Genomic DNA, 55,837 nt, shown 5'->3' with positions numbered 1-55,837 from the left:
GCGCCGTCGGAGCACCGGCCTGATACTCCACTTCCCAGGTGCCGCCGAACATCTCGGCGAGCACCTCGGTGATCACCTGAGCGTTGTGCGGTGACGCGATGCGAGCGCCCAGGTTGGGGACGGGGTGCGCCAGGATCAGGCGGTTGCCCTGAACGTCGTGCACGGTCGCGGCCGACAACATGGCAGGCAGGATCTTGTTCCGCTGACTCACCTTCTCGCGCAGCGAATTCCAGGCTTCCCGCAGCGCGGCGGCATCCGGTCCGGCCGATGCGGCGGGCTCCGCCTCCACCTCGGGGGCGATCGGCGTCTGCGGTTCCGGTGCGGGAGTCGGCTCCGGTACTGGTACAGGTGCCGGTTCCGGTGCGGGCGCCGGTTCGGGTTCCGGAACAGGAGCGGGCGCAGGCTCGGGTGCGGGCGCAGGTGCGGGTGCGGGTGCGGGCTCGGGTGCGGGCACAGGGGCAGGCTCGGGCGCAGGCGTCGGCTCCGGAACAGGTGTCGGCTCGGGCTGCGGCTCCGGTTCGGGAACGGGTGTCGGCGCGGGCTCCGGAACCGGCCGCGGCATCGGTTCGGGTTCCGGCTCGGGCGGCGGGGGCACGGTGGCCGCCGCGGCCTGGCGCATCGACGGTCGCTGGAACTTCGGTTCCGGCTCCGGCTCGGCGGGATGTTGCGGCGCACGGGCAGGAGCCGCCGCCGGCCGCTCGGCCGCGTCGACGGCCGGCGCCGCCCCGGCGGGCGGAAGTCCGCGTTCGACGCGTTCGAGTCGTTGCAGCACGGCGGACTCCGCATCGGACGCCGCGGGCAGCAGCATCCGGGCGCACATCACTTCGAGCAGCAGGCGGGGAGCCGTGGCGCCCCGCATCTCACCCAGGCCTGCGTGCATCACCTCGGCGTAGCGGGTGAGCGTGGCGGGACCGATCCGCTGGACCTGGGCGCGCATGTGTTCGAGCACGTCGCCGGGCGCGTCGACCAGGCCACGTTCGGCGGCGTCGGGCACCGCCTGCATCAGGATGAGGTCGCGCAGGCGCTCGAGCAGGTCGACGGCGAACCGGCGCGGATCGTGCCCGGCGTCCATGACGCGGTCGACCGTTCCGAACAGCGCTGCACCGTCGCCGGTGGCGAGCGCGTCCACGGCGTCGTCGATGAGCGCGACGTCGGTGACGCCGAGCAGCGCGAGCGCACGCGGGTAGGTGACGCCCTCGTCACCCGCTCCGGCGAGCAGCTGATCGAGGATGCTCAGCGAGTCACGCGGCGAACCGCCACCCGCGCGGATGACCAGCGGATACACCGGGTCGGCGACGGGCACACTCTCCTGGTGGCAGATCTTCTCGAGCAACCCGCGCATCGTGGTCGGCGCAAGCAACCGGAACGGGTAGTGATGGGTGCGCGAACGGATGGTCGGCAGCACCTTCTCCGGTTCGGTGGTGGCGAAGATGAAGATGAGGTGCTCCGGCGGCTCCTCCACGATCTTGAGGAGCGCGTTGAAACCGGCCGTGGTGACCATGTGGGCCTCGTCCACGATGAACACCCGGTACCGGGATTCGGCGGGCGCGTAGAACGCGCGGTCGCGCAGCTCACGGGTGTCGTCGACGCCACCGTGGCTGGCCGCGTCGAGTTCGGTGACGTCGAGGTTGCCCGAACCGCCGGGGCCGAGCGCCACGCACGAGGGGCACTGGCCGCACGGCGTCGAGGTGGGACCGTCGACACAGTTCAGCGATCGGGCCAGGATTCGGGCAGACGACGTCTTGCCACAGCCGCGGGGACCGGAGAACAGATACGCGTGGTTGATCCGTCCGGCGTCGAGAGCGGTGCTCAGTGGTTCGGTGACGTGCTCCTGCCCCACCACCTCGGCGAAGGATGCGGGTCGGTACTTCCGGTACAGGGCCACGCGGAAAGACTACCGGCGGTCCCCGACAGTCCGGGCCGGGTGGTCGAAGCGCCCGCTCGGCACCCGCTCGGGGCGCTACTCACATGCCGAGGTCCGAACCTGACCGCATTGCGTAACACGTTCGCAACGCAGCGGCATCACAGTCGAAACCGCTCGCGGTCATCGTGACTTTCCGCGCCGTGTTTCGTCCCGGTGTGTGAGGAGAATGTCGTGCCTGCAATCGACGCCGGAGCAACCGCCTGGCTTCTGATCAGTACCGCGCTGGTCCTTCTGATGACGCCGGGGCTCGCCCTGTTCTACGGCGGGATGGTCCGTTCCACCGGCGTACTGAACATGATCATGATGAGCTTCGTGTCGATCGCGCTGGTCACGGTCGCGTGGCTGGTGGCCGGATACTCCCTCATCTTCGGCGACGACATCGGCGGCGGACTGATCGGCGGGCTGGAGCACCTGGGGATGGTGGGCATCGACCCCACCACCGTCCACGGGCAGGTGCCCGAGATCCTGTTCGCCACGTTCCAGCTGACGTTCGCGATCATCACCGCCGCGCTGATCAGCGGTGCGATCGCCGACCGGGCCAAGTTCTCGGCCTGGATGATCTTCGTTCCCGTCTGGGCCCTCGTCGTCTACGCGCCCGTCGCGCACTGGGTGTGGAACCCGCAGGGCTGGATCGCACAGTTCGGCGCCCTCGACTACGCGGGCGGACTGGTCGTCGAGATCGTGTCCGGCGCGTCCGGCCTGGCGCTGGCGCTGGTCCTGGGCCCGCGCCTCGGATTCCGGTCCGAGTCGATGCGCCCCCACAACCTGCCGCTGGTGCTGCTGGGCGTCGGCCTGCTCTGGTTCGGCTGGTTCGGTTTCAACGCCGGCTCCGCGCTCGCCGCCGACGGCACCGCCGCCGCGATCTTCCTGAACACCCTCGTCGCCGGGTGCACCGGCCTGCTCGGCTGGCTCCTCGTCGAACAGAAGCGTGACGGCCACCCCACCACGTTCGGTGCGGCGTCCGGCGTCGTCGCGGGTCTGGTCGCGATCACCCCGTCCTGCGGCACCGTGAGCATGGTCGGCGCGCTCGTCGTCGGCGCCGTCGCCGGCGTGGTCTGCTCGTTCGCCGTCGGCTGGAAGTTCCGCCTCGGGTACGACGACTCCCTCGACGTCGTGGGTGTCCACCTGATGGGCGGCATCGTCGGCACCATCCTGATCGGTCTGCTCGCCACCGAGGTCATGACCGGCGGACCGGAAGGCCTCTTCTACGGGGGCGGGTTCGCCCAACTCGGCAAGCAGGTGGTGGCCGTGGTGGTCGTCGCCCTGTACGCGTTCGGCGTGACGTACGCGCTGGGCAAGCTGATCGACCGGATCTTCGGGTTCCGGGTGAGCGCGGAGGACGAGTCGTCCGGCATCGACCTTGCTTTGCACGCCGAGTCGGCGTACGAGCACGGTGTGCTCGGGCACGGTCCGGGCGGCGGCGGTCAGGGCAACAGCGTCTTCCCGTGGATGCACGAGGCCGAACGCAGGCGGCACCTGGATGCCGAGCGGAAGCAGAAGCCGTCCGACACCGAGTAGCGGCGGCTACTTCTTCTTCGCCGCCGCAGCCTTCTTCGCCTCGGCCTTCGCCGACTTCTTGAACTCGCGGACCTCGTGGAGGCTCTTGTCGTCCACGACGTCCGCGATCGAACGCCGGGCTCCGTCGGTGCCGTAGTCGCCTGCGGCCTCCCGCCAGCCCTTCGGTTCCACCCCGATCTGCTTGCCGAGCAGCGCCAGGAAGATGCGGGCCTTCTGATCGCCGTAACCCGGCAGCGCCTTCAGCCGCTTCAGGACCTCTTTGCCGTCGGGGTCGCCGCTGGTCCACAACGCCTCGACGCTGCCGTCGTAGTTCTCGACGAGGAACGCGCACAGCGACTGGATGCGGGTGGCCATCGATCCGGGAAACCGGTGGACCGCCGGGGTCTGCGAGCAGACGGCCGCGAACTCCTCCGGATCCATCTCCGCGATGCGGTGCACCTCGAGGCCGCCGAGCCGGTCGTCCAGCTTCTTCGGACCCGCGAACGCCGTCTCCATCGGAACCTGCTGATCGAGCAACATCCCGATGAGCAGCGCCAGCGGGTCACTCGCGAGGAGTGCGTCGGCGTCCGGATCCCCTACCAGGTTCAGCGTGCGTGCCATGGTTCGATCCTGCCAGGTCGGTCTCGGCTGCGCAGCTACCGGCCGAGAACCGCGACGGCGACGGCCGAGGCGGCGGTCGCGGCCAGGAGTAGCGAGATCAGCAGCGCACTACGACCGGTCATCCCTGCGCGCGAACGGCGCAGAGAAGAGACTCGCCGACCCGCGACGAGGCCGATCCCCAACAGTGCCAGTGCCATCCCGGCAACCGGCACACCGGCCACACCGGCGCCCGAGACTGCGGCGAAGTGCGCGAGGAACAACGCCGCGGCGATTGCCGACAGGGATGTCCGACGCCACGCCAGTGCGGTGCGCTCCGACTGGAGACCGGCGTCCCGGACCTGCACACCCGTCACGGAACGGACGTCGCAACGACGGCAAGTACCGCGATCACGCCGACACCCACAGTCAGCACGGGCACCAGCACGGAATCCGGGAGCGGCAGACTGCGCCTGATCGCGAGTTGCACCGACCGCCAGTGGAGGTAGGCACCGACCGCCAGCACCGTCGCGAGTCCGAAACACACAACGGAGATCGCGCACTGCGCCCCGTCCGACAGCGACGAAGCCAACTGGCCCACCGCCACACCCCCGGCGAGGAGTCCCAGCGCCGTCCGTATCCATGCGAGATAGGTTCGCTCGTTCGCGAGGGTGAAGCGGTAATCCGGCTCGTCCTCCACCTCGGACGCGACCGACGACGCACGCTGCGGCCGCGAGTTCAGAACGCCCACTGCGACCTTCCCGCAGTCTTGGCCTTCAGCTCCGTCGCACGGTCGCTCCCCTCGAGGAAAGCCCTCGATTCCGCGGCCGCCCAGCTGTACACGCCCTTCGCCATCGTCGACGTGGCTGCCCGCTCGAGCGCACCGAACACTTCGAGCCGCGTCTCGTGCGAAACCCGGCTGCCCGGATCGGCGTCGGCCGCCATCTGCGCGAGATGTCCGGCGAGCCGATGCTCGCCGCGTGCGAGCAGCTCACGCGCCCGTTCGGCCAATCGCTCGGCGCCACCGCCGATTTCTGCCATCTCCCGCGCCAGGTCGTTGCGGTGAGCGGCCTTGAGGTTGGCGGGGTTTCCGTCGTACCAGCCGCCGTACATCCGCCAGACGTTGCGTACGACGAACTCGGGTTCGTCGTAGGACGGCGCCAGATACGGCTTCTTCAACAGTTCGGCGGGCGCCGTGACCGTGTGAATCACCTCGTCCAACGTCGCACCGGCATTCATCAACTCGAGCGTCTGGCAGTGCAGGGTCTCGAGCAGTTCCGCAGCGTCCGTCAGGGTCACCCGGATGCGGTCCACGCCGACTACGGGAAGTCCGTGCCCGGGGAGAAGGATCTCCGCTCCGAGTCCGGCCATCCAACGCAGGGTGCGCGCCCACTCGTACGCAAACCGCTGGACCTTCTGCGGGTTGCCGGCGTTCGGGCTCGCCCAGATGAAGAAATCGCCGCAGCAGAGGATCCTCCGGTCCGGCAGCCACGCGATGGCCGCATCATCCGTCTCACCGCGTGCGTGACGCAAGTCGACTACGAGGTCGTCGATCGTGAGCGTCGTGCGATCGCCGAACGTGACATCCGGGTAGCGGTAGTCGTTCGGCCACTGGAGATTCGGTGCCTGGAACTGTCGCTGGTTGATGACGCCGTTGTAACCACGGGTCCTGCGGTAGCGATCGAAGCGGGGAAGAACCGCTTCCTGTGCCACGACGGTGGGGCGCTCCCAGCCGCGCCTGGCTGCCTCCTCGTCGAACGGCCCCATCCCGAAGATGTGGTCGATGTGACCGTGCGAGTACACCGCTGTGTGGATCGGCCGGTCGGAGAGTTCCCGAGTCGCCGAGAACAACTCGTTCGCGGTGCGCAGGTCGCCGGTGTCGTAGACGAACAAGCCTGCATCCGTGGGGAAGACGTAGACGTTGCCGAAGGCGGGCCACATGTAGGCACCGTCCGCGACGCGATGCATCCCCTCCCTGCGGAGGTCGCCGCGGTGATACAGCTGCTGGCTCGCCTCGCCCCGCCACACCTTGTCGGCGTATTCGATGATGTCGGTCATATCGCTCTCCTCGGGTGTCGGCACTCGTCCTGCCGGATCGGCTGTCCGCTGCGGCCAATTCTGTGTTCCGAGGGTTCCGCCGACAATGGAGTTCTCACACACCCGCCGACGCGCCGACCTGTGAGATGTCACAGGTCGGGACAATCGTCCGCCGGCTACTCAGGCCTCCGGCGGTGCGATTCCGGAGTTCACCGCGACGGCGAGCGTGAGGAGATCGTTCGTGACATGGACGTCGAGACCGGTCAGCTCGCGCACTCGATTCAAGCGGTTGTCCACCGTGTTCGGGTGCACGAACAGCGTGTCCGCGGTGCCGCGCCGGTCCTGGTTGCACGCAAGATAGACCCGCAGCGTCTGCACCAGCTCCGGGCGGTTTCGCAGCCCGCTACACCGGTTCATCAGGACGCCCAACGACGCGCTCGCGTGAGCGAAATGGTGTTCCAGAGCCACATCGTCGATTCGGATCGCTCTACCGGTGAGCCCGCACCGCAGACCCACTTCGAGCACCTCTCGCGCGGTCCGTCCCGCACGCGGAAGATCTCCGACCCCGGCCGCCTCGTCGATACCCGCCGTCACGCGAGCCCCGCTGGCCTTCTCGAGGTCCGCGACGAGTGAATCCAGGTCGATCGACGGCGGATGCATCAGCAGCCGTCCGGAGTTCGGACGGATGTCGGTCAACCACAGACCCGGCAGTTCCCGTGCCAGCTGGGCGCGGAGACGGCGCACTTTCCGCTTCACCGCGACCGATCGGGCGTGGGCGTCACCCGACTTTTCGCCGGGGACGTCCCCGATGTCGAGGAACAGGACGACCGGTTGCGCGGGAACGAGTTCGGGGTCGTCGAAGATCCAGTCGTCGCCGCGCAGGACCGCGTCGATGATCGGCGCGTGGTTGTGGTCCTGGGCCGCGACCAGCTCGCGCGCGTGGATCTCGTACGCGGAAGCCACGTCTCGAAGAATGCGGTCGTTGGTCCGGCGGGCCCGGCCGAGCACGAACCAGAACGTCTCGTGGTCGCGGCCCCATTCGGACTCCAGCGCTTCGGCGAGCACGTCGAAGGCCGTCTGCCAGCAGCGCATGTATTCCCGGAGCGGCAAACCCTCGGATACCCGCTCGGTGCCTCGTTCGATGCTTTCCCGCATGGTCTCGGCGATGTCGATCGAGTCCTCGACGACCGAACGGAGACAGACATCGAGCATCGACCGGACGGTGTGGGCACTCTCGCGGTGGAGGTGGTCGGGGACTCCGGTCCCCTCGTAGAGCGGGGTGGCCTGGATGTAACGGTCGATGGTGGTCCTGGCCAGGCGAGGGATCGAGCGCCGCATCCGTGCGATCGAACGCCGCAGATCTGTCTCGGATGCAGCCCGCATCGGTCGACTCCTCACTGTGATGGATCACACAGGTTACCCAGCAAGAGTGTGACCGCCGCCGATGGTACGACAGTCACCGGGTCGGCACGCTGATGCACTGACGAGACCTCCACAGGACTCCTGATGCACCGGCGAAGGAATGAGGACCCCATGACACAGACCGAGAACGCACCGGACCTTCCCCTTGCCGGAATCGTGGTCGTCGACCTCGGCCAGTACATCGCTGCCCCGGGCGCGGCGCAGACGCTTGCCGACCTCGGCGCGGACGTGATCAAAGTCGAGAGCCCCGAGGGTGACCAGGCGCGTGGAATCGGCGTGTACGGCGAAGCGATCATGCGGGCCTACAACCGGCGCAAGAAGTCGATCGTCCTCGACCTCAAGAACGACGTGGACCTCGGCAACGCCCGCTCACTGATCCGCCACGCCGACGTGGTCGTGCACAATCTGCGGCCGGGAGTCATGGACAGGCTGGGACTTTCGGCAGCTGCCATCCGCGAACTGAATCCGACGGTCGTGCTCGCTTCCGTTTCGGGGTTCGGCACCCACGGCCCGTCCCGCGCTCGGCCGGGTCTCGACATCGCGGCGCAGGCGGAAACCGGCATGATGTCGGCGACCGGAGAAGCGGACGGCGATCCGCAGCGTGTCGGATTTCCCCTCGTCGATCATGCGACGTCGTACGTGGTGGCTCAAGCGATCCTCGCTGCGCTGTATCGAAGAGAGCGAACGGGACTCGGCGACGAGATCGACGTATCACTTCTCGACGTTGCGGTCGATCTGCAGTGCGTGAACTGGGGTGAGTACGGCATCACCGGCGTGGTTCCACGCCGGAGCGGCAATGGCCAGCCCACCGCCGCACCTGCGGCAGACATCTTCCGCACTGCAGACGGTTCGATCGTGGTGTCGGCCTATACGGCAGCCAGATTCGAGCAACTGTGTGCGATCGCGAACTGCCCGGAGCTACCGAAAGATCCACGCTTCGCAGACAATCCGGCCAGGGTCGCCCATCGCGCCGAACTACTCGACGCATTGTCGCCGTTCTTCTCCGAACTCGACACCGAAACGGCCCTGCAGCAGCTCACCTCGGCCGGAATCGTTGCAGGGGCGGTCCGTTCGTACGACCAGGTACTGACAGCGGCCGATGTGATCGCCAGTGGCATCTTCGCGACGGCGAGCAGTGTGGAAGGCGCCCAGTATGACATTCCCGGTCTGCCGTACAGCTCGCAGAGCACGCCACGCAATCGTGGCGCCGGCGCTGTCCCCGAACTCGGAGAACACACCGGGGAAGTTCTGAGCCGGTACGGCCTCGTCGATCACGCCACTGTCCATTGACGACAGTTCGGTACCGCTCGTCTCCCCTGCGTCGACCACCGTTCCAGGAGCACCCATGTCCCTTCACAATCCACTCACCCCGCTCGAGGCAGACGAACCTTCCGACGAGCTGGACAAGCCGGGTATTCGACGCCGCGGATGGATCATCACCCTGATGCTGATGGCGTTCATGCTGATCAATTTCGCCGACAAGATCGTCGTCAGTCTCGCGGGCGTCGAGATCAAGGCCGATCTCGGGCTGAGCGATCAGCAGTTCGGCACCGCGCAGAGCGCATTCTTCTGGCTGTTCGCGGTGGGAGCGGTGGCGCTCGGATCACTGGGCGGCAGGGTACCCGCACGGTGGCTACTCGCCGGCCTGGTCGGGCTGTGGGTGCTCAGCCTTGCGCCGATGACCACCACGGTGGGGTTCGGGGTGTTCCTCGCGTGCCGCATGTTGCTCGGATTCGCGGAAGGACCAGCGGGAGCGTTGTCGCAGCAGATCGTCCACACCTGGTTCGCTCCCAAACGGCGTTCCCTGCCCGCTTCGGTCGTCATCATGGGCGCCTCCCTCGGCCCCCTCATCGCGGCGCCGGTTCTGACCTGGATCATTCAGCGCCACAGCTGGCACGCGGCCTTCCTCATCTTGATGGTGGTGGGAGTCGTGTGGTTGGTCGCGTGGTTGTTCGTGGGCGGCGAGGGTCCCGCCGGAAATGCCGGCGCCGGTGCCGGCGAGAAAGCTGTGGCCCTCCCCGACACCGCTCCCCTGCGGGTTCTCTGGGGCCGACCCACCGTCATCGGCGTCGCCCTCTTCTCGTTCTGCTCCTATTGGGCGACCGCACTGAAGGTGAGCTGGCTACCGCTGTATCTCCGCGAGGGCCTCGACTACAGCCCCGGGGTCACAGGACTTCTGATCACGCTACCGTTCGCGTCGGCCGTGGCCCTGACCTTCCTTGCCGGAATGATCTCCACTCGCCTCTCGCTGAACGGCGTCTCGTCGCGAACCGCCCGCGGCCTGTTCTCCGCGTTCCTGCTGGCCGCCGGCGGCGCCTGCATGGTGGGCTTCACCGTCCTTCCGGTCGGGACGGTGCAGATGGTTCTCATCACCCTCGCGTTCTCCCTCAATACCGCGGCGTGGGGCTTGGCATTCTCACTGCTGTCCGATGTGGTGCCCCGGAAGCAGCGTGGTTCGGTCATGAGCATCACAGTCGCGATCTACAGCATCGGGGGCGTCGCGGCACCACTGCTCATCGGTTCCCTCGTGTCAGGATCCGCCGGAACCGCTGCCGGTTACGGCCGCGGATTCGTGATCGTCGGCATCATCATGCTGGTCGGGGCGCTCGCTGCAGTCCTCCTGGTGCATCCGGAACGAGACGCCGAGGTGATTGCCTGCTATCGGCCGGACGCGGACTGACGTATCCACAGAGTTATCCACATCACTGCATTACCGGTCGGTACGCCCCAGCATCGAGGCCACGCCGGCGATCAGACCGTCGCGCCAGTGCAGGACGTCGTGGCCCCCGCAGAACTCTCGGTACCGGACGTCGTGGCCGGTGCCGGCCAACAGGTCGCGCACCTCGCGATTGGGTTCGACGAGCATCCATTCGAGTGTCCCGACCTCCACGCTGAGCCGGCTGTTCGACGGGGGCGTGGCGCGGACGCGGTCCTGGAATGAGACCCCCGGCCCGGAGCCGGGCCACCAGAACGATCCGGACAGGCTGACGGCGCAGCCGAACACCTGCGGTGCCGTCAGTGCGAGGTGGCACGCCGTCAGTCCGCCCAGGCTGCAGCCGGCCACGATCGTCGACGCAGGGTCGTCGGTGACGCCCCATTCGCGCCGCAGCCAGGGCAGCAGTTCGCCGGCGAGACCGGCGGCGAACGCGGGGCTGCAGCCCAACTCTTCGGATCTCAGTTCGGGCCCGACACTGTCGACCATCACGACGAGCGGAACCCGGTGCCCCGCACGTCCGAGCGCATCGACGGCCCCCGCGATCGGCAGGTCGATCGCCCACGTCCGGCCGTCCAGCATCACCACGACCGGACGATTACGAGCAGCGAGTCCGCGCGGTTCGTAGACCCACACCGACCGCCGCGTACCCGACAGGCTGAACGTCGTCTCGTGGAGTGCGCCGCGGCCGGGCCGCTCCGTCCACCAGCGCTGCGCGGGTGCCGCGGGCATCACCGCCTCGGAACTGTCGCCGGTCTGCACCGCCCGCGTCGGCAGCGGGTTGAACGGGTCGGACTGCGCGTCGGCGAGCACGCTTCGCCACCACTGCCAGCCCGGGGTGTCGCCGGGAACCGTCAATGCTTTCGCGCGGGGGATGAAACGGTAAGCGCCCCGCCACTTCTCGGGGACCTCGACCGACAGGGACCACAGGTCGGTGCCGGGTAGCCGCGACAGCGCGGCCCGTTCCGGACGGGAGCGGTCGGTGATTCCGTTGGCGTCGAGGTAGACGTGCCGCGTGCGCGAGGTGCGCTCGTCGCCGTCCGGATCGCGCCAGCAGAACGTCGCGATCACGCAGCCGGGGTCTGCCCCGTCCGGCTCGATCAGCGGACTGCCCGCGGCGGCGAGACGGTCCCAGAACGCGGGGACGCCGTCACGCGTCAGGTCGTCGATCCACCGTGCCCGCACGACGCGACGTTCGGGCCCCGGCACTCGTTGCAGCATCCACTTCCCCGTTCGAATGTAGGTAACGCTAGCCTAAATTAGTTTCTTACCCGTGCGAAAGAGAGTCTTACCGTGAAACTTCGTCGCTCACTGGCAGCCGTCGCTGTCCTCGCCGTCGGGATCGGCGCTGCCGCGTGCTCGTCCGATCCCGATTCCGACGCCGCGACCGCCGGAACCCCGGCCGCGTCCGACCAGAGCTGGCCCCGCACCGTCACCGACGAGACCGGCAGCATCACGATCGACCAGAAGCCCGAGCGGATCGTGTCCACCAGCGTCACCCTCACCGGCTCACTGCTCGCCCTCGACGCCCCCCTGATCGGTACCGGCGCGCAGCGAGCCAGCGACGTCACCGACGAGCACGGTCTGTTCACCCAGTGGGCGGACATCGCCGCCGAGCGCGGCGTCGAAACGCTGTACCAGGGGGAGCCCAACGTCGAGAAGATCACCGCCGCCGATCCCGACCTCATCTTCGTGTCCGCCACGGGCGGCGACTCGGCACTCGATCAGGTGGACACGCTCGAGCAGATCGCACCCGTCGTGGTGCTGCGGTACGACGACAAGTCGTGGCAGGACCTCAGCGGACAGATCGCCGCGGCCATCGGGGCCGAGGAGAAGGCCGACGCCCTCGTCGCGAAGTTCGACCGGCAACTCGACGACGCCAAGTCCGCGCTGGGCGGCAGGGTCGCCGCGGCGAACCCGGTGAATGTGCTCGCGTACAACTCGCCGGAGGAGTCGCGGATCTTCACCGCCGAATCGGCGCAGGGCATCCTCCTGGAACGCCTCGGATTCTCGCTCGCCGAGCTGCCGTCCGACCTCACCGCCGCCGACAAGGGCATCATGGCCGGCCGCAAGGACGTCGTGCCTGCCGGGCAGGAGAACCTGCCGCGAGCGGTGCCCGGCAACACCACGTTCATCGTGATCGGTGAAGCAGCGGACGCCGACAGGTTCCTTGCGGATCCGACGCTGCAGCAGACCCCGTCCGCGGATAAGAAACAGGTGATCGGGCTCGGGAAGGACAGCTTCCGCCTCGACTACTACAGCGCATCCAACCTGATCGACCGGGTCACGAACGCAGTGCGATAACGCTCGCCCCGTGTCGGCGCGGCCCATATCGGGTACATCTACGTCACAGGGACTCCGGTCCGTTCACTCAACCCCGAAGGACACCCGATGGCCCAGAACGAAACGAATCGAGCCAACGGGATGAGCCGCGCCGTCGACAGGGCAACCGACAGCAACACTTTCGAACGCGTCGCGCGCGCGGGCCACGTGATGAGCGGTTTCGTCCACCTGCTGATCGCGTACATCATCGTTCAGCTGGCGTTCGGCACCGGCGGCAACGCCGATCAGTCCGGGGCCCTCGGCGCCCTGGCCGCCAAACCCGGTGGCCGGTTAGTGCTGTGGGTGGCGATGGTCGCGTTCATCGCGATGGCACTGTGGCGGCTCGCCGAGACCGTCCTCGGACCCCACGCGACCGAGAATTCCGGGGGCGACGGCGACGAGACGTCCCTGCTGGACCGCGCGAAGGCGTTCGGCCTTGCCGTCGTCTACTTCGCGTTCGCCTTTTCGGCATACCAGTTCGCGAGCGGCGGCGGGAAATCGAGTGGTCAGCAGAACGCCGGAATGAGTGCACGCCTCATGGAGTCCGGGGGAGGCAAGATTCTTCTCGTGGTGGTGGGTCTGGTCGCCATCGCGATCGGCGGCTACCACATCTACAAGGGGGCGTCGAAGAACTTCCTGGACGACCTGAAGGGCACCCCGTCGAAGCTCGTCGAGCCCCTCGGACTGGTCGGCTACGTAGCCAAGGGCCTCGTCATCGCGGGCGCGGGCGTGCTGGTGATCGTGGCGGTCTTCAACGCCGACCCGTCCAAGGCCACCGGACTCGACGGCGCGGTCAAAACGCTGGGTTCGGCGCCGTTCGGGCAGTTCCTGCTGATCCTTGCGGCACTGGGCATCGCCGCGTACGGGGTGTACAGCTTCGTGATGGCGCGCTACGCCAGGATGTAGAGACACGTCCGGCCGCTCACCTGCGAGGGTGAACGGCCGGACGTCGTGTACTACTAGGACTTCGGCAGGTCCAGGCGTGATTCGGTGGCGGCGAGCAGCACGCACGTCGCGACACCGTTCATCGACTTGTCCAGATCCTCCATCGAGGGGAAGCTCGGCGCGAGCCGGATGTTCTTGTCCTCGGGGTCGACGCCGTACGGGAACGCCGATCCGGCGGCGGTGAGCGCGATCCCCGCGTCCTTCGCCAGAGCGATGACACGCTTCGCGGTGCCCTCGACGACGTCGAGGCTGATGAAGTATCCGCCCTTCGGCTCCGTCCACGACGCCACCTTCGACGCCCCGAGACGATCCTCGAGGATCTTCAGGACGAGCGCGAACTTCGGCGCCAGGATCTCGCGGTGCTTCTCCATGTGCGCACGGACACCCTCGGCGTCGCCGAAGAACCGCAGGTGCCGCAGCTGGTTCAGCTTGTCGGGACCGATGCTCTTCTTACCGAGGTACTTCTGGTACCAGGCCAGGTTCGCGGTCGAGGAACCGAAGAAGCTGACGCCCGCACCGGCGAACGTGATCTTCGACGTCGACGCGAACACGAGCGGCCGGTTCGGGTTATCGGCCTCCGCGGCCATCCCGAGGATGTCCAGCGACGGCGCCGTCTCGCCGACGAGCGGGTGGACGGCGTAGGCGTTGTCCCAGAACAGCCGGAAGTCGGGGGCGGCGGTCGGCATCGACGCCAGCACCCGGGTGACCTCTTCCGAGTACACCGCGCCCGTCGGGTTGGAGTAGTTGGGAACAGCCCACAGACCCTTGATCTGCGGATCGTTGGCCACCAGCTCGGAGATGACGCCGACGTCGGGGCCGTCCGGGCGCATCGGCACCGGGATCATCTCGATGCCGTACGTCTCGGTGATCCCGAAGTGGCGGTCGTAACCGGGCGCCGGGCACAGGAACTTGACCTTCTCCTCCTGCGACCACGGGCGCGGGGAGTCGGGGGTGCCGTGCAGCAGGGCGAACACGACATTGTCGTGCATGATCTCGAGGCTGGCGTTGTTGCCGGCGAGCAGGTTCTCGACGGGGATGCCGAGCAGTTCACCGAAGATGGCGCGCAGCTCCGGCAGGCCGGTGAGCCCGCCGTAGTTGCGGGTGTCGGTGCCGTTGCCGTCGCGGAAGTCGCCGTCGCCGGGCAGTGTCAGCAGCGCCGCCGACAGATCGAGCTGCTCGGGCGAGGGCTTGCCGCGAGTGAGGTCGAGCGTGAGCTTCTCGGTCTTCAGCTGCGCGTAACTCGCAGTCTGGCGCTCGTGCTCCGAAACTAGTTCCTCATGGCTCATCAACCCGATCTGGGTCTGGTTGGTCATCAGGAGCGGCCTCTCACCGACATCGTGGGTCGGGTATGCGAAAGATAGGGGACCCCGCGCACCCGGCAGAGCCCGTTGACCCTTGCTGCCTTCCGGCCCTGGGGGAGTTCACAGGATGCGCGCCGCGCGGGATCCACCACAGAGTGTAGACGGCCCCGAGCCGTGGTCGGGATCCACCCCGGCCCGGGCCCGACGCCGCACCTCTGACCACGGCCAGTGCTACCGTCGCCCCCGCATTCGGCCACCTTCGGCAAAGGATCGGGATGAAACTCAGAAGGACAGCACACGCGGTGACACTCGCCGCCGTCGTGGCAGCACTGTCGGCGTGCGGCGGAGGCAGCGACGACGCAGCCACGTCGGACGCGGTGGGCTGGGACACGGCCGAGCCGTGCACGCTCGCGGACGATGCGACGCTCGCACCGCTTCTCACGGCAGGCGCCGGCGAGGGCACCGCCACCGACAGTCCCGAACGTCGCGCCTGCACGTGGGGCAAGCCCGAGGCGCTGAACACTGTGACGATCACCACTACGAGCGCGCCGGAACCGGTCGACCCCCTGCGCACGATCGACGTCGGCGGGCTCGAGGGGCGCGCACTCGCCGAGAGCAAGTACCAGTGCATCCTCGAGGTCACCACCGATGCGGGCACCCTGTCGATCGAGACCAAATTCGGTCTCGACGCCACCGCGAACCCGGACACGTCCTGCGACCGGTCCGTCCCCCTCGCCGAGCATGCCCTCACCCAGCTGAAGTGGGCCTAGAACGGGCGGCTACCTGGTCGTTTAACGGTGAGCCGCCGTCGTTGGGTATGCTCCTCCACGGAGGATTCGCCTAGTGGCCTATGGCGCTCGCCTGGAACGCGGGTTGGGTTAACGCCCTCAGGGGTTCAAATCCCCTATCCTCCGCCACAGGAACCCCTGTGAACTGCTGAAAAGCGGTTCACAGGGGTTCCTTTTTGTGTCCGCGAACACCGACCGGCGAAGAAAGTCCTGGCCACAGCGGGCGCAATCCGTTATCTCCCTGTTATCGTCTGCGGTGCAGCGTTCGCTGTGCTGTGTGTCGATTCGAGATAAAAGGACATTCGTATGGCGATTCGTCGCACCCGCGCACTGATCGTGGGCCTGGTCGCAGTATTGGCATCGGGCCTCGTGTCCGTATTGGCGGGAACCGGCGTCGCCCACGCCGACTCCGCCCTGATCTCGGTGTATTCACCGTCGATGGACAAGGACATTCCCGTCAAGGTGCTCAAGGCCGCGGGCGGCGGTCCCGCGCCGACCCTGTACCTGCTCGACGGACTGCGGGCACCGGACGACAACAACGGCTGGCTGATCGAGACCGACGTGGAGAACTTCTTCGCGGGCAAGCACGTCAACGTGGTCATCCCGTTCGGTGGCGGCGGCACGTTCTACTCGGACTGGCAGCGTGACGACCCGAAGCTCGGCCGGGTCAAGTGGGAGACCTTCCTGACCAAGGAACTGCCCCCGGTGATGGCTTCCCAGTTCGGCAGCGACGGGGTGAACAACGCGGTCGCTGGTCTGTCGATGAGCGGAACCTCCGCGTTGAACCTGGCCACTCACCGCCCCGACTTCTACAAAGCGGTCGCGTCCTACAGCGGCTACCCGACGGCCAGCTCGCCCGGCTTCGCGCAGGGCATCCAGGTGTCCGTCGCCCAGATGGGCGGCAACGCGCTGAACATGTGGGGCTTCTGGCCGTCGGCTGCGTGGCTTCGCAACGATCCGCTACTCAACGTCGGCGCACTGCGCGGCAAGTCCGTCTACATCTCGTCCGGTGCGGGTGCGGCGGCGGGCGATCCGACCGTCGACCCGGACAGCGACTCGTTCGACCCGGTGAAGTTCTCGCAGACGGTTCCCCTCGAGACCGCCTCCGGCCTGAGCAGTAGGACCTTCGTCCCCGCGGCGAAGGCAGCAGGCGCCAACGTGCAGACGCACATCGCCGACGAGGGCCTCCACACGTGGAACTACTGGCAGGACCGGCTGCACGAGTCCTGGGCCAGCACTCTCGCGCCCGCCCTCGGCACCGCCTGAGCAATTACCCCACAGTGGCCCCCGATCTCCGGATCGGGGGCCACTGTCGTCGACTGCGGTGTTTGATGTGGGGTGTGCCGATCGACGACAGCAGGCGGATGCTCGCGCTGGCGGTGGTGCTGTCCACGCTGGCCGGTTACGTCGACGCCCTGGGATTCATCACGCTCGGCGGGTTCTTCGTCGCGTTCATGAGCGGCAACCTCACCCGGTTCAGTGTCGGGTTCGCGGACGCCGCGTGGGCGCACGCGGCGACTGCTGCCGCGGTGATCGGCATGTTCGTCCTCGGCTGCGCCCTGGGCGCCGTGGTCGTGCACCTGTCCGATCGTCGGCGCCTGCCCATCCGGACGACGGTGCTCGCAGTCGTGTCGGGACTGCTGATCGTCGGCGCGGTGGCCGCGACTCTCGGGGCGAGCACCGTGGCCGTCGGCGCGATGTTGCTCGCGATGGGCGCCGAGAACTCCTTCTTCCAGCGCGACGGTGAGGTGACCATCGGTCTCACCTACATGACGGGCGCGCTCGTGAAGATGGGACATCGGCTGGCCGGGGCACTGTTCGGCGGGCCGCGGTGGGCGTGGCTACGACACTTCGCGTTGTGGGCCGGCCTGGTGGTGGGAGCGGTGACGGGCGCTCTCGCGCACCACTGGATCGGGCTGGACGCCCTGTGGTTCGCTGCCGTGCTGTCGACAGCGCTGACCGTCACCGTCCACCTGGGGATCGACCGGGCTACTCGCCGCCCGCAGTTGTCGTGACCGGGTTGCCGGCGGAGTCGAGGGTCCACCACACGCTGCCGACCGCCTGCCCGAATGCGTCACCGGGTTCGTTGTCGTCCTTGTAGCGGTACACCGGGCGGCCGTTCACGGTGAGCTGATGGGTGCCGTCCGGCGCCGGGATGGTGTCGATGACGACTTCCTGCAACCCCTGAACCGTCGGGTTCTCCGTGACGGAGGTGACCGGCGGCCACGACTGCAGGCACGTGTCCCGGCACGAACTGGCGCCGGAGCCGACCTCGTCGTTGTCGTACACGTAGACAGTCATGCCACCGTCGTCGACCATCACCTCGCCGAGCGTCGTCGGTCCCATCTTCAGGATAGGTGTTCCGGGTGCGGCGGGCGGAGACGTCGGCGTCGGCGATACCGGGGCGTTGCCGCCCGTGTCGCCGGAATCGGTGCTGTCGTAGGCGCAACTCGAGAATGTCAGGCTGACGGCGGCGATCGCGGCCAGCGCCCATGTTCGTCTCATGGAGTCCTCGTTCTCTGTGACGGCGAAGTGGCGGGCCTTCGGGGAACCTCTGCGGACCCGTGCATACAGTTCACCTCGAGTTGCGTGCCGGTGCGGGCACTTCGGGCGATGTGACCGGCCCGCACGTGTCGGTATCCGTGATTAGGCTCCTGTGCATGGGCTGGTACTCGCCGACCTCACCGTCGCCCGACCTCGCCGACACCCTGGTGTGCGGGTGGACCGCGCGCACGCAGGGCGAGCACCTGCTGGTGCCGGACGCGTGTATGGACATCCTGTGGATCCGGGGTGTGGGAATCCGCGTGTGCGGTCCCGAAACCACGGCGTGGTCTTTCGCGCTGCCGCCGGGCACCGAATCCGTCGGCGTCCGTTTCCGCCCCGGCGCCGCCTCGCATCTGCTCGGGACGTCGGCGGCCGAGATCCGCAACATCCGGGTCGGTCTCGGGGACGTGCTCGGGTCCACGTGGGAACGGAATCTGACCGACCGGCTCGACAATGCGCCCGGCGACGCGGAACGAATCGCCCTGTTCGAGAACGCCGTGCGCGCGTGGCGAACCCGCGGACCGGAGGCCGACCCGCTGATCGGCGCCGTCCGGCAGGCCCTCGCCCGGCACTCGTGGAACGTGGGCGCGCTCGCCGACGCCGCCTCGGTCACCGAGCGGCAACTGCAGCGGCGATGCAACGACGCGTTCGGATACGGGCCCGCGACCCTCCGCGGAATCCTGCGGCTGCAACGGTTCATGGCGCTGGCGCAGTCGTGGACGCGGACCGGGCTCGCCGAACTCGCCGCCACCGCCGGCTACAGCGATCAGGCGCATCTGTCGCGGGAATGCCGCCGGATCTCCTCGCTCACCCCGTCCGGCCTCCTCGCCAGTGAGGCCCCCGACTGGCACGGGACGGAATCCGTCGTCGATGTCGGAAATGTTCAAGCCCTCGGGCGCCGAACGGGAGAAGAATCGGCAGCATGACCTCGACAACCGAAACCCCCGCAGCCCATTACCGCGACCTCGCCGCGAAGTTCACGAAGCGCGTCGAATCCGTGCCCGCCGACCGCTGGGACGACGCGTCCCCGTGTGACGGCTGGACGGCCCGCGACGTCGTGCGGCACGTGATCGACACGCAGCGCTACATCGTCACCGTCGTCGACCTGGAACTGCCGGAGCCGCCGTCCGTCGACGAAGACCCGGTTGCCGCCTGGGCGGCCACACGCGACGGCATGCAGGCGATCCTGGACGATCCGGCTCTCGTGAGCCGCGAGTACGACGGACATTTCGGCCGCACCGACCTCGGTAAGACGGTCGACAGCTTCTACTGCTTCGACCTGGTGATCCACGGCTGGGACCTGGCCCGGGCCACCGGCCTCGACGAGACCATCCCCGCCGACGACCTGACCTGGGTCGGCGGCGTCGCCGAGGGGCTGGGCGACAACATCCGCACCGCCGGGGTGTGCGGCCCCGCCGTGGACGTCCCCGCGGACGCCGACGAGCAGACCAGGGTCCTGGCCTTCCTCGGCCGCAAGGCCTGACCCGAGCGCCCGCCCGGTCGCGCTTGTAACCTCGGGTCATGAGCGTGCCGGGCAGGATTGCCGCGCTGACGGCGGTGTCACTGGCCGCGGCGCTGCTCGGCGGTGACGTGGTCGCGGTGGCCGATCCCGAAACCTTGGGCGCGTCCGGTCTGCCGGCGCGCGGCCTCGTCACCTCGGCGCCCCTCGCATCCGCGGTCATGTTCACCGGGACCACCGGCGAGAAGGCTCCCTCTCAGCGGGTTCCGGGTGAGGAGTCGGACGGTATGCCGGCCACCAGCCACCGCTTCGACGAGTACCCGTACGTGCGGTACGAGGTCCGGTTCGGTCCGGACTCCGCAGGCACGGACGTGACCTGGCACGGGCGTTCGGTGAATCTCGACGATCTCGCGATGCACGTGTGGGACGAGGAGGAGCAGAGCTGGGGTGAGCCGGTCGCGACGGCGCAGCCGTCCGAACCGGGCGGTCCGGTCACCCTGACCACTCGGATCGAGGGTGAGGACTCCGCGCAGATCCTCGTCATCGACGGTCCGCGACGGGACCGGAGTTTCCGCGAGGCCAACGCGACGGCCGATCAGCAGTTCGCCGATCCGAACGCGTACGACTTCGCGCTGCAGCACATCAGCGACACCCAGTACGTGTCGCGGGACCGGCCGGAGGTGTACTTCGACATGACCCGCTGGACGGCTGAGAACGCCGCCGAACGCAAGATCGCCTATTCCATGCACACCGGAGATCTCGTCCAGAGTTGGATTCGTCCGGGAGCGCCCGAGTCCCGCGCCCGCCCCGAGTTCGAGGTGGCGGACAAGGCGATGGCGACGCTCGAAGAGTCCGGCATTCCCTACGGTGTCCTGCCCGGCAACCACGACAACCTGTGGAACGTCGGCGGGCGGCTCATTCCCGGCGAGCACGAGAAGAATCACGCGCTCTACAACGAGTTCTTCGGGCCGTGGCGGTACCGCGACCGGCCGTACTGGGGCGAATCCGTCACGGACACGGACAATTCGGCACACTACGACCTGCTCGACATCGCCGGCGCGAAATTCCTGATGCTCTATATCGGCTACAACCCGCCCGAACACGTGCTCCAGTGGGCCGAGGGCGTGCTCGCCGAGCACCCGGACCGCAACGTGGTGATCGGCAGTCACTACTACCTGGACGAGGACGGCTCGCTGCGGATGAGCGGGTTCGGCGACATCGGTAGCAGTGCGGGACAGCAGATCTGGAACCGGCTCGTCGTTCCGTTCGACACGGTGTTCCTGGTGCTCGCGGGACATGTCGACGGGCAGACGACGGTCACCGACAGGAAGGTGGGCGACACGGACCGGAAGGTCGTGGAGTTGCTCGCCGACTACCAGTACTTCACGGTGGACAGCCGCCGGGAGACCGGGTTCCAGCGACTCCTGCAGTTCGATCTCGACGGCGGAACGCTCGCCGTCACGACGCACTCCCCCACGCTGGACAGCTTCCGGGTGGAGGACTTCGATCCGCAGCGTCGCTATCAGCCCGGTGACGGTGACTTCGTCACCGATGTGGAGTTGCGGGCCGATCTGCCACGCGCCGTCATGCCCGCGCCCTGAGATGTAGGTCGATCAGCTGCGCGACGAAACTTTCCACGTCGAAGTCGCCGACGATCACCTCGATGCTGCGGGTGGCGCGGAGGGTCGCCACGCCGTGCAGCTGGGTCCACAGGTTCAACGCGACCACGTGCGGGTCCTCGGCGCCGGCGTCCGCGACGAGTGCGACGACCGTCTCGAACAGGGGTTTCGAGTGTTGCCGCAGGTCTTCTCCCGACCCCTCGAGCAGGTCGTGCCGGAACATCAACTCGAACAGGGTGCGGTGGGTGTCGGCGAAGGAGAGGTACTGCCGTGCCGTCCGCCGCAACCGCGCGTGGGGGTCCGTCTCGGACGCGATCGCCGACCGGAGTTCTTCGGACAGCTCGGCGAATCCCGATGCGGCGATCGCCGCGAGCAGCGCCTTGTGGGTGGGAAAGTACCGCCGCGGCGCGCCGTGCGAGACACCCGCGTGCCGGGCGACGGCGCGCAGCCCGACGGCGTCGATGCCGCCCTGGTCCAGCAATTCGCGGCCACTGTCGAGCAGCCGCACCCGCAGGGGTTGCACTTCTCCATTCATGTAGACAGTGTCTATCATGGGCGGAGTAGACAATGTCTACGCACGCTTCGGCACCCGAGTGAGGAGTTCACCGTGTGGTACTGGGTCTTCAAATACCTGCTGATCGGACCGGTGCTGCGCATCGTCGGGCGCCCCACCATCGACGGTGCACACCACATCCCGGCGTCGGGTCCGGTGATCCTGGCGAGCAATCACCTCACCGTCGTCGACTCGTTCTTCCTCGTCCTGATGGTGCGCAGGCGCATCACGTTCGTGGCGAAGAGCGAGTACTTCACCGAGAGCGGCGCGAAGGGCCGGGCGAAACGCTGGTTCTTCACCGCTGCCGGTCAGGTGCCGATCGACCGATCCGGGGCCTCCGCGGCCGAATCCGCACTGAACACCGCCCGGAAGATCCTGGACGACGGCAAGGTCTGGGGAATCTACCCCGAGGGCACCCGGTCGCCCGACGGCCGACTCCACAAGGGCAAGACCGGAATCGCCCGGGTCGCGCTCGCGACGGGCGCCCCGGTCGTGCCCGTCGCCATGCACGGCACCCGGCAGGTCAACCCCGTCGGATCGAGGATGTGGCGGTTGGGCAAGGTGACGGTGACCGTCGGCGAACCGCTCGACCTCTCCCGATTCTCCGAGCTACGCGACAACCGGCACGTCGTCCGGGCCGCGACGGACGAGCTGATGCACGCCCTCATGACGCTGTCGGGCCAGGAGTACGTGGACGACTACGCGCTCCGGCGTCCGGCGTAGCGACGGCACGTGTCACGAGATCGGCGACGAGCCGCTCCGTGTCGATCCCCTCGAGCACACCGGGCAGCGTCAGGTGCTCGACGATGAGCGCATTCATCGCGAGGTAGAGCATCAGCACGGTGCTGCGATCACCGGGCAGGCCCGAGTCGAGGTGGAACCCGATGTCGCGCTCCAGGTTCTCGGAGATCGTGCGCGTCAGCGTGGTCCGCAGCTCCGGACGCCGGACCGCTTCGAGTCGCAATTCCTGCAACGCGAGATAGCCGGTGCGGTCGCGGGTGATCCTGCCGAACAGGCCCTGCATGTACTCGATGGCGAGCGCGAGATTCTGCGGCTTGCGCCCGCCTTCTTCGATCACCGAGGGGTCGGGGCCCATGCGTTCGTGAATCCGCTTACCGACCTGATCGAACAGGTCGTCGCGGCTGGCGAAGTAGTTGGACGCGGTCCCCTTGGGGACGTTCGCCTCGACGTCGACGGCGCGGAAGGTGAGGCCGCGCGCACCCTCGCGCGCAAGCACTTCGATCGCGGCGTTCACGAGAGCCGCACGTCGTTCCGGATTCTGCGCCATCGACACTCCTCGACAAAGGACTTGCAACCACTGCAGTCATAGTACTACAAATGGAGTAGTTACCGCCCACGGGAGGACTCACATGCGAAAGCTCGTCTACTACGCCGCCGCCACCATCGACGGATTCATCGCCGGCGCCGACGGCTCGGACCCCACCGGCACCATCTTCGAGATCGAGGGCGATCACATGCCCGTGATGATCGCCGAGTACCCCGAGACGGTCCCCACCCACATGCGGGCACCGCTGGGAATCGATGCCCCCAACAAACATTTCGACACACTGCTCATGGGCCGTGCCAGTTACCAGCCCGGCCTCGACCTCGGCGTGACCAGCCCGTACGCGCATCTGCGGCAGTACGTCTTCTCGACCACGATCACCGAGTCGCCCGACCCGGACGTCGAGATCGTCTCGGGCGATCCGATCGAGAAGGTGCGCGAACTCAAGCGGGAGGACGGCAAGGACATCTGGCTGTGCGGCGGCGGCAAGCTCGCCGCCGCGGTGCAACCCGAGATCGACGAGCTCCGGATCAAGCTCAACCCCGTGGCGATCGGCACCGGCATTCCGCTGTTCGACGGCGAACTCGGCCCTCAGCGGTTCCGGCTGGCCGCGAGCCGTGCCTTCGAGAGCGGGATGATCTTCCTGACGTACGTCCGCCGATAACCGAAGTCACACCCGCCACTCGCTGCAACACGGACACCTGACGCATGTATTGATTCAATACGTCAGTAATGTTCGAGGCATGCGCGAACGCCGATACTCGTCCACCAGCCCCGAACGCCTGGCCGCAGCCCTGTTCGACGTCGCGGCCGAGTCGGGTCTCGAGGGCGCCAGCGTGCGCGAGGTCGCCAAGAGGGCGGGTGTGTCCATCGGAGCCGTGCAGCACCACTTCTCCACGAAGGACGAGATGTTCGCGTTCGCCCTGCGAACCCTCGTCGACACACTGCTCACCCGACTGTCGGAGATCGAGCGCGGCGGCGATCCCGCCCGGGCCCTGTTCGCCGCGATGTCCCAGTTGCTGCCGCTCGACGAGGCGCGGTCGCGGGAGGCGCATGTCATGGCGGCATTCGCCGTCCGGGCCGCCACCTCCCCGTCGCTCGCCGAGATCCGGCGCAAGACCCTGTTCACCATCCGCACCGGACTGTCCGCCGTGCTCATCGGGATCGGCACCCCGGAGGCGGAAACCCGTGCGGCGCTTCTCCTCGCCACCGTCGACGGCCTCGCCCTCGATGCGATCGGCAGTCCGGCGCTGTACCCGCCCGAGTACCTCGAGCACGCCCTCGACACCCAGATCGGCATGATTCTGCAGGGTGCCGACGTCGTGTCGTCGTCGATCGAACTCGCCAGCTGACCCCTCGGCCGATGTCACACCCGTCTCGTCAGAGTGAACCGCTGTCACCTCGGGCGGAGGGCGCGGGACGGTTCGCGCCCAGCCCCTCCGGCGACCTGCACCTCGGCAACCTGCGGACCGCCGTGCTGGCGTGGCTGTTCGCCCGGTCCACCGGCCGGAAGTTCCTCCTGCGCGTCGAAGACCTCGACCGCGTCCGCGAGGGCGCCCGGGACCGGCAACTGGCGGACCTCGCGGAACTCGGCCTCGACTGGGACGGCGACGTCGTGTCGCAGTCGCACCGACTGTCGCGGTACGACGCCGCCATCGCCGAACTCCACGCCGCCGGCCTCACGTACGAGTGCTTCTGCACGAGAAGAGAAATCCTGAAAGCCGCGTCGGCGCCGCACGCGCCGCAGGGCGCGTACCCGGGAACCTGCCGCAACCTGACACCGGACGAACGCGCAGACCGGCTCGCCGGCGGACGACCACCCGCGCTGCGTCTGCGCGCCGGCGTCACGTCGTTCACCATCGACGACATCCTGCACGGCAGTTATTCCGGCATGGTGGACGATCTCGTGCTGCGGCGCGGCGACGGAACACCCGCCTACAACCTCGCGGTGGTCGTCGACGACGCCGCCCAGGGAATCGATCAGGTGGTGCGCGGCGACGACCTGCTCTCGTCCGCGCCCCGCCAGGCCTACCTCGCGGGGCTGCTCGGGTTGACCGCCCCCACCTACGCGCACGTGGCCCTCGCGCTCAACGAGGACGGCAACCGGCTCGCGAAACGCGACGGCGCCGTCACCCTCGCCGACCAGAAAGCGTTGGGACGCACCCCGAGCGACGTCCTCGGGGTGCTGGCGACGTCACTCCGGCTCGCGGAACCGGGTGAGGTCGTGGATCTCGGGACACTCCTCGACCGGTTCGACCCCGCCCGCCTGCACCGCGAACCGTGGGTGGTCAGGCTCCCGACGCCGCCGCAATCACCATGATCAGGAAGAACAGGATCCAGCCGACGACGTAGGCACCGCCGATGGCGATTCCGGCGATCGCGAGTCCCCGGCCCTCCTGCCCGGACTGCTTGATCTGGCCCAGGGCAATGATGCCGAGGATGATGCCGACGATGGAGCCGAGGCCGTAGAAGCATCCGCCGACGATCGACGTGATCAGCGACGCGATCGCGAGACCGTTCGTCCCCAGCGGCCGCTGGTAGGGCGCGCCGTACGGGTTCGGTGGGCCGTACTGCGGGGCGGGACCGCCGTATTGGCCCGAAGCCCCGTACTGATTGGGTGCGCCGCCGTACTGGTTGGGGGCGCTGTACTGATTCGGGGCGGCATACGGGTTCGGCGTCCCGTACTGCTGGTTCGGAGCCCCGTACTGGTCGCCGCCGTACTGATTCTGATTGGGCGCGGCATACGGATTCGGAGAAGTCCCGTACGCGCCCGGCTGCTGATAGTCGGGGTACTTCTCGGTGGGCGCCGAATAGGTGGGATAACCGGATTCGTCGACCCCGTATCCGTCGCGCGGCAAGCCGGGAACCTCACCGTAAGTGGGTGGTGTTTGCCCGTTGTACGGATTCGAATCGTCCGATCCCCCAGAATTAGTCACGATAACCAGCGTAAAGCATCAAAACCGCAGGAGAAGAAGCAGACCAAAGGGAGGCGAGTAAAGGATTGTCCACGTAGTGTTTATTCGCACTGTCACGCGCGAGCATTCAACTCTTGCTGAGGGGATCACATGACGACTGGTGGACACGACCCTAACGACAAACCTGAAGGTGGTGACCAGGGCGGATACCCCCCGCAGGGCAATCCTCCACCGCCGCCCGGTGGTTATCCGCCGCCCCCGGGGAATTACCCGCCGCCGCCGCAGGGACCGCCGCCCGGCGGATATCCGCCACCGCCGCCCGGCGGAAACTACCCGCCTCCGCCCGGCGGAAACTATCCACCGCCCCCCGGTAATTACCCGCCGCCGCCCGGCGGAAATTACCCGCCGCCGCAGGGCAATTACCCGCCGCCGCCGCAGGGACCGCCGCCGGGCGGATATCCGCCGCCCCCTCCGATGTCGGATTACGGCACGCCCGGGCAGACGCCGGGGCAGTTCTCCGTGGGCGACGCGATCGGCTACGGCTGGAACAAGTTCAAGGACAACGCGCTCATCTGGATCGGCATCCTGCTGATCGCTGCCATCATCCAGGTGGTGCTGAACCTCGTCTTCGGCGGCTTCAGCACGTCGTCCGACATGAGCGCGGCGTTCTCGGTGTGGCGCATCATCGGCACGATCGTCACGACCATCGTCGGCTATCTGATCAATGCGGCTCTCGTGCGGGGCGCACTGCACGAGGTGGACGGGAACAAGCCGGCGTTCGGTTCGTTCTTCCAGTTCACCAACGTCGCGGCGATCATCATCGCCAGCGTGATCATCGGTGTGGCCGCCACCATCGGTTTCGTCCTGCTCATCATCCCCGGCCTCATCGTCATCTTCCTGACCTGGTGGACGCTGCAGTTCGTCATCGATCAGAACGAGGACGCAATCACCGGCATCAAGTCGAGTTTCCGCGTGATCTCGCAGAACGTCGGCCCGGTGCTGCTGCTGGCCCTCGCTCTCGTCGGCATCAACATCGTCGGTGCAATCCTCTGCGGCGTCGGACTTCTCGTCTCGATCCCGATCACGATCATCGCGTCGACCTACGCGTACCGCGTGCTCACCGGCCGTTACGTCGCGGCCTGACTGCTCGCTCCCACGGGTGAGCGTCCTTTCCGTCCCTCGGGACGGAAAGGACGCTCACCCGTTTTGCTACTCCCGTCACTCGAGTCACTCCCACCCCTTGCGTAAGGTGCTCAGGCGTCATCCGAGACATTCAGGACTCGAGATTCGAGGGGGAACACATGACTACCGGTGGATTCGATCCAGGCCAGGGACAACAGCCGTTCGGCGGGCAACCGCACCACAACGGGGCGGGGCAGCAGCAGTACGGACAGCAGTTCGGCGCACCGCCGCAGTTCGATTCGGCGCAGCCGTTCGGCACCCAGCCGTTCGCCCAGCCGGACTTCGGGTTCGACCCGTCCCGCCCCGGTGAACTTCTTCCCCGCCTGGGCGCACGGGTGATCGACGGCCTGATCGTCGGCATCCCGATGGCTGTGGTCAGCACCGTTCTCGCGCTGGTGCTGGGCAATTTCCTGGGCAGCGTCCTCGGCGCGATCCTCACCGCGGCCGCCGCCGTCGGCTACTTCGTGTTCCTCGAGACGACGAGGGGGCAGACCCTGGGCAAGCAGATTCTTGGCCTGCGCGTCGAGGGTCCGAACGGCGGACGCCCCACCCAGCAACAGTCGCTGACCAGGAACGGCTTCTACGTCCTCTCCGCGCTCGGCGGGTTTCCGCTCCTCGGGTTCCTGTTCGGACTGGTCGGCGTCGTCGCCGCCGTCGTCATCGGCGTGACAATCAACGGCAGCCCCACCAAGCAGGGCAAGCACGACGAACTGGCCGGCGGCACGCGGGTCGTCCAGGGCTAGTCCGAGCCACCTCCTATCGTGCGGGTGAACGTACCTTTCGTCGCGTCAGATCGGACAAAAGGTACGTTCACCCGTTCCTGATTCGCGCCCTTCCCCGTGCAGGTGCTTGGATTGCGGCGTGACAGCCTCAGACCAGCAGACCAAACCAGACGACCACGCGACGTTCGCGCACGTCAGCCGGGGGTACTACCCCACGTTCGTCGCCCTCTTCACCGCGACGCTGCTGATCTCGAATATCTGCGCGACGAAGGGCGTCGCATTCTTCGCCGATTCGTCGCTGACCGTCGGGCCGCTGCAGATCCTGCCGATCATCACCGACGGCGGCTTCTTCCTGTTCCCGCTGGCCTACATTCTCGGCGACGTGCTCAGCGAGGTGTACGGGTTCAAGTCGACGCGTCGCGCGATCTACCTGGGCTTCGGCGCCCTGATCCTGGCCGCGTTCTGCTTCTGGCTCCTCATCGAACTGCCGTCCGCCGACTTCTACGAGAACCAGGAAGCGCTGCGGTCCGTCGTCGGCGTCTACCCGCGACTGCTGCTCGCCGGGCTGGCCGGGTACCTCGTCGGGCAGATGCTGAACTCGGTGACACTGGTCCTGATCAAGGAGCGCACCAAGGAGAAGCACCTGTGGGCGCGGCTGATCGGTTCCACCATCGTCGGTGAGTTCGCCGACACCCTGATCTTCTGCTCCATCGCCGCAGGCGCGATCGGCATCAGCACGTGGAGCGATTTCGTCAACTACGTGATCGTCGGCTTCCTGTGGAAGACCCTCGTGGAGGTGCTGGTCATGCCGATCACGTACCGCGTCATCGCCTACGTGAAGAAGCGCGAACCCACCTACCAGCTCTGACCCGCCCACGTGAGTGGGGATGCGTGCCCGAGGACGCTTTCCCACTCACGTGCGGTAGAAGCGGCCCAGGGTGTCGGCTTTGAACTCGCCGAAGTAGCCGCCTTCGATGCTGGCGCGGATCTGATCGACCAACCGGACGGTGAAGCGTTCGTTGTGGATGGTGCACAACGTGGACGCCAGCATTTCCTTCGCCTTGAACAAATGGTGAATGTAGGCGCTGGTGTAATTCGCACAGGTGTAGCAATCGCAGTTCTCGTCGATGGGCGTGAAATCACGACGGAAGCGACTGGTGTTGATGTTGAACCGGCCGTCCGGGTGGTAGATCGCGGCGTTGCGCGCGACCCGAGACGGGTTCACGCAGTCGAACGTGTCGGCGCCGTTCTCGATGGCCACGAAGAAGTCGTCCGGCTCGCTGATGCCGAGCATGTGCCGCGGCTTGTGCTCGGGAAGCTCCTCGTTGCACCAGCGGACGATGGTGCCCAGGTTCTGCTTCTCGAGTGCCCCGCCGATGCCGTACCCGTCGAAGCCGCGGCCACTCTCCCCCGTGATCGACTCGAGCCCCCGGCACGCCTGCCTCCGCAGGTCCTCGTACTGCGCGCCCTGCACGACCCCGAACAGCGCCTGGTACGGGCGATGTGAACGCTCCGCGGTGAGCTTCTCGTGCTCGGCGATGCAGCGCACCGCCCACGCCTGCGTCCGCTCCACCGACTGCTCCTGGTACCCGCGGGTGTTCAGCAGCGTCGTGAGCTCGTCGAACGCGAACATGATGTCGGCGCCGAGCTGGTGCTGGATCTGCATCGACACCTCGGGCGTGAACCGGTGCCGCGACCCGTCCAGGTGCGATTTGAACGTGACCCCGTCGTCGTCGACGGTCGCGAGGCGTTCCTTGCCCTTCGCGATGACGTCGTCGGAACGCACCCCGACGGCTTCCATCGCGAGGACCTTCTTGAACCCCACGCCTAGCGACATGACCTGGAATCCGCCGCTGTCGGTGAACGTCGGGCCGTCCCAGTTCATGAACTTGCCCAGACCTCCGGCCTCGTCGACGATGTCCGGCCCGGGCTGCAGGTACAGGTGGTACGCGTTGGCGAGCAGCGACTGCGCGCCCAGCTCCTTCATGCTCTCCGGCAGCACCGCCTTGACGGTGGCCTTGGTGCCGACGGCGACGAACGACGGCGTCGCGATGTCGCCGTGCGGGGTGTGAATGGTTCCGGTTCGGCCCAGCTGCCCGTCGAGTCGGGTGCCGACGGTGAAGAACGGATCGGGCGGGGTCGGGACTACAGCATTCACCGGTGTATCCAATCACGGGCGACATTTCCGGCGACACATCACTACTTCGTTCGAAAGTGGGTACAGAGAGTGAGACGATCCCATCCCTTCGACCGGAGGAACCGCCATGAGCGACGAGAAGGCCGGCCACCGGATCGACAGGCGAACGTTTCTCTCGGGTGCGGCAGCGGCGGGCGGGGTGACCGTGATGTCGGGCCTGTTCGATCGTCGAGCGGACGCCTCGGAGAAGCCGCTGCGGCGTCAGCCCAGCAATTACGTGCAGCCCAACATCGTGTTCATCGTCGTCGACGAGATGCGGTTTCCCCAGGTCTTTCCGGCCGGAATCACCACTGCCGACCAGTTCCTGCAGCGGTTCATGCCCAACCTCTACACGCTATGGGCGCCCGGGGTGAAGTTCACGCAGCACTACACGGCCGGGGTGGCCTGCAGCCCCGGCCGTGCGTGTTTCGTCACCGGGCTGTATCCATTGCAGAACTGGATGCTGCAGACGCGGACCGGTAATCGAGCATCCCCTGTCCCGTCGCCCGCGATGGGCAGGGACTTTCCGACGTACGGCAAGCTGCTGCGGCAGGCGGGCTACGTCACGCCGTACGTCGGCAAGTGGCATCTGTCGCCGTCCCCCGACGAGGACTCGGGACTCGCCCCCGGCTATCTCGAGGAGTACGGGTTCGACGGACTGACCATGCCCGACATCATCGGATTGAACGGTGAGGGATTCGAATTCGACGGGCACATCGCCGACCAGGCCGCGGCGTGGTTGTCGACACGTAAACCCGGCGACGGCCCGTTCTGCCTCACAGCGAGCTTCGTCAATCCCCACGACCAGCAGTTCTTCTGGGCCGGAACGGAAGCGGAACGGTATCAGTCGCTGTACGCGAACAACGTTCCCCCGCTCAGTCCCGCCCGGGCCTGGTCGGTGACCACCGGCGAGAGCGACCCTCCGCGGCTGGGTTATCCGTCCGTGCCGCCCAACTGGGAACCCGAAAAGGCACTGCAGTCGAAACCGAGCACCCAGGTGTTCGCGCGGGAATTCCAGGCCCTCGTGTGGGGCGGCGTCACCGACGACATCCAGAATCTGTCAAACTATTACCTCCAGCCCTACGGTCAGGGCACCGATCCCGACCGTCACATCGCGTTCGCGCCGTACACGTACTGGGAGCGGGCCCTGGACAGTTACACCAACGTGCTGTCGATGGTCGATCACCACATCGGCACGGTGATCAACTCGCTGCCGGAAGACGTCGCGGCGAACACCGTCTTCGTCATGACCTCCGATCACGGCGAATACGCCGGGGCGCACGGATTCGTCGCCGGCAAACTGTCCACCGCCTACGACGAGGCCTTCCACATCCCGCTGATCGTCGCCGACCCGACCGGGCGATTCACCGGCGACACCGACACCCCGCGCGGGCAGCTCACATCGAGCGTCGACGTGGTGCCGCTGCTCGCGACGCTCGGGCACGGCGACCGGAACTGGATGGCCGGGGACCTGTTCGCGACGTACGCCGAACGCGTCGACCTCGTGCCGCTGCTGCGGAGCAACGCCGCGGCCGGGCGCGACCACGTCGTCCTCGCCACCAACGAGCACGCACCGCAGGGGGTCAACTGGAACAACTCCCCCACCCACATCTACGTGCTGCGCACCCCGGAGGCGAAGGTCGCGGTGTACTCGAAGTGGTTGGGGCCCACCGCCTACGTCGACCCGGCGTCGTTCCAGTACGAGTTCTACGACTACGCCACCGAACGCGGTCGGGCGGAACTCGACAACACCTTCGATCACGACCCGCGCGGTCCGGCCATGGCCGCCCAGCTGATGACCCAGTACCTGCCGACTCAGCTCGCCGCGCCGCTCCCCCCGGCGTTCGCCCAGCAGGGTGCCGACGCGATGGCCCGGTACCTCGCCTACATCCAGCTGATCAACCGGTACACACCCGGCGAGATCGACCGCGAGGGCATCGACAAGCTGACCGCGTTCGGGGAGGTGTTCTGACGGCCATGGCCGGGAAAGTCGTTGCCGCCGTGCTGGTTCTGCTGCTGTGGTCCGGCGGAGCATCCCTCGCGTCCGCGCAGCCCGCCCCGACGACGCAGTGCGCGTGGCAGTTCATGTCCGACTCGACCGTGCTCGACGTCGCCTTCCCCGACGCCAACGCGACGTACTGGGTTCTGCCCTACGCGCTGGGGCCGGGCGACACCATCGAACTGAGCGGCACATATCCGGCCGCCCGCTACTTCTCGCTCAACACGTACGGGACGAACTTCGACACCGTCGACACGTTGCGCGACAACCAGATCGGACCCGACCCCGGCAGCGGAAACCCGTTCGCCGACGCTGCCGCCGGCTCCCTGCCCGCCGCGGGGAAGCGCTGGCACGCGACGGTTGTGACCGGTCCGGCCGATCACTCGCGCAACCAGATTCAGGCCCTGCCCACCGGTGCGAACGCGCAGTCGGTACCCGTCGGATTCCTCATCATCCGGGTGTACGTGCCCGACGACCCGGCATCGCCCACGGGCGGCGTTCCCCTTCCCGACGTGACGCTGACATCCGGGGGCCGCACGTCGCCCGTGCCGACCTGCGGATCCGCATTCGATCCCTCCGCCTACGACGACGGCCCACTCGGGCAGGTCGCGGAGGCCGGATTCGATCAGGTCATCGCCGGCGCCGCGTCCGGCGCGTTCCCCGGCAACGTGCCCGAGGCGACGTTCGTGAACCCCGCGAGCACGTCGGGCCTGTTTCCCAACGGCGACAACAAGTATGTCGGGGCGGGGCTGACGTATCAGCCCGGACGCATCGTCGTCGTGCAGGGCCGGGCGCCGACGTTCCCCGACACCCGTGCCGGCCAACCCGTCACGGCACCCGGCCGCCAGGTGCGGTACTGGTCGATGTGCCAGAACGATCAGGTGACGCCCTATCCGGTCGTCGCATGCGCCGCCGACTTCCAAACCCGCACCGACGGCGACGGCAACTACACCTACGTCGTCGCCGCACCGCAGGACGTCCCCCCTCGCGCCGCATCCGACCCGACCGTCACCGTCATCCCCTGGGGTTCCACCGACGTCGCGAAGAAGGTGCTGTTCCTGCGGTACATGCTGCCGTCCGACGCCTTCTACCCTCAGTCGGTGCAGGCCTCGCAGAGCAATCACACCGACCCCGCCACCACGATGGGTCCGTACTATCCGCGCTCCGCCTACTGCGACACCGCCACCTTCGAATCCGGAGGCGCCGCCGCCTGCCTGTGAGTACTTATCAACCGCGGGGGGTTGATAAGTACTCACAAGTCGTCAGACATCGGCGCCGACGAACTGGCTGTTGTAGAGGCGGTAGTACGCTCCGCGGGTGAGGAGCAGGTCGTCGTGGCTGCCCTGCTCGACGATGCGGCCGTCCTCCATGACGACGATGAGGTCGGCGTCGCGGATGGTCGACAACCGGTGCGCGATCACGAAACTCGTGCGATCACTGCGCAGAACCGCCGTCGCGTGCTGCACCAGCAGCTCGGTGCGGGTGTCGACGGAACTGGTCGCCTCGTCGAGGATCAGGATCGACGGCTGCGAGATGAACGCGCGGGCGATGGTGATCAGCTGCTTCTCACCCGCGCTGATGTTGCTGCCCTCTTCGTCGATGACGGTGTCGTAACCGTCGGGCAGCGAGTGGACGAACCGGTCGACGTAGCTGATCCGGGCGGCCGCCTGGATCTCCTCCTCCGTGGCGTCGGGACGTCCGTACGCGATGTTGTCGCGGATGGTGCCGCCGAACAGCCACGCGTCCTGCAGCACCATGCCGATGCGGGACCGCAGGTCGTCGCGCGACATCTCGGCGATGTCGACGCCGTCGAGGAGGATCTTGCCGCCGTCCAGTTCGTAGAACCGCAGGATCAGGTTGACGAGTGTGGTCTTGCCGGCCCCGGTGGGTCCGACGATGGCGACCATCTGACCGGGTTCCGCCACCAGCGACAGTTTCTCGATCAGCGGCTTCTCCGGCGAGTAGCTGAACGACACGTCCGAGAACTCCACCCGGCCCAGTGGTTCGGCCGGCGTCGGAGCTTCGGTGAGGTTGGGCTGCTCTTCGTCCTCGTCGAGGATGGCGAAGACCCGCTCGGCGGACGCCACACCCGACTGCATGAGGTTGACCATGGCCCCGATCTGGGTGAGGGGCTGGGTGAACTGGCGCGAGTACTGAATGAACGCCTGCACGTCGCCGAGGCTCATCGTGCCGGACGCCACCCGCATGCCGCCGAGCACGGCGATGGCCACGAAGTTGAGGTTTCCGAGGAACATGATCGCCGGCATGATCAGGCCCGAGATGAACTGGGCCCGGTAGCTGGCCTGGTAGAGCGCTTCGTTCTGCTCCTCGAAGCGGGCCTCCACCTCACGGCTACGGCCGAACACGGTGACCAGTTCGTGGCCCGTGTACGCCTCTTCCACGTGAGAGTTGAGTGCTCCGGTCGACTTCCACTGCGACACGAAGTGGGTCTTGGACCGTTTCGCGATCTGCGCGGTCACCAGGATCGACAGCGGCACCGTCAGCACCGCGATCAACGCGAGCAGCGGGGAGATGACGATCATCATCACGAGGATGCCGATCACCGTCATCGCCGACACGATCAGCTGACTCATCGTCTGCTGCAACGACTGGGAGACGTTGTCGATGTCGTTGGTGACGCGGCTGAGCAGGTCGCCGCGGGAGTGGGAGTCGAAGTAGCGCAGCGGAAGTCGGTGGATCTTCCGTTCGACCTCGGCGCGCAGATTCTTCACGACGCCCTGCACGATGATGTTCAGCAGGAAACCCGACAGCCACATGAACACCGACGACCCCAGGTACAGGGCCAGCACGATCGCCAACACCCGGCCGAGCGCGCTGAAGTCGATACCGACACCGGGTACGACGGCCATGCCGGACACCATGTCGGCGAACGTGTTCTGACCGTCGGCCCGCAGCGCGGCGACGGCCTGGTCCTTCGACATCCCGGCGGGCAACTGCGCGCCGATGATGCCGTCGAAGATCAGGTTCGTGCCCTGACCGAGCATGCGCGGCGCGATCGAGGTGAGCACCACCGACACGGCAGCGACCAGGAGCACGACGCCGACGGCGATCCGGTGGGGACGCAGCCGCCGCAGCAGCCGCTTGGTGGACGGCCACAGGTCGTTCGGCTTGGACCCCGGGGCACCCGGAGCGACCGGTCCCGGTATACGCGGGCCGGCGGGCCTGTCGGCGGTGGTGGTGGTTGCGCGATCGCTCATAGTGCTTCCTGGACCGATCGTTGGGATTCCACGATCTCGACGTAACACGGACACGTCTCGAGCAGTTGGTCGTGCGTGCCGATTCCGACGACGGCGCCGTCCTCGAGGACCACGATCTGCTCGGCCTCCACGATCGTCGAGACGCGTTGGGCGACGACGATGACACACGCGTCCGACGTCTCGGGTTTGAGCGCCGCACGCAGCCGCGCGTCGGTGGTGAGGTCGAGGGCCGAGAAGGAGTCGTCGAACAGGTAGATCGACGGACGACGGACCAGTGCCCGCGCGATGGCGAGCCGCTGCCGCTGACCGCCGGAGACGGTCGTGCCGCCCTGCGCGATCGGGGTGTCGAGACCCTCGGGCATCGCGCGCACGAAATCGGCGGCCTGCGCGATCTCCAGCGCCCGCCACAGTTCCTCGTCGGTGGCGTCGGGTTTGCCGTACCGGAGGTTGGTGGCGACGGTGCCGGAGAACAGGTACGGCCGCTGCGGAACGAGTCCGATGCCGGACCGCAGGACGTCCAAGTCGATGCGACGCACATCCGTGTCGGACACGGTGACCGCACCCGACGTGGCGTCGATGAGGCGTGGGATCAGCGACAGCAGCGTCGTCTTACCCGAACCCGTGCCGCCGATGATCGCCGTGGTCTTGCCCGGTTCGGCGCGGAAGCTGATGTCGCGCAACACGGGTTCGTCGGCGCCGGGGAACTTGAACTGGGCGTCGCGCAGTTCCACTACACCGGGGCTTCCAGCACGGTGACCGCATCGACCGGCGGCACGACGGTGGAATCGGTGGCGAGCACCTCGCCGATGCGTTCGGCGCAGACGGTGGCGCGGGGCGCCATCATCGCGATGAAGGACGCCATCATCACCGACATCAGGATCTGCATGATGTAGCTGAGCATCGCGGTCAGCGAGCCGACCTGCATGGTGCCGCTGTTGATCTCGTGACCGCCGAACCAGATGACGGCGACGCTGGTGATGTTCGCGATGACCATCACGAGGGGGAACATCACCGCGGTCAGCCTGCCGACCCGCAGGGCGGTCTGGGTGAGCTGCTCGTTCGCGTCGCCGAACCGCTGCATCTCGGAGCGCTCGCGGACGAACGCCCGCACCACCCGGATGCCGGTGATCTGCTCACGCAGCACCCGGTTCACCCCGTCGATGCGGGTCTGCATCTCCCGGAACGCGGGCACCATCCGCGAGATCACGAAACCCATGGACAGCGCGAGTACCGGCACGGTGACCGCCAGGATCCAGGCGAGCCCGGCGTCCTCACGGATCGACATCACGACACCGCCGACGCACATGATCGGCGCCATCACCAGGATCGTGCAGCTCATCACGACCAGCATCTGCACCTGCTGCACGTCGTTCGTGTTGCGGGTGATCAGGGACGGCGCGCCGAAACGGCCGAATTCACGGGACGAGAAGCTCCCGACCTGATGCATCACGGCGCGGCGCACGTCGCGCCCGAAACCCATTGCGGCACGGGCGCCGAAGAACACCGAACCGATCGAGCAGATGATCTGCACGACGGTGACGAGCAGCATCATGACGCCCGTGGACAGGATGTACGCGGTGTCGCCCTTGGTGACGCCGTTGTCGATGAGATCGGCGTTCAGGCTGGGCAGGTACAGGGCTGCCGCGGTCGCGACGAGCTGGAACAGGACGACCGCCGTGAGCTCCCGCTTGTACGGGCGGAGGTACGTGGTGAGCAGGGCATTCAACATGGGCAGCGATCCTGGCGGGTCATCATTATGTCCGAAGGTTACCAACAGAAACGACCGCAGGCCCGCGGATTTTCGGGGCCTGCGGCCCCGTGAGTGGTTGACGAGTCCAGAGACTCGTCAACCACTCACGGGCGCGGAGCGCCTGTCCGCGTCGTGCAGGGCCTTCTTCAGCTTCTCACCCTCGATGTCGACGTTGGGCAGGATCTTGTCCAGCCACTTCGGCAGCCACCACGCCTTGTCGCCGAGCAGTGCCATCACGGACGGGATGATCACCATGCGCACGACGAAGGCGTCGAAGAACACGGCCGCCGCCAGGGCGAAGCCGATCGACTTGATGAACGAGTTCGGCTCGGCGATGAAGGCCGCGAACACCGAGATCATGATGACCGCGGCGGCGCTGACCACCCGGGCACCGTGGTTGAAGCCGACGGTGACGGCCTGCTTCGCGGTCGCGCCGTGGACGTACTCCTCCCGCATCCGGGTCACCAGGAACACCTGGTAGTCCATCGCGAGACCGAACACGACGCCGATGAGGAAGATCGGCATGAAGCTGACGATCGGCTGCGGGTTGGAGATGATGCCGCCCCAGCCCTCCTGGAACACGGCGACCGTGGCACCGAACGTGGCCGCGACGCTGAGGAGGAAGCCGAGCGTGGCGGTCAGCGGCACGAGCACCGAGCGGAACACCAGGAGCAGCAGGAGGAACGCGAGACCCACGACCACCGCGAGGTATGGGATCAGCGCGTCCTGCAGCGTCTCGGACACGTCGCCTTCGAGCGCGGTCTGCCCGGTGACGCCGTAGTTGACGCCGATCGAGTCGTGCAGATCTGCCTCCGCACCGCGGATGTTGTTCACCAGATCCATCGTCGCCGGATCGCTGGGGGCACTGCTCGGCGTCACCAGGATCTGCGCGGTGTCACCGGCCTTGTTCACGCCGACGACCTGAGCGTTGGACACGTCGTCCTGTGCGGTGATGGTCTTCACGACCTCACCGAACGCCTCCGACGGCGTGCCGGTGGTGACGTCCTTGGCGTCGACGACGACGAGCAGCGCACCGTTCTTGCCGGGGCCGAAGCCTTCGCTCACGAGGTCGTAGGCCTGCCGCGAGCTGGTGGCGGGGTCGCCGGTGCCCTCACTGGGCAGGGCCAGGCTCAGGCCGGTCGCGGGGATGGCGAGCGCCCCGAGCACCACGACTCCGGCGATCAGCGGAATCGCGGGCCTGCGGACCACGGCGCTGATGTATCGCAGGGCGAGGCTCGGCTTGCCCTCGTCGTCCTCGAGGTCACGACTGCTGAGGAACGGGATCTTGCCCGCGAACGCCTTCTTCCCGAACAGCCCGAGGATCGCGGGCAGGAGCGTCAACGCGATCGAGACGGCGATGAACACCGTGAACGCGGCGGCTGCGCCCATGTCGGAGAGGAACGGGATCCCGACGACGCGCAGCGCGATCAGGGCGATGATCACCGTGAGACCGGCGAACACCACGGCGGAACCGGCGGTGCCGACGGCACGTCCGGCCGCTTCCGAGCGGTCGTCCGTGAGGGTGAGTTCGTGCCGGAACCGGGACACGATGAACAGCGAGTAGTCGATGGCGACGGCCAGGCCGATCATGATGGCCAGCGTGGGTGTCATCGAGCTGAGGTCGGTGAAGCCGGTGGCGACGGTGATGCCGAGGCTGCCGATCATGATGCCGATGATCGCGGTGATCAACGGCAGACCCGCGGCGACCAGAGAACCGAACGTCAGCGCGAGCACGACAGCGGCCACGCCGATACCGACGAGTTCGGTGGCGCCGCCGGGCGGTTCGGCTTCGTTGGCGGCCGAACCGCTGATCTCGACGGTCAGTCCGGCGTTGCGGCCGGCGTCGGCTGCGGCCGAGATGTGGTCGCGCAGAGCCTGGTCGACGTCGCCCATGCCGCCCTTGAACGGCACCTCGACGTAGCCGACGGTCTTGTCGGCGTTGAGCGGGGACAGCGCCTGCGCGTTCGCGACGGCGGCGTCTTCACTGATTCCCTTGTCGGCCGCGGACGACTTCGCCATCTCGACGAGCTGCTCGTTCGCGGTGACGGGGTTGACCAGCGCCTTCGCGGCGTCGGCGCCCGAGGCGGTGGCGGGATCGACCTTGGCGGCGTCCTGGACCTGTTCGATGCCGCGCACCTTGGCGAGCACCGCGTCCATCGCCTGCTGGCTCTGCTCGCTCTCGAGGGTCTGCCCCTCGGGTGCGGCGAACACATAGCGCGCGCTGACGGCGTTCATCGGGTCGCTGCCCGCGGCCTCGGGGAACCGTTCGGCCATCAGGTCCTGCGCCTGCTGCGCGGGGGTGCCCGGGATGGAGAACGAGTCCTTCGTGGGCCCCGACAGCGTTGCCGCGCCGACGCCCATGAGGACCAGGATCACCAACCAGACGCTGAGGACCGCGCCTTTTCGCCGGTAGGCGAATCTGCCGATCCGATAGAGATAGGTGGCCACGAGAGACTCCTTCTGAGTCGGTGGAACGAAGATTGATTCGGGCAGCCGGCTACGGCTGCGGGATTCCCTGACGGAGTTGACGCATGGCGTCGCGGACCAGTTCTTCGGGCCCGCTGGCACCGGACTTGCCGCTCATCCACAGGTCGAGCGACGCCTTGCACGCCGATCCGACCGCCAGGTGCAGCAGGTTGGGGTAGAGGTCGGTGTCGATGTTCGTGCCCGTGCGTTCGGCGATCACCTCACCGACCAGACGGGTGACGCGCAGGTGCACTTCGAGTTTCTTCGCGAGCAGCGCGGGGCTGGTCTCGACGAGTTCCATCATCACCGCGGTCTCTTCGAGCGGTTTCGCCGGATCGGTGACGATCTGGACCACCACGTGCTCGAGGGAATCCCAGATCGGCTCGTCCTCGGGACGGGCGCGGAGCAGGTCGACCCAGTCGTGGACGGACTGCTCGAAGTGCGCGAGTACCGCCTCCTCCTTGCTGGAGAAGTAGTTGTGGAACGTCCGAGTCGAGACTCCCGCCTCGGACGCGATGGCGTCGGCGGTGACGCATTCGATGCCCAGCGCGCGGGCCAGGCGTGCGGCGGCGCCGCTGAGGGCTGCGCGCGTGGCGGCCTTCTTGCGGTCCCGCAGTCCGATTTCCGAAATCACTACTCCGACGGTACAGAACTTGCAGAGCTCTGCAAATTTGCGTGACCGTGCAACTTTTATGTTCTTGCCCACAGTCCGCGCGGCACTGTGTCGGGAGTCACCACGGCGTTACGGTGGAAACATGTCCGATCCGACGGCGCCGCTGTCGTTCCGGGCGGACGAGATCGACCGCGCCGCCCTGGACCAACTCGCCGCCGTCCTCGACCTGCAAGCCGCGCGCCCGGGAATCCGGCGACTGCGCGAGTGGTCGCTTGCGGCCCTGCAGGTGCAGCCGGGTGAGAGCGCCCTCGACATCGGCTCGGGCACCGGGTCGGAGACGCGTGCCCTCGCCGCCGCGGTCACCCCGTCGGGCCGCGCAATCGGACTCGATCCCAATCCCGGCATGGCCCTCCTCGCCCGGGAGCGGACCGAGGAGGAGGGCTCGACCGCGCAGTTCGTGATCGGCGACGCCTACTCGCTGCCGTTCCCCGACGACCGCCTCGACGTCGTGCGGTGCGAGCGGGTATTCCAGCACCTGAGCGAACCGGACCGCGCGGCGGCGGAAGTGGCCCGCGTTCTACGGCCGGGCGGGCGCGGCGTGATCGTCGACAGCGACTGGGGAACGGCAATCATGCACCCCGGCGATCCCCTGGTCCTGCAGAAGATCATGGACGTGATGCTCTCGCACACCGCGAACCCGCACTCCGGACGGCTGCTCCCGGGGCAGCTCACCTCCGCCGGGCTCGTCGTCGAGGACATCGGCACGGAGGCGTTGATCCAGGATCCGGGCGACGTGACCGGCCCACTCGTCCAGATGATGACCGCCGCGGCGATCGCCGAGGGTGCGATCACCGACGTGCAGAGCGCCGAACTGCTGGACCAGTTGAACGCCGCCGCCCGCCGCGGCGACTTCCACATGTCGGTGACGATGTTCGCCTACCTCGTCCGCCAGCCCTGACGAAACCCTTCCGACATTCGGAAACCGAGTGTGGTGGATCACCTCCGGTGCCGCACAGTGGTGGGGACGACGCTGATGCCCCACCGAGTCCGGCGTCACGAACAACGCAGCAGCCCAGCATATTCCGGAGGCATTCATGTCCACGATCGCCCGCAACCAGTGGTACGTCGCAGCCTACGGCCGTGAGGTCGGACGCGAACTGTTCTCGCGCACCATCTGCGAGGAGCCGATTCTGTTCTGGCGAACCGAGGCCGGCGAGGCCGTCGCGATGAGCGACCGCTGCGTGCACCGCCGCTACCCGCTGTCCGAGGCGCCGAGCCGGCTCGACGGCGACACGGTGGTCTGCGGCTATCACGGTTTCACCTACGGCAGCGACGGCGGCTGTGTGTTCGTCCCCGGCCAGAAGCGCGTTCCCCGCACCGCCCGGCTGAAGCAGTACCAGGTGGTCGAGCAGGACTCGTTCGTGTGGGTCTGGATCGCCGACCCGCAGAACCCCGAACAGGGCGACCCGACCCGCATCCCCCGCGCACCGTGGATGGACTCCCCCGACTACACCGTGGTCAGCGGCATGGAACCGATCGACTGCAACTACGGCCTTCTCGTCGACAACCTGATGGACCTGTCGCACGAGACGTACCTGCACGGCGGCTACATCGGCACCCCCGAGGTGGCGGAAACCCCGATCACCACGGAGATCGACGAGGACCGGAACGTCATCTACGTGTCCCGGCACATGGACGACGCGGAGTGCCCGCCGTTCTACTCCAAGTCCACCGGCATCGAGGGCCGCATCACCCGCTGGCAGGACATCGAGTACACGCCGCCGTGCCTGTACCTGCTGCACAGCCGCATCGCCCCGATCGGCGCACCGCTGCCCGGCGACGACGGCACCGACCCGCACGCGTTCCACAGCGAGATCGTCTACGCGATCACCCCGTCGACGGAGAATTCCACCCTCGACTTCTGGGCCGTGGCCCGCGACTTCGCACTCGGCGACGACGCCGTCACGACCTTCCTCGCCGAGAACAACCGGACCGTCGTGATGCAGGACGTCGTAGCGCTGAACATTCTGCAGAAGGCGCTCGACACGGAGAAGGACGGCTACCAGGAACTGTCGATCAACATCGACGCCGGCGGCCTCGGCGCACGCCGGATCCTGAAGAAGCTGGTCGACGCGCCGCAGGCCGTCACCGCCGCGGCGGTGGGCTGAACCGTGGAGCCGACCAGGATGCTCCGCGGCGCCAACGTGATGCGTATCGTCTGGCTTCCCGGGTCGGACCTGCTCGAGGGCGAGTGCCACTGCGGCGCACGCCACGTCGCGGAAGAACCCGCCGCCCTCTGGGAATGGTTGCTCGCCCACCCAGAGGGGCACCACCCCGTCGATCCGCCGGTGACCGCCACGCCGCTGCCCGCCGCGCCGGAATCCGCTCCCGTTCCCGTCTGACCCCGGAGAGACCGCCATGCCTATCCCACCCGAACCCGTACTCGAGCTGGAGCTGACCACAAGGACCACCGGCGCCGACGGCGTCGTCGTCCTGGAGTTCCGGGACCCGTCCGGCGCCGACCTGCCCACGTGGACGCCGGGTGCGCACATCGATCTGGTGCTGACTCCGGAGCTCACCCGCCAGTACTCGCTGTGCGGCGACCCGGCCGACACCGGGATCTGGCGCGTCGCCGTGCTGCGGGAGGCGATGGGCCGCGGGGGTTCGCAGTTCGTGCACGACAAGCTGAGCGAGGGCGACCGCGTCACGGTCCGGGGACCACGCAACCATTTCGAGCTCGAGCCGTCACCGCAGTACGTGTTCGTCGCGGGCGGCATCGGGATCACGCCGATCCTCACCATGGCGCACGCCGCGGAGAACGCCGGCGCCGACTGGACCCTCGTCTACGGCGGACGCAGCCGCGGTTCGATGGCGTTCGCCGACGCACTCGCCGAGAATTTCGGCGACCGGGTGGTGATCCACCCCGAGGACGAGCACGGCCTCATCGACCTACCGGGACTGCTCGGCGACGTCCGGGAGAACACCCTCGTCTACTGCTGCGGGCCCGCGCCGTTGCTCGACGCCGTCACCGGTCACTGCGACAGCTGGCCGTCCGGCGCGCTGCGCACCGAACGCTTCGCGGCCAAGGATCTCGAGGAGCCGGTCCGGGCCGAGGGGTTCGAGGTGGAGCTGACACTGAGCGGCAAGACCGTGACCGTCGCACCCGAGCAGTCGATCCTGCAGGCCGTCACCGCCGCCGGCGTCCAGGTGCTGTCGTCCTGCGAGGAAGGGACCTGCGGAACCTGCGAGACGGCCGTGCTCGGCGGTACTGTCGATCACCGGGATTCCCTGCTCACAGCGGACGAGCAGGCCGAGGGCGACACCATGATGATCTGCGTCTCGCGTGCGAGCTGTCCACGTCTGACGCTGGAACTGTGAGACGGAGAACGAGCAATGGCGATCACCGGATCGGTGACCATTCGCTCGTTGCGGCTCCTCGAGCTCTTCACCCCCTCGGCGCCGCGGCTGACCCTCAGCGATCTGTCGCGGAAGTCCGGGTATCCGCTGAGCACCGTGCACCGGCTGACCAGCGACCTCATCGAATGGGGCGCCCTCGAACGTGACAGCAGCGGCCGCTTCACCGTCGGGCTCAAGCTGTGGGAGATCGCGTCGCTCGCGCCGCGCGGCACCATGCTGCGCGAACTGGCGATGCCGGTGATGGAGGACCTGTCGCAGATCACGCGGGAGAACGTCCAGCTCGGCATCGCCGAGGGCACCGAGGTCGTGTTCGTCGAACGCATCGCCGGACAGAAGGCCGTGCCCGTCCAGACCCGCGTCGGCGGTAGGTTCCCGCTGACGGCGTCCGGTATCGGCCCGGCCCTGCTCGCGTACATGCCCGCCGACGTGCAGGAGCAGGTGCTGAGCGGGCCGATCGAGAAGTTCACCGACCGCACCGTCACCGACCCCGTCGTACTGCGGCGGACGCTTGCCGAGATCCGCCGATCCGAGGTCGCGATCAGTGATCGTCAGGTGACCATGGACGCCGTCTCCGTCGCGGCACCGATTTTCGAGCGTCCCGGAACGGCGATCGCGGCGGTGTCGCTGGTGGTGTCGGCGGAGAATGCGTCGCTGAACGCACTGGTCCCGTTGGTGCGTGCGGCCGGCCGGACGATCAGCCGCGCGCTGCGCCCTCGTCAGCCGTCGTGACCGGTCGGGTACGACGCTCCCAAGCCCCCGGGTCGGACGTCAGCGTGGTGAGGAAACCCGGCAGCTGCTCGTTCGCGACGTCCGCGAGACTCACGTTCTCGAGCACGGCCCGCAGGTTCACCCGCACCGCGATCCACACGTCCTGCAATTTGGCGGCCGGCCCGCAGTAGTCGACGTCCTCGGGGCGTTCACCCCGCACCGACGCCAGCGGACCCTCGACGGTCCGGATCACGTCGGCGATCGTGATGTCCTCGGCGGGACGGGCCAGCCAGTACCCGCCGTCCGGTCCACGTCTGCTGTTGACCAGTCCCCCGCGGCGAAGGTCGGCGAGGACGGCCTCGAGGAACTTGTGCGGAATGGTCTGCGACTGTGCCAGGAACTCGGCTTTGGACGGGGACGGCCCGGCAGCGGCCAGTTCGATCAGCGTCCGCACGGCGTAGTCCACCTTTGCGGTGATGTGCACACCGAATTCCTACCATCCCAGTATGAAAACCGGCAACTCACGCTTCGCCGCGCGCACCCAGAACGTCCAGGTAGTGCGGGTTGTACATGACGCCGAGGATGTTGCCGAACGGGTCGACAACGGACGCGGTGACGAACCCCGACTCACGTTCGGTGCGCGGCTCATGCTCCTTCGCGCCCATCGACAGCAGCTTCTCGACGGCGGCGGTCACGTCGTCGACGTGCCAGAACACCACCACGCCGGACGGACCGTCCGCGGCTGCGTGCGGGGCGTATCGACGGTCGATGATGCCGAGCTCGTGCTGGTAGTCGCCGATCCGATACTCGATGTATGCCGGGTTCTCGGAGTCGGGGCGTTCGAAGTAGGGGGCGATGCCGAGCAGCGCGCTGTACCACTCGCGGGCTGCCGCGATGTCGTCGGCGAAGAGACTGATGGTGGTGAGTCCTCGCAACATGACGAGTCCTTTCGACTGATCCGATCTTGCTGACGGGATTCATTCTCCGCGGCAAAGTGCGCACCCAATGAGCACTTTTCGTCGCTGCGTTTCGGGCCGATAGTGATGCGTGTCACTCCGAGGTACATTGAACTGGACGATCGTCTTGTATGGAGGAAGCAGCATGTGGGAGACCGTGACGTCGGCGTGGAATTCGGCGCTGCTGACGCCTCTGCACGAACCGGTCACACTGGCCATCCCGGCGTTCGTGCTGTTCCTCGCCATCGAATGGTTCGCGGCCCGGCACCTCGAGGACGCGACGTTCGACCCCGACGGACGGTCCCGCCCGGTGCGCGGAGGTTACGAGCGCCGCGACGCGCGCGCGAGTGTGTCGATGGGCGCCGTGTCCATCCTGACGACCACGTTCTGGAAGCTGCTGGCCCTGATCGGGTACTCCGCCATCTGGGTGTACCTCGCGCCGTGGCACCTTCCCCCGGACGCCTGGTACACGTGGGTGATCCTCGTCCTCGGCGTCGACGCGCTGTTCTACGCGTACCACCGGATGGCGCACCGCATCCGCCTCATCTGGGCCACCCACCAGGCGCACCATTCGAGTGAATACTTCAACTTCTCCACCGCCCTCCGCCAGAAGTGGAACAACGGCGCCGAAATCCTGATGTGGATTCCCTTGCCGCTGATCGGCATTCCGCCGTGGATGGTGTTCATCGGATTCTCCGTGAACCTCGTCTACCAGTTCTTCGTCCACACCGAGCGCATCGACAAGCTGCCCAGGCCCGTCGAGTTCGTGTTCAACACTCCCTCACACCACCGCGTCCACCACGGCTGCGACCCCGAATACCTCGACCGCAACTACGCCGGCATCCTCATCGTGTGGGACCGGATGTTCGGCACGTTCCAGCCCGAAACCCACCGCCCCACCTACGGACTCACCAAACCCGTGGGCACGTACAACATCTGGAAACTGCAGACCCACGAATACGGGCCCATCGTCCGGGACTGGCGCCGGGCGTCGTCGTGGCGCGACAAGCTCGGCTACGTGTTCGGGCCGCCCGGCTGGGCGCCGTCAGGAACGCGCGAAGCTGACCAGGAAGTCGACCGTGCCGTTGCCGTCCACGGTCACGAAGCCCAGTGACGGCGGCGTCACACCGAAGTCCGTCCAGGTGACCGGGATGCTGCCCGAGGCGATCAGGTCGTCGCCGGAACGGAGCACGTCGATGTCGACGGTCACCGGACGCGACTGCCCCTTGAGCGTCAGCGTGCCCTGGGCGGAGACCGTCCCCACGGAACCGTCCGCAGGCAGCCCCGACAGATCGACCGGGGAATCGACCGTGAACGTGCCGGTCGGGAACGTGCCGGTGTCCATCACGTTGCCGCGGAACTGGTTGTCGCGGCGGGACTGATCGGTCGCGATGGTCGCCACCTGCACGGTCACCTCACCCGCGGTGAGTTTCTCGCTCTCGACCGTCGCGGTGCCGGTCACGTCGCCGGTCGATCCGACCACTGTGACGCTCGCGCCGTTGAGGATCTCGTGAACGGTGTACCCCGCGGCCGTCTGGTTGGAGCCCTGCCCCGGCGTGACGGTCCACTGTCCGTCGACCGATCCGGTGGCCGCCTCCGCGCCCTCGGTCGACACCGAGGCCGCCGGTGCGTCGTCCTCTGCGATGAATTGGCCGTAGAACCACGGGCCCACCAGCACCGCGATCACGACGATGACGACTGCGCCGACCAACCACCACAGCTTTTTCATGAGATCAGGCTAGTTGCAGCTTCAATGGATGTCACTCGGTACGACCTGGGAGAGTGCTGTGAACGAACGGTCACGGGACGATGGAATCGATGTAGCCGCCGTCGACCCGCACCGCGGCGCCGGTGGTCGCCGACGCCTGCGCCGAACTGAGGTAGACAACCATGTTCGCGATCTCCTCCGGCTCGATGAGGCGCTGCAGCAACGACTGCGGCCGGTACTTCTTCATGAACTCGCGCTGCGCCTCGTCCCACGGCAGGTCCTTGTCGACCAGGCTGTAGACGAAATCCTCCACACCTCCCGTGTGAGTGGGACCGGCGAGAACCGAATTGACCGTGACGCCCGTCCCCGCCGCCTCTTTCGCGAAGCCACGCGAGACCGCCAGCAGCGCCGTCTTCGACATCCCGTAATGGATCATCTCCGCGGGAATCACGATCGCGGAGTCACTGGCGATGTCGAGGACCCGGCCCCAGGACCGTTCGACCATGCCGGGCAGGACCAGGCGGGTCAGCCGGATCGCGGACAGCACGTTCACCTCGAAGTAGCGGCGCCACTCGTCGTCGTCGATGTCCAGGGCCGGCTGGGAGCCGAAGATCCCGAGGTTGTTGACGAGGATGTCGACGCCCGGAACGATCTCCAGGACCCGGCGCGCGCCCTCGTCCGTCGTGACGTCGGCGGCCGCCGGAACGAATTCGCCGTCCGGGACCTCGGCCCGCAATCGTTCGATCGCCGCACCCACGGACTTCTCGGTGCGGCCGTTGATCGCCACCCGCGCGCCGGAGCGGGCGAGACCCGCTGCGATCGCGGCACCGATGCCCTGCGTCGATCCGGTGACCAGCGCCGTCCTGCCCGTCGAGTCGATGCGCATGTCTGTGCCCCTTCCCTCCAGGACACGCTAACGAACATTCCCGGCACGGATGCACAAAAAAACTCCCCACCTGCGTGTGCAGGTGGGGAGCTTTGGCGGTGGCGGAGGGATTTGAACCCTCGGACGGGGGTTACCCGTCACACGCTTTCGAGGCGTGCTCCTTAGGCCGCTCGGACACGCCACCGCCGGTGACTTTACCGGATGTGGCGCCCGAGCCCGAAATCGCCAGGTGAAGCCGTTTAAGTCAGCTTGTCCTTGAGGTTCTTTGCGGCGTCCTTGACCTTCTCGCCGGCATCCTTCACCGCCGAGGACGCCTGGTCGGCCTTGCCCTCGTCGCGCAGGTCCGGATCGCCCGTGGCTTTACCGGTGGCTTCCTTCGCCTGGCCCTTGAGGTCTTCCGCCTTGTTCGAAGCTTTGTCTGCGATTCCCACGAGATACCTCCGTGAATCCGATTTCGAACCCGGGGACGGGTCCGGCGGCGCCTCGTCGGCGCCTGTCTCCAGAGAAGCACGGGTCATGCGGACCCGGCCACATTGTGTCGAGTACCCCACGAAAGAGTTTGAAACCGGTCAGCGCCGTTCACGGAAGAAGTCTTCGAGGATGCCTGCGCATTCGTCCTCCAGAACACCGCCCCTGACCTGCGGGCGGTGCGTGAGACGGCGGTCGCGGACCACATCCCACAGGGAACCGACAGCACCCGTCTTCGGCTCCCACGCCCCGAACACCACCCGGGAGATCCGGGCCAGCACGAGCGCGCCCGCGCACATCGTGCACGGCTCCAGCGTCACCGCGAGCGTCGCCCCCTCGAGGCGCCACCCGTCGCCGTACACCCGGGCGGCGGCCCGCAACGCGATGATCTCCGCGTGAGCCGTCGGATCCGACATCGCCTCCCGCGAGTTCACCGCCCGCGACACCTCGACACCCTCGGCGTCGAACACCACCGCACCCACGGGCACGTCGGCGTCGGTGGCGGCACGGGCCGCCTCGATCGCCGCGCGGATCATCCGCTCGTCGTCCTGAAGAGTCACAGCGCGTGAAACTACCGGGGAAGCTTGTCGAGAACCCCGGCCAGCTCCGTGGTGAACCCGAGCCGCTGCGCGATCATCCCGAGCTGCTCGTCGGGATAGAGGTCCGTCTCGGACGTGATCACAGCCAGAACGGGTTCGGGCAGACCGAGGTCGGCGAGCAGCGACAGGTCGCCTTCCTCCCACGGCTCGATGTCGTCGAGTTCGTCCGGGTCGATGTCCGGGACCTCGACGTTGAGCGCCTCGAGGACGTCCGCGGCGATGTCGTAGTCGATGGCCGCGGTGGCGTCGGACAGCAGCAGACGCGTTCCCGACGGCGCCGGCCGGAGCACGACGAAGAATTCGTCGTCCACGTCCAGCAGACCGAAGAACGCGCCCGCGCTACGGAGGGCCCGAAGCTCCTCCTCCGCGACGCTGAGACTGGTCAGAGCAGCCGAAGTGAGGGCCTTGACCTTCCACCGGCCGTCCTCGTGTACTACCGCGACACCGAAGCCCTCCAGATCCTCTGCCCGATCCGAGGAGGCGCTGTTGTTTTCCGCGCGCTGTGCACCCATGAGCGCAACGGTAGCCCGCGGGGTGCCGGTAAATGAAGTCCGCACTCGAATGTGCCAACCTGTTCGGGTGTCTGATACCCCTTCCGCACCTCCCGTGTGCGTGCTCGGCCTGGGCTTGATCGGCGGTTCACTGCTGCGTGCGGCGGTCCGGGCGGGCCGCGAAGCGTGGGGTCACAACCGATCCGCGCCGTCCGTCGACGCCGCCCGGGCGGACGGATTCGACGCCGACACCGATCTGGTCGCGGTGCTCCAGCGTGCGTCGGCCGCGTCGGCGCTGATCGTGATCGCGGTACCCGTGCCCGCCGTCGCCGCCACCCTCACCGCGATCGCCCTGTACGCACCGAACTGCTCGATCACCGACGTCGTCAGCGTCAAGGCGGAGGTCGCGGCGGCGGCAGCCCGTCAGGGACTCGCCGACCGCTACGTGGGCGGGCACCCGATGGCCGGAACGTCGGCGTCCGGGTGGAGCGTCGGCAGCGCCGACCTGTTCCGGGAAGCCGTGTGGGTGGTCGGCACCGACGACGGCGTCGACCCCGCCATCTGGACGCAGGTCGCGCAGCTCGCGTTGGACTGCGGGTCCGTCGTCGTACCCGCCGAATCCGCCGAACACGACCGGGCGGTCGCGCGCATCTCGCACCTGCCGCACCTACTGGCCGAGACCCTCGCGATAACCGGAGCCCGCGGCGGGCCGCTGGCGCTCGGCCTGGCGGCCGGCTCGTTCCGCGACGGCACCCGCGTGGCAGGCAGCGCGCCCGGACTCGTCCGGGCCATGTGCGAAGGCAACCGGGACGCCCTGCTGATCGCCCTGGACGAGGCGCTGGTGCTGCTGCAGGACGCGCGGACCGAACTGGCGGAACAGTCGTCGACGGCGACGCTCGTCGAGGCCGGTCACACCGCGCGCCTGACGTACGACAACCAGGAGACGTGGGAGATCACCGGCATCGTTCCCGGCCGCGAAGGCTGGATCGACGACATGCGTGATGCGGGTCGGCGGGGAGGGCGGCTCCGCCGCCTGTGAGTGCTCGACGAGTCCAGAGACTCGTTAACCACGCACGGGCGGCTGCGCCGCCTATATCCGTTCGGCCAGGCCCGGGTAGTCGATGATGAACCCGTCGCGGTCGACGGTCACCGAGGAACTCGACACCGGCGACAGCACGTGGATGCCGTCCGGACCGCTGCTGTAGGTGAGGATCGCGCCCTCGACCCGCAGGTCCAGGAGGTTCACGTAGACGACGGGGACCTCGACGTCCTCGGACCCGAGGTGCAGTCCGTACCGCCGGATGGGCAGGGCGTTGAAGAAGGGGCTGAGCACCATGTCGACGTCGAGGGCGCCGTCGAACGTGGACCGCTGGTGGTTGGCGCCGTGCTCCACCATCCACGTGCCCTCTTCGTCCCGGCTGATCGACATCTGCCGCTCACCGGCCGCGACGGACGTCCGCAGCGACAGCCGGCGGGTGACGCCGCTTTCGTCGGTGACGAGGTCGTAGGACGCGCTGAACGCGGGATGCTCGGGGCACTCGCCGCCGATGATCCGGCCTGCTGCCTTGATGCGGTCGCCGTTGAGCTGGACGCGCACCGATTCCATTCGGGGTGCGTTGTCCGCCCGCCACGTCAGTACTGCGGGCCAGGTCGAGGCACCGGAGGCTTGGATGCTCACCTGTCTACGGTAAGCGACGACGGCTCCCGGGGTGGCAACGGGCCGAGTTTCGTTGCAGCAGAGTTGTCGAGAGTCAGTGCCCGGGCTCGTTCCGTGACCGCGATGCGCGACGAGAAGACGACGAGTGCGCCGAGTCCGACCGCCACGTTCAGCAGCGCCCCGAACTCCTGGGCAACGAAGTCGAACACCTCGGTGAGCAGGACCGTGACCAGGGCCGCGGCCCGCAGGAACTGCAACGGCCACAGCTTCCCGTTCCGCAGTCGCACGATGCCCGACCAGCACAGGACGAACGCGATCGCGGACCCGGTGAGCTGGCCGACCGTCGTGATGTCGGTTCCCTCGTCGCCGCGGAGGTCGTCGTCGAGCGTGATCACGGCGCTGAGCAGTCCCAGGGTGGAGAACAGGGTGAGGAGGACCGCCGCGGTCCAGAGCATGCCCGGCCCCCTGGCGAACGCGGGGGTCGCGCGCCGGGCCAGCTCCCGGGCCGTGGGCACGGTCCGGCCGTTCCGGTCCGGGCAGTGGGCGAGCAGATCCCGGACCGAAATCAGGGTCGCCTCGTCCGCGCCGGCGGCGGCCGCCCGGCGCAATTGCGCCAGCGCCTGCTCCCGGCGTGCACGGTCCAGCCCACGGTCCAGTCCGCCGAGCGCGATGGCGGCGGCGTTGGCGACGTCCTCCGTCGGGGTCGGCGGCCGGACGTCGTGCAGCGACCGGTTGACCAGCAGCAACACGACGATCACCACGTACATGATCGCGATGGACGGCCGGTAGAAGTAGTCGTTGGTCTTGGTGACGAACTTGCCGATCTCGTCGAGGAACAAACCGAACCCGACGCCGCCGATCACGACGCCGAGGACGCGCGGTTTCATCCCGAGGAACGAGAACACGGTCACCAGGGCCACGACCATGCCGAGTCCGCCCCACAGGACATGCGCGATGTGCAGCGAGGAACCCCCGACCTGCGGATAACCGGTGAGGTGAAGGTAGGCGCGGGTGAGCAGGATCGTGACGATCCCGATGATGACGAACGCTTCGACGAGGCCGCTGCCCTGGGCGTCGCGCAGGAGGTGCGGCCGGTTCCGGAAACCCGAGATCATGGCGCCTCCCTGTGCTCCCACCTACAGGAAGTCTAGGACTCTCAGTGGTGGAAAGTCTGCGTGTTGCTCGCGGTGGAGAGGCGGTCGAGACGCTCGAGGACGCGGTCGACGACGTGCGGGTCCTGCCCCTTTTCGTTGCGGGCCCGCAACACTTCGGCCTGCGCCGCGACCAGCGCCCGGTGCTGGAGCGCCCGCAGTTCGTCGCGGCGGGTCTTGAGCTGTTCGATGCGCTGCGAGTACTCCGGCGAGTGGGTGCCGGGCGCGGAGTCCTGTTCGAGCCGGTCGTAGAGCGCCTTGAGCCGGGCCACCGATTCGGGCGGCAGGTTGGTCGGCGCGGACGTCACGACCTCGAGCGCGGCGTGCCGGGCCCGCTCGACCAGTGCCCGCTCCTCAGCATCCTCCGCGTCGGCGACACCGGCGACGCCGAGTGCCTTCACCAGCCACGGCAGGGTGAATCCCGGAATGACCATGCTCATCACCAGCACCACCGCCGCGATGACGACGGCTTCGGAACGCCACGGGAAATCGTCGACCGGGAGGCTCAGCGCCAACGCCAGGGTGACGAGGCCGCGCATCCCGCACCACGTCATGACCACGGCTTCGGCGGGGGTGCGGGGCGCGGAGGAGGCGTTGTCCTCGTACCCGCGGATGTACAGCCACGTGACGCCCATCCAGAGGGCGCGGACCACCACCAGCACCACTCCGATGACGACGCCGTGCAGCACCATCGTCCACAGATCGCTGCCCGCGTCGTCGACGATCTGACGGAATTCGAGACCCATCAACCCGAACGCGAAGCCGGTGACCAGCAATTCGGCGACGTGCCAGAACGAGGCACTCGCCAGGCGGTCCTCGGCGTCGACCTCGGAGTCGGCGGCGCTCATCTGCACCGCGGCCACCACGACGGCGATGACCCCGGACGCGTGGATCTCCTCGGCCAGCAGGTACACGACGAACGGGATGACCAGGGTCAGTCCGCTGCGGCCCGGGACGTCCACGATCCGCACGACCAGCCACGACCCCACCCAGCCGGATGCGAGACCGATCAGCACCGCCGCGACCGCGGTGTACAGGAAGTGCAGCACCTCGAAACCGAAGTGCAGGTCTTCACCGGCGATCGTCGCGGCGAGCGCCGCCTGGAACGCGACCAGCGCGGCGGCGTCGTTGAACAGGCCCTCCGTCTGCAGGACGCCGACGAGTCGACGCGGAATCCCGACGGGTTCGGCGACGGCCTCGACGGCCACCGGGTCGGGTGGGGCGGTCATCGCACCTATCGCGATCGCCGCCGCCAGGGTGATGCCGGGCACGAGCGCCCAGGCCGTCCACGCGACCGCAGCGGTCGTGACGATGACCAGGCCGACGGAGTGGACGACGATGGTCTTCCAGCGGTCGACGAACATCGCCCACGACGTCCGGCGGGCCAGCGCCCACAGCAGTGGCGGCAGGAACAGCGGCAGGATCAGTTCGGGTTCGAGTTCGACGTGCGGGATGCCGGGCACGAACGCGGCACCGGCGGTGACGATCGTGAGCAGTACCGGCCAAGGTGCGTGGAATCGGTCACCGAGGCCGACGATCAGGACTGTGACGAGCATGAGCCCGATCACCACGATCAGCTGATCCACGCTGGGGACGCCTCCTCGGCTCGATTCTTCTACCCGGTCGTTTGCCCGCGAAGCAGCCTGCCATATGTGGCTTCGCCACCCGTGAGTACTTATTAACCGCCCGCCGTTGATAAGTACTCACGGGTCGTTGGTCAAAGGGAGCACAGATCTCGAGTAACGTTCTCGGGTGACTGGTTCGTGAGGAAGGGTGCCGTGACGTCAACCGGGAGCATGGTGGGCCTGTTCGCCGGTATCGGCGGGCTCGAGTTGGGTCTGAGAGAGCACGGCTGGAACACCGAACTGCTCTGTGAGATCGACCCGGGCGCCCAGGCGGTTCTGCGTACCCGATTCACGGACGTCCCTGTGCATTCCGACGTCACCAAGCTGCGTTCCCTCCCCCAGGACATCGAACTCGTCGCCGCCGGCTTCCCGTGCCAGGACCTCTCGCAGGCCGGCCGGACCGCCGGAATCACGGGTTCGCGTTCCGGCCTCGTCGACGAGGTGTTCCGGTTGGTGAAGCGGAAGAAGGGTCCGCGCTGGCTTCTGATCGAGAACGTGCCGTTCATGCTGCAGCTGGGTCGCGGGGCGGCTATGAGGCATATCACGGACGCCCTGGAGGACCTCGGCTACACGTGGGCGTACCGGGTGGTCGATGCTCGCGCGTTCGGACTCCCCCAGCGCCGTCAGCGGGTCCTGATGCTCGCCTCGCGCACCGAGGACCCCCGCGCGGTGCTGTTCGGTGAGGACGCCGGGGAACGCCCCGTCGACGACCACGCCGACTTCCCGTGCGGTTTCTACTGGACCGAGGGCACCCGCGGTCTCGGCTGGGCGGTCAACGCGGTCCCCACGCTGAAGGGCGGGTCGTCCGTCGGTATCGCGAGCCCACCCGCCGTGCGACTGCCGTCGGGTGAGATCGTGACCCCCGGACTGATCGACGCCGAACGCCTGCAGGGTTTCGACCCCGACTGGACGGCGCCCGCCGCGCTGGTCCCCGGTCTGCGGAACAGTCATCGGTGGAAGCTCGTCGGCAACGCCGTCAGTGTGCGGATGGCGTCGTGGGTCGGTCGGCGTCTGCTCGAGTCGGCGGACTACGAGCGGGGCATCGAGACGCCGATGAAGCCCGGCGACGCGTGGCCGGTGGCGGCGTGGGGCAGCAATCGTCAGGCGTTCCGCGTGCACACCTCGACGTGGCCGGTGCAGGAGCCGTACGAGGATCTCAGCGGATTCCTGGAGGACACCCGCTTGCTGTCGGCGCGCGCGACCGCCGGCTTCTTGAAGCGGACGCGGATGGGCAATCTGCGTTTCGTTCCCGGTTTCATCGACGACGTCGAGAGCCACCTCGACCGCATGGGCGGCTTTCCCGAGGCCGCCGCGTAGGCGGACGGACCCGCGATGCCCGCCACCGATCCCGCGACCAGCGCCCGGATGCGGGCGCAGCGGCGCCGCGACACAGCACCCGAACTCGCGCTTCGCCGGGAACTGCACCGGCGCGGGGTCCGGTACTACGTGGACCGGGCGCCGATGAAGGGCATCCGGCGGCGCGCCGACCTGGTGTTTCCGCGCCGGAAAGTGGCCGTGTACGTGGACGGGTGCTTCTGGCACAGCTGCCCGCAGCACGCCACGTTCCCGAAGAGCAACGCACAGTGGTGGGCCGAGAAGCTCGCCGGGAACGTCACCCGCGACCGGGACACCGACACGAGGCTGGCCGACGCCGGGTGGACGGTGGTGCGGATCTGGGAGCACGAGAATCCGGCGGTCGCCGCGGACAGGGTTCAGGAAGCTCTGTATCGCTGACGACGAAGGTGTTGCATTTTCCACCCCTAGGGGTCTGGTCGCCGACGGCGGATCGGTGCAGGATGGTGTCACAGCAACCATTCGGACCACCTTCGGAGGGGCATGATGATCCGCCGAATCGTCGCGGCGGCCTCCATTGCGTTTGCAGCAGCGGCCGTCCCACTCGTCGGTCCGGCACCGTTTGCGGTGGCTGCACCGGGCGACACCTACATCAGCAACCCCCCAGCCAAGCCGACGGACCAGAGTTTCTGCGACGACCAGGCCGCCCTCGCCAACAACCTCGCCTCGAAGGGCGACTTTGCGCGTGCCGACGGGGTCGTGTCGGCCGCGAACATGAGCGGTTGCCGCATCTACACGTTCCCCAGCCCGTAGCCGGTTGCCGTTCCGGCA

Annotated in this window: 56 protein-coding genes, 2 tRNA genes, 1 other RNA gene and 1 pseudogene (1 of these 60 only partly in view); 31 read left to right on the top strand and 29 right to left on the bottom strand. The window is 67.6% G+C overall.

All coding sequences use genetic code 11. From position 1 onward, the window contains the following. Positions 1 to 1,885, bottom strand: partial view of a DNA polymerase III subunit gamma and tau gene (locus DTA22_RS28515; protein WP_112301688.1) — the 5' portion only. The gene continues 401 nt to the left of window position 1, outside the view; only the first 1,885 of its 2,286 coding nucleotides appear in the window; the start codon lies at positions 1,883 to 1,885; its stop codon lies beyond the left edge, outside the window. A gap of 210 nt (positions 1,886 to 2,095) precedes the next feature. Between DTA22_RS28515 and DTA22_RS28510 the strand changes: the two genes are divergently transcribed. After that, entirely contained in the window at positions 2,096 to 3,442 is a 1,347-nt protein-coding gene (locus tag DTA22_RS28510; RefSeq protein ID WP_037239624.1) for an ammonium transporter, read from the top strand. Between the two features lie 6 nt (positions 3,443 to 3,448). Here the strand turns inward: DTA22_RS28510 and DTA22_RS28505 are convergent, their stop codons facing one another. The 5 genes from DTA22_RS28505 to DTA22_RS28485 form a co-directional block, all read right to left on the bottom strand. After that, positions 3,449 to 4,042, bottom strand: coding sequence for an HhH-GPD-type base excision DNA repair protein (locus DTA22_RS28505; RefSeq protein ID WP_112301687.1), 594 nt, complete (start codon positions 4,040 to 4,042; stop codon positions 3,449 to 3,451). A 35-nt stretch (positions 4,043 to 4,077) separates the two neighbouring features. Beyond that, positions 4,078 to 4,395, bottom strand: coding sequence for a DUF202 domain-containing protein (locus DTA22_RS28500; RefSeq protein ID WP_158461273.1), 318 nt, complete (start codon positions 4,393 to 4,395; stop codon positions 4,078 to 4,080). Beyond that, entirely contained in the window at positions 4,392 to 4,769 is a 378-nt protein-coding gene (locus tag DTA22_RS28495; protein ID WP_112301685.1) for a YidH family protein, read from the bottom strand. The genes DTA22_RS28500 and DTA22_RS28495 overlap by 4 nt, the downstream gene beginning before the upstream one ends. Continuing rightward, positions 4,757 to 6,076, bottom strand: coding sequence for an alkyl sulfatase dimerization domain-containing protein (locus tag DTA22_RS28490; RefSeq protein ID WP_112301684.1), 1,320 nt, complete (start codon positions 6,074 to 6,076; stop codon positions 4,757 to 4,759). Before DTA22_RS28490 ends, DTA22_RS28495 begins: the two co-directional genes overlap by 13 nt. A gap of 159 nt (positions 6,077 to 6,235) precedes the next feature. Next, complete coding sequence (locus DTA22_RS28485) at positions 6,236 to 7,438, bottom strand: PucR family transcriptional regulator (protein ID WP_245973378.1); 1,203 nt, start codon at positions 7,436 to 7,438, stop codon at positions 6,236 to 6,238. 150 nt (positions 7,439 to 7,588) lie between these two features. Here DTA22_RS28485 and DTA22_RS28480 point away from each other — a divergent pair, with 150 nt between their 5' ends. After that, complete coding sequence (locus tag DTA22_RS28480) at positions 7,589 to 8,767, top strand: CaiB/BaiF CoA transferase family protein (RefSeq protein ID WP_112301682.1); 1,179 nt, start codon at positions 7,589 to 7,591, stop codon at positions 8,765 to 8,767. Between the two features lie 55 nt (positions 8,768 to 8,822). Beyond that, complete coding sequence (locus DTA22_RS28475) at positions 8,823 to 10,157, top strand: MFS transporter (RefSeq protein ID WP_112301681.1); 1,335 nt, start codon at positions 8,823 to 8,825, stop codon at positions 10,155 to 10,157. 30 nt (positions 10,158 to 10,187) lie between these two features. Here the strand turns inward: DTA22_RS28475 and fes are convergent, their stop codons facing one another. Next, positions 10,188 to 11,411: an enterochelin esterase gene (gene fes / locus DTA22_RS28470; RefSeq protein WP_112301680.1), complete on the bottom strand. Its 1,224-nt coding sequence runs from the start codon at positions 11,409 to 11,411 to the stop codon at positions 10,188 to 10,190. Between the two features lie 72 nt (positions 11,412 to 11,483). On the opposite strand from fes, the gene fepB reads away from it, so the two are divergent. Together fepB and DTA22_RS28460 are read left to right on the top strand one after the other, a co-directional pair. Then, a complete protein-coding gene (gene fepB / locus DTA22_RS28465; RefSeq protein ID WP_112301679.1) occupies positions 11,484 to 12,494 on the top strand; it encodes a Fe2+-enterobactin ABC transporter substrate-binding protein in 1,011 nt (336 codons plus the stop codon). Between the two features lie 87 nt (positions 12,495 to 12,581). After that, entirely contained in the window at positions 12,582 to 13,418 is an 837-nt protein-coding gene (locus DTA22_RS28460) for a DUF1206 domain-containing protein (protein ID WP_037239601.1), read from the top strand. Positions 13,419 to 13,471: 53 nt separating this feature from the next. Here the strand turns inward: DTA22_RS28460 and DTA22_RS28455 are convergent, their stop codons facing one another. Beyond that, complete coding sequence (locus tag DTA22_RS28455) at positions 13,472 to 14,770, bottom strand: aminotransferase class I/II-fold pyridoxal phosphate-dependent enzyme (RefSeq protein WP_112301678.1); 1,299 nt, start codon at positions 14,768 to 14,770, stop codon at positions 13,472 to 13,474. A gap of 43 nt (positions 14,771 to 14,813) precedes the next feature. After that, positions 14,814 to 14,908, bottom strand: an RNA gene (ffs, locus tag DTA22_RS28450) — signal recognition particle sRNA small type. Between the two features lie 125 nt (positions 14,909 to 15,033). Between ffs and DTA22_RS28445 the strand changes: the two genes are divergently transcribed. From DTA22_RS28445 to DTA22_RS28430, 4 genes are all read left to right on the top strand, one after another. Then, the gene (locus DTA22_RS28445; protein ID WP_112301677.1) at positions 15,034 to 15,528 is read left to right on the top strand and encodes a hypothetical protein; all 495 of its coding nucleotides are present in this window, start codon (positions 15,034 to 15,036) and stop codon (positions 15,526 to 15,528) included. Positions 15,529 to 15,587: 59 nt separating this feature from the next. Next, a tRNA-Ser gene (locus DTA22_RS28440) sits at positions 15,588 to 15,675 on the top strand. A 177-nt stretch (positions 15,676 to 15,852) separates the two neighbouring features. Beyond that, positions 15,853 to 16,812 (top strand): alpha/beta hydrolase, encoded by a 960-nt coding sequence (locus tag DTA22_RS28435; protein ID WP_112301676.1) that lies wholly within the window; start codon positions 15,853 to 15,855, stop codon positions 16,810 to 16,812. A gap of 65 nt (positions 16,813 to 16,877) precedes the next feature. Beyond that, complete coding sequence (locus DTA22_RS28430; RefSeq protein WP_112301675.1) at positions 16,878 to 17,561, top strand: YoaK family protein; 684 nt, start codon at positions 16,878 to 16,880, stop codon at positions 17,559 to 17,561. Here the strand turns inward: DTA22_RS28430 and DTA22_RS28425 are convergent. After that, positions 17,536 to 18,051, bottom strand: coding sequence for a COG4315 family predicted lipoprotein (locus DTA22_RS28425; protein WP_037239586.1), 516 nt, complete (start codon positions 18,049 to 18,051; stop codon positions 17,536 to 17,538). The genes DTA22_RS28430 and DTA22_RS28425 overlap by 26 nt on opposite strands. 155 nt (positions 18,052 to 18,206) lie before the next feature. Between DTA22_RS28425 and DTA22_RS28420 the strand changes: the two genes are divergently transcribed. The 3 genes from DTA22_RS28420 to DTA22_RS28410 are packed head-to-tail and all read left to right on the top strand — an operon-like array spanning position 18,207 to position 21,150. Beyond that, positions 18,207 to 19,016, top strand: a complete 810-nt coding sequence (locus DTA22_RS28420) for a helix-turn-helix domain-containing protein (RefSeq protein ID WP_112301674.1) — start codon at positions 18,207 to 18,209, stop codon at positions 19,014 to 19,016. Further along, positions 19,013 to 19,573: a TIGR03086 family metal-binding protein gene (locus DTA22_RS28415; RefSeq protein WP_037239580.1), complete on the top strand. Its 561-nt coding sequence runs from the start codon at positions 19,013 to 19,015 to the stop codon at positions 19,571 to 19,573. Before DTA22_RS28420 ends, DTA22_RS28415 begins: the two co-directional genes overlap by 4 nt. 38 nt (positions 19,574 to 19,611) lie before the next feature. Continuing rightward, complete coding sequence (locus tag DTA22_RS28410; RefSeq protein ID WP_112301673.1) at positions 19,612 to 21,150, top strand: metallophosphoesterase; 1,539 nt, start codon at positions 19,612 to 19,614, stop codon at positions 21,148 to 21,150. Here the strand turns inward: DTA22_RS28410 and DTA22_RS28405 are convergent. Continuing rightward, entirely contained in the window at positions 21,134 to 21,721 is a 588-nt protein-coding gene (locus DTA22_RS28405) for a TetR/AcrR family transcriptional regulator (protein WP_112301672.1), read from the bottom strand. The genes DTA22_RS28410 and DTA22_RS28405 overlap by 17 nt on opposite strands. A gap of 54 nt (positions 21,722 to 21,775) precedes the next feature. On the opposite strand from DTA22_RS28405, the gene DTA22_RS28400 reads away from it, so the two are divergent. Continuing rightward, complete coding sequence (locus DTA22_RS28400; RefSeq protein ID WP_112301671.1) at positions 21,776 to 22,444, top strand: lysophospholipid acyltransferase family protein; 669 nt, start codon at positions 21,776 to 21,778, stop codon at positions 22,442 to 22,444. On the opposite strand, the gene DTA22_RS28395 is transcribed toward DTA22_RS28400, so the two are convergent. Continuing rightward, complete coding sequence (locus DTA22_RS28395) at positions 22,386 to 23,009, bottom strand: TetR/AcrR family transcriptional regulator (protein ID WP_037239562.1); 624 nt, start codon at positions 23,007 to 23,009, stop codon at positions 22,386 to 22,388. The genes DTA22_RS28400 and DTA22_RS28395 overlap by 59 nt on opposite strands. A gap of 82 nt (positions 23,010 to 23,091) precedes the next feature. Between DTA22_RS28395 and DTA22_RS28390 the strand changes: the two genes are divergently transcribed. From DTA22_RS28390 to gluQRS, 3 genes are all read left to right on the top strand, one after another. Next, positions 23,092 to 23,670, top strand: coding sequence for a dihydrofolate reductase family protein (locus tag DTA22_RS28390; protein WP_037239559.1), 579 nt, complete (start codon positions 23,092 to 23,094; stop codon positions 23,668 to 23,670). A gap of 79 nt (positions 23,671 to 23,749) precedes the next feature. Next, the gene (locus tag DTA22_RS28385; RefSeq protein ID WP_112301670.1) at positions 23,750 to 24,358 is read left to right on the top strand and encodes a TetR/AcrR family transcriptional regulator; all 609 of its coding nucleotides are present in this window, start codon (positions 23,750 to 23,752) and stop codon (positions 24,356 to 24,358) included. 11 nt (positions 24,359 to 24,369) lie between these two features. After that, complete coding sequence (gene gluQRS, locus DTA22_RS28380) at positions 24,370 to 25,326, top strand: tRNA glutamyl-Q(34) synthetase GluQRS (RefSeq protein WP_037239554.1); 957 nt, start codon at positions 24,370 to 24,372, stop codon at positions 25,324 to 25,326. Here gluQRS and DTA22_RS28375 read toward each other — a convergent pair. Beyond that, entirely contained in the window at positions 25,295 to 25,864 is a 570-nt protein-coding gene (locus tag DTA22_RS28375) for a DUF4190 domain-containing protein (RefSeq protein ID WP_037239546.1), read from the bottom strand. The two genes, gluQRS and DTA22_RS28375, sit on opposite strands and share 32 nt — an antisense overlap. 531 nt (positions 25,865 to 26,395) lie before the next feature. Between DTA22_RS28375 and DTA22_RS28370 the strand changes: the two genes are divergently transcribed. From DTA22_RS28370 to DTA22_RS28360, 3 genes are all read left to right on the top strand, one after another. Further along, positions 26,396 to 27,064 carry a DUF2189 domain-containing protein gene (locus DTA22_RS28370; RefSeq protein WP_112301669.1) on the top strand — a complete coding sequence of 223 codons (669 nt, stop codon included), beginning with the start codon at positions 26,396 to 26,398 and terminating at the stop codon, positions 27,062 to 27,064. 158 nt (positions 27,065 to 27,222) lie between these two features. Then, the gene (locus DTA22_RS28365; RefSeq protein WP_112301668.1) at positions 27,223 to 27,846 is read left to right on the top strand and encodes an RDD family protein; all 624 of its coding nucleotides are present in this window, start codon (positions 27,223 to 27,225) and stop codon (positions 27,844 to 27,846) included. Positions 27,847 to 27,964: 118 nt separating this feature from the next. Next, positions 27,965 to 28,693: a queuosine precursor transporter gene (locus DTA22_RS28360; RefSeq protein WP_112301667.1), complete on the top strand. Its 729-nt coding sequence runs from the start codon at positions 27,965 to 27,967 to the stop codon at positions 28,691 to 28,693. 45 nt (positions 28,694 to 28,738) lie between these two features. Here the strand turns inward: DTA22_RS28360 and tgt are convergent, their stop codons facing one another. Further along, positions 28,739 to 29,983, bottom strand: a complete 1,245-nt coding sequence (tgt, locus tag DTA22_RS28355; RefSeq protein ID WP_037239538.1) for a tRNA guanosine(34) transglycosylase Tgt — start codon at positions 29,981 to 29,983, stop codon at positions 28,739 to 28,741. A gap of 106 nt (positions 29,984 to 30,089) precedes the next feature. On the opposite strand from tgt, the gene DTA22_RS28350 reads away from it, so the two are divergent. Then, positions 30,090 to 31,973, top strand: coding sequence for a sulfatase-like hydrolase/transferase (locus tag DTA22_RS28350; protein ID WP_112301666.1), 1,884 nt, complete (start codon positions 30,090 to 30,092; stop codon positions 31,971 to 31,973). Between the two features lie 5 nt (positions 31,974 to 31,978). Beyond that, positions 31,979 to 33,220, top strand: a complete 1,242-nt coding sequence (locus DTA22_RS28345) for a hypothetical protein (protein ID WP_112301665.1) — start codon at positions 31,979 to 31,981, stop codon at positions 33,218 to 33,220. A gap of 42 nt (positions 33,221 to 33,262) precedes the next feature. Here the strand turns inward: DTA22_RS28345 and DTA22_RS28340 are convergent, their stop codons facing one another. From DTA22_RS28340 to DTA22_RS28325, 4 genes and pseudogenes are all read right to left on the bottom strand, one after another. Further along, the gene (locus tag DTA22_RS28340) at positions 33,263 to 35,218 is read right to left on the bottom strand and encodes an ABC transporter ATP-binding protein (RefSeq protein ID WP_112301664.1); all 1,956 of its coding nucleotides are present in this window, start codon (positions 35,216 to 35,218) and stop codon (positions 33,263 to 33,265) included. After that, positions 35,215 to 36,947: pseudogene (locus tag DTA22_RS28335) on the bottom strand (ABC transporter ATP-binding protein). The gene DTA22_RS28340 and the pseudogene DTA22_RS28335 overlap by 4 nt, the downstream one beginning before the upstream one ends. Positions 36,948 to 37,064: 117 nt before the next feature. Next, positions 37,065 to 39,416, bottom strand: coding sequence for an MMPL family transporter (locus tag DTA22_RS28330; protein WP_112301663.1), 2,352 nt, complete (start codon positions 39,414 to 39,416; stop codon positions 37,065 to 37,067). 49 nt (positions 39,417 to 39,465) lie between these two features. Further along, positions 39,466 to 40,068 (bottom strand): TetR/AcrR family transcriptional regulator, encoded by a 603-nt coding sequence (locus DTA22_RS28325; protein WP_005253325.1) that lies wholly within the window; start codon positions 40,066 to 40,068, stop codon positions 39,466 to 39,468. A gap of 121 nt (positions 40,069 to 40,189) precedes the next feature. On the opposite strand from DTA22_RS28325, the gene DTA22_RS28320 reads away from it, so the two are divergent. The 5 genes from DTA22_RS28320 to DTA22_RS28300 all read left to right on the top strand — a co-directional run bounded on the left by DTA22_RS28320 (position 40,190) and on the right by DTA22_RS28300 (position 44,193). Continuing rightward, positions 40,190 to 41,005 carry a class I SAM-dependent methyltransferase gene (locus tag DTA22_RS28320; protein WP_037228012.1) on the top strand — a complete coding sequence of 272 codons (816 nt, stop codon included), beginning with the start codon at positions 40,190 to 40,192 and terminating at the stop codon, positions 41,003 to 41,005. Positions 41,006 to 41,141: 136 nt separating this feature from the next. After that, the gene (locus DTA22_RS28315) at positions 41,142 to 42,215 is read left to right on the top strand and encodes an aromatic ring-hydroxylating dioxygenase subunit alpha (RefSeq protein WP_037228017.1); all 1,074 of its coding nucleotides are present in this window, start codon (positions 41,142 to 41,144) and stop codon (positions 42,213 to 42,215) included. A gap of 18 nt (positions 42,216 to 42,233) precedes the next feature. Further along, complete coding sequence (locus tag DTA22_RS28310) at positions 42,234 to 42,449, top strand: hypothetical protein (protein ID WP_112301662.1); 216 nt, start codon at positions 42,234 to 42,236, stop codon at positions 42,447 to 42,449. 16 nt (positions 42,450 to 42,465) lie between these two features. Next, positions 42,466 to 43,425, top strand: coding sequence for a PDR/VanB family oxidoreductase (locus tag DTA22_RS28305; RefSeq protein WP_112301661.1), 960 nt, complete (start codon positions 42,466 to 42,468; stop codon positions 43,423 to 43,425). Positions 43,426 to 43,440: 15 nt separating this feature from the next. Continuing rightward, entirely contained in the window at positions 43,441 to 44,193 is a 753-nt protein-coding gene (locus DTA22_RS28300) for an IclR family transcriptional regulator (RefSeq protein WP_112301660.1), read from the top strand. Here the strand turns inward: DTA22_RS28300 and DTA22_RS28295 are convergent. Together DTA22_RS28295 and DTA22_RS28290 are read right to left on the bottom strand one after the other, a co-directional pair. Next, positions 44,159 to 44,656 (bottom strand): RrF2 family transcriptional regulator, encoded by a 498-nt coding sequence (locus DTA22_RS28295; RefSeq protein ID WP_037228026.1) that lies wholly within the window; start codon positions 44,654 to 44,656, stop codon positions 44,159 to 44,161. The genes DTA22_RS28300 and DTA22_RS28295 overlap by 35 nt on opposite strands. Before the next feature lie 37 nt (positions 44,657 to 44,693). Then, on the bottom strand, positions 44,694 to 45,110 hold the full coding sequence (locus DTA22_RS28290) for a VOC family protein (RefSeq protein ID WP_112301659.1): 417 nt from the start codon (positions 45,108 to 45,110) through the stop codon (positions 44,694 to 44,696). 163 nt (positions 45,111 to 45,273) lie between these two features. Between DTA22_RS28290 and DTA22_RS28285 the strand changes: the two genes are divergently transcribed. After that, the gene (locus DTA22_RS28285) at positions 45,274 to 46,242 is read left to right on the top strand and encodes a sterol desaturase family protein (protein WP_112301658.1); all 969 of its coding nucleotides are present in this window, start codon (positions 45,274 to 45,276) and stop codon (positions 46,240 to 46,242) included. Here the strand turns inward: DTA22_RS28285 and DTA22_RS28280 are convergent. The 6 genes from DTA22_RS28280 to DTA22_RS28255 form a co-directional block, all read right to left on the bottom strand. Further along, positions 46,174 to 46,857, bottom strand: a complete 684-nt coding sequence (locus DTA22_RS28280) for a YceI family protein (RefSeq protein ID WP_112301657.1) — start codon at positions 46,855 to 46,857, stop codon at positions 46,174 to 46,176. The genes DTA22_RS28285 and DTA22_RS28280 overlap by 69 nt on opposite strands. A 70-nt stretch (positions 46,858 to 46,927) precedes the next feature. Then, the gene (locus DTA22_RS28275) at positions 46,928 to 47,722 is read right to left on the bottom strand and encodes an SDR family NAD(P)-dependent oxidoreductase (RefSeq protein WP_112301656.1); all 795 of its coding nucleotides are present in this window, start codon (positions 47,720 to 47,722) and stop codon (positions 46,928 to 46,930) included. 93 nt (positions 47,723 to 47,815) lie between these two features. Further along, positions 47,816 to 47,906, bottom strand: a tRNA-Ser gene (locus DTA22_RS28270). A 55-nt stretch (positions 47,907 to 47,961) separates the two neighbouring features. After that, entirely contained in the window at positions 47,962 to 48,153 is a 192-nt protein-coding gene (locus DTA22_RS28265) for a CsbD family protein (RefSeq protein ID WP_009477222.1), read from the bottom strand. Positions 48,154 to 48,291: 138 nt separating this feature from the next. Beyond that, complete coding sequence (locus DTA22_RS28260) at positions 48,292 to 48,750, bottom strand: nucleoside deaminase (RefSeq protein WP_112301655.1); 459 nt, start codon at positions 48,748 to 48,750, stop codon at positions 48,292 to 48,294. Between the two features lie 11 nt (positions 48,751 to 48,761). Next, a complete protein-coding gene (locus tag DTA22_RS28255; protein WP_037228037.1) occupies positions 48,762 to 49,301 on the bottom strand; it encodes a tRNA adenosine deaminase-associated protein in 540 nt (179 codons plus the stop codon). A gap of 49 nt (positions 49,302 to 49,350) precedes the next feature. Here DTA22_RS28255 and DTA22_RS28250 point away from each other — a divergent pair, with 49 nt between their 5' ends. After that, positions 49,351 to 50,319: a prephenate dehydrogenase gene (locus DTA22_RS28250; RefSeq protein ID WP_112301654.1), complete on the top strand. Its 969-nt coding sequence runs from the start codon at positions 49,351 to 49,353 to the stop codon at positions 50,317 to 50,319. A gap of 51 nt (positions 50,320 to 50,370) precedes the next feature. Here DTA22_RS28250 and DTA22_RS28245 read toward each other — a convergent pair whose 3' ends face one another. The 3 genes from DTA22_RS28245 to DTA22_RS28235 are packed head-to-tail and all read right to left on the bottom strand — an operon-like array spanning position 50,371 to position 53,674. Further along, positions 50,371 to 50,958: a putative glycolipid-binding domain-containing protein gene (locus DTA22_RS28245; RefSeq protein WP_005248751.1), complete on the bottom strand. Its 588-nt coding sequence runs from the start codon at positions 50,956 to 50,958 to the stop codon at positions 50,371 to 50,373. Further along, positions 50,955 to 52,052 carry a hypothetical protein gene (locus DTA22_RS28240; RefSeq protein WP_037228041.1) on the bottom strand — a complete coding sequence of 366 codons (1,098 nt, stop codon included), beginning with the start codon at positions 52,050 to 52,052 and terminating at the stop codon, positions 50,955 to 50,957. The genes DTA22_RS28245 and DTA22_RS28240 overlap by 4 nt, the downstream gene beginning before the upstream one ends. Before the next feature lie 41 nt (positions 52,053 to 52,093). Continuing rightward, positions 52,094 to 53,674 (bottom strand): cation:proton antiporter, encoded by a 1,581-nt coding sequence (locus tag DTA22_RS28235; protein WP_112301653.1) that lies wholly within the window; start codon positions 53,672 to 53,674, stop codon positions 52,094 to 52,096. A gap of 210 nt (positions 53,675 to 53,884) precedes the next feature. Between DTA22_RS28235 and DTA22_RS28230 the strand changes: the two genes are divergently transcribed. From DTA22_RS28230 to DTA22_RS28220, 3 genes are all read left to right on the top strand, one after another. Further along, positions 53,885 to 55,030 carry a DNA cytosine methyltransferase gene (locus DTA22_RS28230; protein WP_112301652.1) on the top strand — a complete coding sequence of 382 codons (1,146 nt, stop codon included), beginning with the start codon at positions 53,885 to 53,887 and terminating at the stop codon, positions 55,028 to 55,030. Positions 55,031 to 55,045: 15 nt separating this feature from the next. Further along, positions 55,046 to 55,447, top strand: a complete 402-nt coding sequence (locus tag DTA22_RS28225; protein WP_112301651.1) for a very short patch repair endonuclease — start codon at positions 55,046 to 55,048, stop codon at positions 55,445 to 55,447. Between the two features lie 102 nt (positions 55,448 to 55,549). Continuing rightward, entirely contained in the window at positions 55,550 to 55,819 is a 270-nt protein-coding gene (locus DTA22_RS28220) for a hypothetical protein (RefSeq protein ID WP_037228052.1), read from the top strand. The last annotated feature ends 18 nt before the right edge of the window (positions 55,820 to 55,837 follow it).

The sequence above is a fragment of the Rhodococcus wratislaviensis genome (genome assembly GCF_900455735.1).
Taxonomy (GTDB): Bacteria; Actinomycetota; Actinomycetes; order Mycobacteriales; family Mycobacteriaceae; genus Rhodococcus_F; species Rhodococcus_F wratislaviensis.
This window is presented reverse-complemented; position numbering and strand designations above follow the sequence as displayed.

Bases quoted from the DNA above. Each gene is read 5' to 3' on its own strand.
- DTA22_RS28505 (WP_112301687.1), bottom strand. From the start codon at position 4,042: ATGGCACGCACGCTGAACCTGGTAGGGGATCCGGACGCCGACGCACTC.
- DTA22_RS28490 (WP_112301684.1), bottom strand. From the start codon at position 6,076: ATGACCGACATCATCGAATACGCCGACAAGGTGTGGCGGGGCGAGGCG.
- DTA22_RS28485 (WP_245973378.1), bottom strand. From the start codon at position 7,438: ATGCGGGCTGCATCCGAGACAGATCTGCGGCGTTCGATCGCACGGATG.
- DTA22_RS28480 (WP_112301682.1), top strand. From the start codon at position 7,589: ATGACACAGACCGAGAACGCACCGGACCTTCCCCTTGCCGGAATCGTG.
- DTA22_RS28475 (WP_112301681.1), top strand. From the start codon at position 8,823: ATGTCCCTTCACAATCCACTCACCCCGCTCGAGGCAGACGAACCTTCC.
- fes (WP_112301680.1), bottom strand. From the start codon at position 11,411: ATGCTGCAACGAGTGCCGGGGCCCGAACGTCGCGTCGTGCGGGCACGG.
- DTA22_RS28460 (WP_037239601.1), top strand. From the start codon at position 12,582: ATGGCCCAGAACGAAACGAATCGAGCCAACGGGATGAGCCGCGCCGTC.
- DTA22_RS28455 (WP_112301678.1), bottom strand. From the start codon at position 14,770: ATGACCAACCAGACCCAGATCGGGTTGATGAGCCATGAGGAACTAGTT.
- DTA22_RS28445 (WP_112301677.1), top strand. From the start codon at position 15,034: ATGAAACTCAGAAGGACAGCACACGCGGTGACACTCGCCGCCGTCGTG.
- DTA22_RS28435 (WP_112301676.1), top strand. From the start codon at position 15,853: ATGGCGATTCGTCGCACCCGCGCACTGATCGTGGGCCTGGTCGCAGTA.
- DTA22_RS28430 (WP_112301675.1), top strand. From the start codon at position 16,878: ATGTGGGGTGTGCCGATCGACGACAGCAGGCGGATGCTCGCGCTGGCG.
- DTA22_RS28425 (WP_037239586.1), bottom strand. From the start codon at position 18,051: ATGAGACGAACATGGGCGCTGGCCGCGATCGCCGCCGTCAGCCTGACA.
- DTA22_RS28420 (WP_112301674.1), top strand. From the start codon at position 18,207: ATGGGCTGGTACTCGCCGACCTCACCGTCGCCCGACCTCGCCGACACC.
- DTA22_RS28415 (WP_037239580.1), top strand. From the start codon at position 19,013: ATGACCTCGACAACCGAAACCCCCGCAGCCCATTACCGCGACCTCGCC.
- DTA22_RS28410 (WP_112301673.1), top strand. From the start codon at position 19,612: ATGAGCGTGCCGGGCAGGATTGCCGCGCTGACGGCGGTGTCACTGGCC.
- DTA22_RS28405 (WP_112301672.1), bottom strand. From the start codon at position 21,721: ATGATAGACACTGTCTACATGAATGGAGAAGTGCAACCCCTGCGGGTG.
- DTA22_RS28395 (WP_037239562.1), bottom strand. From the start codon at position 23,009: ATGGCGCAGAATCCGGAACGACGTGCGGCTCTCGTGAACGCCGCGATC.
- DTA22_RS28390 (WP_037239559.1), top strand. From the start codon at position 23,092: ATGCGAAAGCTCGTCTACTACGCCGCCGCCACCATCGACGGATTCATC.
- DTA22_RS28385 (WP_112301670.1), top strand. From the start codon at position 23,750: ATGCGCGAACGCCGATACTCGTCCACCAGCCCCGAACGCCTGGCCGCA.
- gluQRS (WP_037239554.1), top strand. From the start codon at position 24,370: ATGTCACACCCGTCTCGTCAGAGTGAACCGCTGTCACCTCGGGCGGAG.
- DTA22_RS28370 (WP_112301669.1), top strand. From the start codon at position 26,396: ATGTCGGATTACGGCACGCCCGGGCAGACGCCGGGGCAGTTCTCCGTG.
- DTA22_RS28365 (WP_112301668.1), top strand. From the start codon at position 27,223: ATGACTACCGGTGGATTCGATCCAGGCCAGGGACAACAGCCGTTCGGC.
- DTA22_RS28350 (WP_112301666.1), top strand. From the start codon at position 30,090: ATGAGCGACGAGAAGGCCGGCCACCGGATCGACAGGCGAACGTTTCTC.
- DTA22_RS28345 (WP_112301665.1), top strand. From the start codon at position 31,979: ATGGCCGGGAAAGTCGTTGCCGCCGTGCTGGTTCTGCTGCTGTGGTCC.
- DTA22_RS28340 (WP_112301664.1), bottom strand. From the start codon at position 35,218: ATGAGCGATCGCGCAACCACCACCACCGCCGACAGGCCCGCCGGCCCG.
- DTA22_RS28320 (WP_037228012.1), top strand. From the start codon at position 40,190: ATGTCCGATCCGACGGCGCCGCTGTCGTTCCGGGCGGACGAGATCGAC.
- DTA22_RS28315 (WP_037228017.1), top strand. From the start codon at position 41,142: ATGTCCACGATCGCCCGCAACCAGTGGTACGTCGCAGCCTACGGCCGT.
- DTA22_RS28310 (WP_112301662.1), top strand. From the start codon at position 42,234: ATGCTCCGCGGCGCCAACGTGATGCGTATCGTCTGGCTTCCCGGGTCG.
- DTA22_RS28305 (WP_112301661.1), top strand. From the start codon at position 42,466: ATGCCTATCCCACCCGAACCCGTACTCGAGCTGGAGCTGACCACAAGG.
- DTA22_RS28300 (WP_112301660.1), top strand. From the start codon at position 43,441: ATGGCGATCACCGGATCGGTGACCATTCGCTCGTTGCGGCTCCTCGAG.
- DTA22_RS28290 (WP_112301659.1), bottom strand. From the start codon at position 45,110: ATGTTGCGAGGACTCACCACCATCAGTCTCTTCGCCGACGACATCGCG.
- DTA22_RS28285 (WP_112301658.1), top strand. From the start codon at position 45,274: ATGTGGGAGACCGTGACGTCGGCGTGGAATTCGGCGCTGCTGACGCCT.
- DTA22_RS28280 (WP_112301657.1), bottom strand. From the start codon at position 46,857: ATGAAAAAGCTGTGGTGGTTGGTCGGCGCAGTCGTCATCGTCGTGATC.
- DTA22_RS28275 (WP_112301656.1), bottom strand. From the start codon at position 47,722: ATGCGCATCGACTCGACGGGCAGGACGGCGCTGGTCACCGGATCGACG.
- DTA22_RS28255 (WP_037228037.1), bottom strand. From the start codon at position 49,301: ATGGGTGCACAGCGCGCGGAAAACAACAGCGCCTCCTCGGATCGGGCA.
- DTA22_RS28250 (WP_112301654.1), top strand. From the start codon at position 49,351: ATGTGCCAACCTGTTCGGGTGTCTGATACCCCTTCCGCACCTCCCGTG.
- DTA22_RS28240 (WP_037228041.1), bottom strand. From the start codon at position 52,052: ATGATCTCGGGTTTCCGGAACCGGCCGCACCTCCTGCGCGACGCCCAG.
- DTA22_RS28230 (WP_112301652.1), top strand. From the start codon at position 53,885: ATGGTGGGCCTGTTCGCCGGTATCGGCGGGCTCGAGTTGGGTCTGAGA.
- DTA22_RS28225 (WP_112301651.1), top strand. From the start codon at position 55,046: ATGCCCGCCACCGATCCCGCGACCAGCGCCCGGATGCGGGCGCAGCGG.
- DTA22_RS28220 (WP_037228052.1), top strand. From the start codon at position 55,550: ATGATGATCCGCCGAATCGTCGCGGCGGCCTCCATTGCGTTTGCAGCA.